Annotated in this window: 57 protein-coding genes and 2 tRNA genes (2 of these 59 only partly in view); 29 read left to right on the top strand and 30 right to left on the bottom strand. The window is 43.5% G+C overall.

Translation table 11 applies throughout. The features are described from left to right. Positions 1-181, bottom strand: the 5' end (the start) of a protein-coding gene (gene lpxK / locus JRG66_RS10540; RefSeq protein WP_265162727.1) for a tetraacyldisaccharide 4'-kinase. 836 nt of this gene lie to the left of the window's left edge; 181 of the gene's 1,017 nt are visible here — the first part of the coding sequence; the start codon lies at positions 179-181; the stop codon falls past the left edge of the window. Between the two features lie 209 nt (positions 182-390). On the opposite strand from lpxK, the gene JRG66_RS10535 reads away from it, so the two are divergent. From JRG66_RS10535 to JRG66_RS10515, 5 genes are all read left to right on the top strand, one after another. Beyond that, the gene (locus tag JRG66_RS10535; RefSeq protein WP_265162726.1) at positions 391-1,485 is read left to right on the top strand and encodes a Nif3-like dinuclear metal center hexameric protein; all 1,095 of its coding nucleotides are present in this window, start codon (positions 391-393) and stop codon (positions 1,483-1,485) included. A 2-nt stretch (positions 1,486-1,487) separates the two neighbouring features. Further along, entirely contained in the window at positions 1,488-2,267 is a 780-nt protein-coding gene (locus JRG66_RS10530) for a zinc ribbon domain-containing protein (RefSeq protein WP_265162725.1), read from the top strand. A 253-nt stretch (positions 2,268-2,520) separates the two neighbouring features. Further along, positions 2,521-3,096, top strand: coding sequence for a hypothetical protein (locus tag JRG66_RS10525; RefSeq protein WP_265162724.1), 576 nt, complete (start codon positions 2,521-2,523; stop codon positions 3,094-3,096). Between the two features lies 1 nt (position 3,097). Further along, the gene (gene msrA, locus JRG66_RS10520; RefSeq protein ID WP_265162723.1) at positions 3,098-3,757 is read left to right on the top strand and encodes a peptide-methionine (S)-S-oxide reductase MsrA; all 660 of its coding nucleotides are present in this window, start codon (positions 3,098-3,100) and stop codon (positions 3,755-3,757) included. A 58-nt stretch (positions 3,758-3,815) separates the two neighbouring features. Beyond that, a complete protein-coding gene (locus JRG66_RS10515; RefSeq protein ID WP_265162722.1) occupies positions 3,816-5,312 on the top strand; it encodes a potassium/proton antiporter in 1,497 nt (498 codons plus the stop codon). Positions 5,313-5,381: 69 nt separating this feature from the next. On the opposite strand, the gene JRG66_RS10510 is transcribed toward JRG66_RS10515, so the two are convergent. Further along, on the bottom strand, positions 5,382-5,813 hold the full coding sequence (locus JRG66_RS10510; RefSeq protein ID WP_265162721.1) for an organic hydroperoxide resistance protein: 432 nt from the start codon (positions 5,811-5,813) through the stop codon (positions 5,382-5,384). 64 nt (positions 5,814-5,877) lie between these two features. On the opposite strand from JRG66_RS10510, the gene meaB reads away from it, so the two are divergent. Further along, positions 5,878-6,963, top strand: a complete 1,086-nt coding sequence (gene meaB, locus JRG66_RS10505; protein ID WP_371875347.1) for a methylmalonyl Co-A mutase-associated GTPase MeaB — start codon at positions 5,878-5,880, stop codon at positions 6,961-6,963. A gap of 109 nt (positions 6,964-7,072) precedes the next feature. On the opposite strand, the gene JRG66_RS10500 is transcribed toward meaB, so the two are convergent. The 4 genes from JRG66_RS10500 to JRG66_RS10485 all read right to left on the bottom strand — a co-directional run bounded on the left by JRG66_RS10500 (position 7,073) and on the right by JRG66_RS10485 (position 10,757). Continuing rightward, positions 7,073-7,660 (bottom strand): phosphatase PAP2 family protein, encoded by a 588-nt coding sequence (locus JRG66_RS10500; protein ID WP_265162719.1) that lies wholly within the window; start codon positions 7,658-7,660, stop codon positions 7,073-7,075. A gap of 3 nt (positions 7,661-7,663) precedes the next feature. Continuing rightward, positions 7,664-7,891: a DUF8828 family protein gene (locus JRG66_RS10495; RefSeq protein WP_265162718.1), complete on the bottom strand. Its 228-nt coding sequence runs from the start codon at positions 7,889-7,891 to the stop codon at positions 7,664-7,666. A gap of 9 nt (positions 7,892-7,900) precedes the next feature. After that, a complete protein-coding gene (locus JRG66_RS10490) occupies positions 7,901-9,277 on the bottom strand; it encodes an MATE family efflux transporter (RefSeq protein ID WP_265162717.1) in 1,377 nt (458 codons plus the stop codon). A 64-nt stretch (positions 9,278-9,341) separates the two neighbouring features. Then, positions 9,342-10,757, bottom strand: a complete 1,416-nt coding sequence (locus JRG66_RS10485; protein WP_265162716.1) for a M20/M25/M40 family metallo-hydrolase — start codon at positions 10,755-10,757, stop codon at positions 9,342-9,344. Positions 10,758-10,927: 170 nt separating this feature from the next. On the opposite strand from JRG66_RS10485, the gene JRG66_RS10480 reads away from it, so the two are divergent. After that, the gene (locus tag JRG66_RS10480; protein ID WP_265162715.1) at positions 10,928-11,527 is read left to right on the top strand and encodes a hypothetical protein; all 600 of its coding nucleotides are present in this window, start codon (positions 10,928-10,930) and stop codon (positions 11,525-11,527) included. A gap of 39 nt (positions 11,528-11,566) precedes the next feature. On the opposite strand, the gene JRG66_RS10475 is transcribed toward JRG66_RS10480, so the two are convergent. After that, positions 11,567-13,492: a tetratricopeptide repeat-containing sensor histidine kinase gene (locus JRG66_RS10475; protein WP_265162714.1), complete on the bottom strand. Its 1,926-nt coding sequence runs from the start codon at positions 13,490-13,492 to the stop codon at positions 11,567-11,569. Between the two features lie 277 nt (positions 13,493-13,769). Here JRG66_RS10475 and JRG66_RS10470 point away from each other — a divergent pair, with 277 nt between their 5' ends. Then, the gene (locus JRG66_RS10470; protein WP_265162713.1) at positions 13,770-13,937 is read left to right on the top strand and encodes a hypothetical protein; all 168 of its coding nucleotides are present in this window, start codon (positions 13,770-13,772) and stop codon (positions 13,935-13,937) included. A 152-nt stretch (positions 13,938-14,089) separates the two neighbouring features. Here JRG66_RS10470 and JRG66_RS10465 read toward each other — a convergent pair whose 3' ends face one another. The 5 genes from JRG66_RS10465 to JRG66_RS10445 all read right to left on the bottom strand — a co-directional run bounded on the left by JRG66_RS10465 (position 14,090) and on the right by JRG66_RS10445 (position 17,945). Next, positions 14,090-14,365: an ATP-dependent Clp protease adaptor ClpS gene (locus JRG66_RS10465; RefSeq protein ID WP_265162712.1), complete on the bottom strand. Its 276-nt coding sequence runs from the start codon at positions 14,363-14,365 to the stop codon at positions 14,090-14,092. A gap of 59 nt (positions 14,366-14,424) precedes the next feature. Then, positions 14,425-15,252, bottom strand: a complete 828-nt coding sequence (gene prmA, locus JRG66_RS10460) for a 50S ribosomal protein L11 methyltransferase (protein WP_265162711.1) — start codon at positions 15,250-15,252, stop codon at positions 14,425-14,427. A 13-nt stretch (positions 15,253-15,265) separates the two neighbouring features. Next, on the bottom strand, positions 15,266-16,018 hold the full coding sequence (gene tpiA / locus JRG66_RS10455) for a triose-phosphate isomerase (protein WP_265162710.1): 753 nt from the start codon (positions 16,016-16,018) through the stop codon (positions 15,266-15,268). Between the two features lie 263 nt (positions 16,019-16,281). Next, a complete protein-coding gene (locus JRG66_RS10450; protein WP_265162709.1) occupies positions 16,282-17,376 on the bottom strand; it encodes a BT_3928 family protein in 1,095 nt (364 codons plus the stop codon). An 11-nt stretch (positions 17,377-17,387) separates the two neighbouring features. Then, a complete protein-coding gene (locus JRG66_RS10445; protein ID WP_265162708.1) occupies positions 17,388-17,945 on the bottom strand; it encodes a DUF1599 domain-containing protein in 558 nt (185 codons plus the stop codon). A gap of 86 nt (positions 17,946-18,031) precedes the next feature. Here JRG66_RS10445 and folP point away from each other — a divergent pair, with 86 nt between their 5' ends. Next, a complete protein-coding gene (folP, locus tag JRG66_RS10440; protein WP_265162707.1) occupies positions 18,032-18,856 on the top strand; it encodes a dihydropteroate synthase in 825 nt (274 codons plus the stop codon). Positions 18,857-18,894: 38 nt separating this feature from the next. Then, positions 18,895-19,668 (top strand): diadenylate cyclase CdaA, encoded by a 774-nt coding sequence (gene cdaA / locus JRG66_RS10435; RefSeq protein WP_265165435.1) that lies wholly within the window; start codon positions 18,895-18,897, stop codon positions 19,666-19,668. On the opposite strand, the gene JRG66_RS10430 is transcribed toward cdaA, so the two are convergent. Then, positions 19,665-21,437 carry an ABC transporter ATP-binding protein gene (locus JRG66_RS10430; RefSeq protein WP_265162706.1) on the bottom strand — a complete coding sequence of 591 codons (1,773 nt, stop codon included), beginning with the start codon at positions 21,435-21,437 and terminating at the stop codon, positions 19,665-19,667. The two genes, cdaA and JRG66_RS10430, sit on opposite strands and share 4 nt — an antisense overlap. After that, the gene (truA, locus tag JRG66_RS10425) at positions 21,437-22,177 is read right to left on the bottom strand and encodes a tRNA pseudouridine(38-40) synthase TruA (protein WP_265162705.1); all 741 of its coding nucleotides are present in this window, start codon (positions 22,175-22,177) and stop codon (positions 21,437-21,439) included. The genes JRG66_RS10430 and truA overlap by 1 nt, the downstream gene beginning before the upstream one ends. Positions 22,178-22,282: 105 nt before the next feature. Here truA and JRG66_RS10420 point away from each other — a divergent pair, with 105 nt between their 5' ends. Continuing rightward, positions 22,283-22,777, top strand: a complete 495-nt coding sequence (locus JRG66_RS10420) for a metallophosphoesterase family protein (protein ID WP_265162704.1) — start codon at positions 22,283-22,285, stop codon at positions 22,775-22,777. 250 nt (positions 22,778-23,027) lie between these two features. Here JRG66_RS10420 and JRG66_RS10415 read toward each other — a convergent pair whose 3' ends face one another. After that, on the bottom strand, positions 23,028-23,438 hold the full coding sequence (locus JRG66_RS10415) for a DUF4293 domain-containing protein (protein WP_265162703.1): 411 nt from the start codon (positions 23,436-23,438) through the stop codon (positions 23,028-23,030). A 191-nt stretch (positions 23,439-23,629) separates the two neighbouring features. Here JRG66_RS10415 and rho point away from each other — a divergent pair, with 191 nt between their 5' ends. Continuing rightward, the gene (gene rho / locus JRG66_RS10410; RefSeq protein ID WP_265162701.1) at positions 23,630-25,372 is read left to right on the top strand and encodes a transcription termination factor Rho; all 1,743 of its coding nucleotides are present in this window, start codon (positions 23,630-23,632) and stop codon (positions 25,370-25,372) included. Positions 25,373-25,877: 505 nt separating this feature from the next. On the opposite strand, the gene rpsT is transcribed toward rho, so the two are convergent. The 4 genes from rpsT to proS form a co-directional block, all read right to left on the bottom strand. Then, on the bottom strand, positions 25,878-26,126 hold the full coding sequence (rpsT, locus tag JRG66_RS10405) for a 30S ribosomal protein S20 (RefSeq protein ID WP_265162700.1): 249 nt from the start codon (positions 26,124-26,126) through the stop codon (positions 25,878-25,880). A gap of 30 nt (positions 26,127-26,156) precedes the next feature. Then, positions 26,157-26,228, bottom strand: a tRNA-Glu gene (locus JRG66_RS10400). A 43-nt stretch (positions 26,229-26,271) separates the two neighbouring features. Beyond that, positions 26,272-26,343, bottom strand: a tRNA-Glu gene (locus tag JRG66_RS10395). Positions 26,344-26,419: 76 nt separating this feature from the next. Beyond that, a complete protein-coding gene (gene proS / locus JRG66_RS10390; protein ID WP_265162699.1) occupies positions 26,420-27,898 on the bottom strand; it encodes a proline--tRNA ligase in 1,479 nt (492 codons plus the stop codon). Positions 27,899-27,995: 97 nt separating this feature from the next. Here proS and JRG66_RS10385 point away from each other — a divergent pair, with 97 nt between their 5' ends. From JRG66_RS10385 to JRG66_RS10355, 7 genes are all read left to right on the top strand, one after another. Then, positions 27,996-29,081 (top strand): hypothetical protein, encoded by a 1,086-nt coding sequence (locus tag JRG66_RS10385; RefSeq protein WP_265162698.1) that lies wholly within the window; start codon positions 27,996-27,998, stop codon positions 29,079-29,081. 22 nt (positions 29,082-29,103) lie between these two features. After that, positions 29,104-30,615 (top strand): OmpP1/FadL family transporter, encoded by a 1,512-nt coding sequence (locus JRG66_RS10380; protein WP_265162697.1) that lies wholly within the window; start codon positions 29,104-29,106, stop codon positions 30,613-30,615. Between the two features lie 162 nt (positions 30,616-30,777). Continuing rightward, positions 30,778-31,455 (top strand): GTP cyclohydrolase I FolE, encoded by a 678-nt coding sequence (folE, locus tag JRG66_RS10375; protein WP_265162696.1) that lies wholly within the window; start codon positions 30,778-30,780, stop codon positions 31,453-31,455. A 15-nt stretch (positions 31,456-31,470) separates the two neighbouring features. Continuing rightward, positions 31,471-32,958 carry a cysteine--tRNA ligase gene (cysS, locus tag JRG66_RS10370; RefSeq protein WP_265162695.1) on the top strand — a complete coding sequence of 496 codons (1,488 nt, stop codon included), beginning with the start codon at positions 31,471-31,473 and terminating at the stop codon, positions 32,956-32,958. Between the two features lie 13 nt (positions 32,959-32,971). After that, positions 32,972-33,214 carry a membrane protein insertion efficiency factor YidD gene (gene yidD / locus JRG66_RS10365; RefSeq protein ID WP_265162694.1) on the top strand — a complete coding sequence of 81 codons (243 nt, stop codon included), beginning with the start codon at positions 32,972-32,974 and terminating at the stop codon, positions 33,212-33,214. 52 nt (positions 33,215-33,266) lie between these two features. After that, a complete protein-coding gene (lgt, locus tag JRG66_RS10360; RefSeq protein ID WP_265162693.1) occupies positions 33,267-34,091 on the top strand; it encodes a prolipoprotein diacylglyceryl transferase in 825 nt (274 codons plus the stop codon). Next, positions 34,088-34,579: a DUF192 domain-containing protein gene (locus JRG66_RS10355; RefSeq protein WP_265162692.1), complete on the top strand. Its 492-nt coding sequence runs from the start codon at positions 34,088-34,090 to the stop codon at positions 34,577-34,579. Before lgt ends, JRG66_RS10355 begins: the two co-directional genes overlap by 4 nt. Before the next feature lie 482 nt (positions 34,580-35,061). Here JRG66_RS10355 and secDF read toward each other — a convergent pair whose 3' ends face one another. From secDF to gyrB, 4 genes are all read right to left on the bottom strand, one after another. Continuing rightward, positions 35,062-38,052, bottom strand: coding sequence for a protein translocase subunit SecDF (gene secDF / locus JRG66_RS10350; RefSeq protein WP_265162691.1), 2,991 nt, complete (start codon positions 38,050-38,052; stop codon positions 35,062-35,064). Positions 38,053-38,279: 227 nt separating this feature from the next. After that, positions 38,280-39,212, bottom strand: a complete 933-nt coding sequence (mdh, locus tag JRG66_RS10345; RefSeq protein WP_265162690.1) for a malate dehydrogenase — start codon at positions 39,210-39,212, stop codon at positions 38,280-38,282. Positions 39,213-39,295: 83 nt separating this feature from the next. Continuing rightward, positions 39,296-40,291, bottom strand: a complete 996-nt coding sequence (locus JRG66_RS10340; RefSeq protein WP_265162689.1) for a DUF6588 family protein — start codon at positions 40,289-40,291, stop codon at positions 39,296-39,298. A gap of 118 nt (positions 40,292-40,409) precedes the next feature. After that, a complete protein-coding gene (gene gyrB, locus JRG66_RS10335) occupies positions 40,410-42,350 on the bottom strand; it encodes a DNA topoisomerase (ATP-hydrolyzing) subunit B (RefSeq protein ID WP_265162688.1) in 1,941 nt (646 codons plus the stop codon). A gap of 405 nt (positions 42,351-42,755) precedes the next feature. Here gyrB and JRG66_RS10330 point away from each other — a divergent pair, with 405 nt between their 5' ends. Then, entirely contained in the window at positions 42,756-43,331 is a 576-nt protein-coding gene (locus JRG66_RS10330; RefSeq protein WP_265162687.1) for a DUF2911 domain-containing protein, read from the top strand. A 49-nt stretch (positions 43,332-43,380) separates the two neighbouring features. On the opposite strand, the gene JRG66_RS10325 is transcribed toward JRG66_RS10330, so the two are convergent. After that, positions 43,381-44,013: a 7-carboxy-7-deazaguanine synthase QueE gene (locus JRG66_RS10325; RefSeq protein WP_265162686.1), complete on the bottom strand. Its 633-nt coding sequence runs from the start codon at positions 44,011-44,013 to the stop codon at positions 43,381-43,383. A gap of 256 nt (positions 44,014-44,269) precedes the next feature. Between JRG66_RS10325 and dacB the strand changes: the two genes are divergently transcribed. From dacB to JRG66_RS10285, 8 genes are all read left to right on the top strand, one after another. After that, positions 44,270-45,511, top strand: a complete 1,242-nt coding sequence (dacB, locus tag JRG66_RS10320) for a D-alanyl-D-alanine carboxypeptidase/D-alanyl-D-alanine endopeptidase (protein ID WP_265162685.1) — start codon at positions 44,270-44,272, stop codon at positions 45,509-45,511. Positions 45,512-45,552: 41 nt separating this feature from the next. After that, positions 45,553-46,608: a S66 peptidase family protein gene (locus JRG66_RS10315; RefSeq protein WP_265162684.1), complete on the top strand. Its 1,056-nt coding sequence runs from the start codon at positions 45,553-45,555 to the stop codon at positions 46,606-46,608. 262 nt (positions 46,609-46,870) lie between these two features. Continuing rightward, complete coding sequence (locus JRG66_RS10310) at positions 46,871-47,512, top strand: hypothetical protein (protein WP_265162683.1); 642 nt, start codon at positions 46,871-46,873, stop codon at positions 47,510-47,512. A gap of 17 nt (positions 47,513-47,529) precedes the next feature. Then, entirely contained in the window at positions 47,530-48,384 is an 855-nt protein-coding gene (rluF, locus tag JRG66_RS10305) for a 23S rRNA pseudouridine(2604) synthase RluF (protein ID WP_265162682.1), read from the top strand. A gap of 53 nt (positions 48,385-48,437) precedes the next feature. Further along, on the top strand, positions 48,438-48,677 hold the full coding sequence (locus JRG66_RS10300; RefSeq protein ID WP_265162681.1) for a DUF7218 family protein: 240 nt from the start codon (positions 48,438-48,440) through the stop codon (positions 48,675-48,677). Between the two features lie 2 nt (positions 48,678-48,679). Beyond that, positions 48,680-49,105: a VOC family protein gene (locus JRG66_RS10295; protein ID WP_265162680.1), complete on the top strand. Its 426-nt coding sequence runs from the start codon at positions 48,680-48,682 to the stop codon at positions 49,103-49,105. Positions 49,106-49,116: 11 nt separating this feature from the next. Next, positions 49,117-50,136: an AI-2E family transporter gene (locus tag JRG66_RS10290; RefSeq protein WP_265162679.1), complete on the top strand. Its 1,020-nt coding sequence runs from the start codon at positions 49,117-49,119 to the stop codon at positions 50,134-50,136. Positions 50,137-50,153: 17 nt separating this feature from the next. Beyond that, positions 50,154-50,561 (top strand): YkvA family protein, encoded by a 408-nt coding sequence (locus JRG66_RS10285; RefSeq protein WP_265162678.1) that lies wholly within the window; start codon positions 50,154-50,156, stop codon positions 50,559-50,561. Positions 50,562-50,571: 10 nt separating this feature from the next. Here the strand turns inward: JRG66_RS10285 and JRG66_RS10280 are convergent, their stop codons facing one another. The 4 genes from JRG66_RS10280 to argS form a co-directional block, all read right to left on the bottom strand. After that, on the bottom strand, positions 50,572-51,471 hold the full coding sequence (locus JRG66_RS10280) for a bifunctional 5,10-methylenetetrahydrofolate dehydrogenase/5,10-methenyltetrahydrofolate cyclohydrolase (protein ID WP_265162677.1): 900 nt from the start codon (positions 51,469-51,471) through the stop codon (positions 50,572-50,574). Positions 51,472-51,537: 66 nt separating this feature from the next. Beyond that, positions 51,538-51,912, bottom strand: coding sequence for a four helix bundle protein (locus JRG66_RS10275; RefSeq protein ID WP_265162676.1), 375 nt, complete (start codon positions 51,910-51,912; stop codon positions 51,538-51,540). Between the two features lie 59 nt (positions 51,913-51,971). Continuing rightward, positions 51,972-53,300: a signal recognition particle protein gene (gene ffh, locus JRG66_RS10270; protein ID WP_265162675.1), complete on the bottom strand. Its 1,329-nt coding sequence runs from the start codon at positions 53,298-53,300 to the stop codon at positions 51,972-51,974. A gap of 321 nt (positions 53,301-53,621) precedes the next feature. After that, positions 53,622-55,391, bottom strand: a complete 1,770-nt coding sequence (gene argS, locus JRG66_RS10265) for an arginine--tRNA ligase (protein ID WP_265165434.1) — start codon at positions 55,389-55,391, stop codon at positions 53,622-53,624. A 111-nt stretch (positions 55,392-55,502) separates the two neighbouring features. Here argS and JRG66_RS10260 point away from each other — a divergent pair, with 111 nt between their 5' ends. Continuing rightward, complete coding sequence (locus tag JRG66_RS10260; protein WP_265162674.1) at positions 55,503-55,943, top strand: hypothetical protein; 441 nt, start codon at positions 55,503-55,505, stop codon at positions 55,941-55,943. 47 nt (positions 55,944-55,990) lie between these two features. Here JRG66_RS10260 and ctlX read toward each other — a convergent pair whose 3' ends face one another. Together ctlX and JRG66_RS10250 are read right to left on the bottom strand one after the other, a co-directional pair. Further along, positions 55,991-56,923 carry a citrulline utilization hydrolase CtlX gene (ctlX, locus tag JRG66_RS10255; RefSeq protein ID WP_265162673.1) on the bottom strand — a complete coding sequence of 311 codons (933 nt, stop codon included), beginning with the start codon at positions 56,921-56,923 and terminating at the stop codon, positions 55,991-55,993. A gap of 6 nt (positions 56,924-56,929) precedes the next feature. After that, positions 56,930-57,152: the 3' portion of a dimethylarginine dimethylaminohydrolase family protein gene (locus tag JRG66_RS10250; protein WP_265162672.1), read on the bottom strand. 692 nt of this gene lie beyond the right edge of the window; 223 of the gene's 915 nt are visible here — the last part of the coding sequence; its start codon lies beyond the right edge, outside the window; the stop codon is at positions 56,930-56,932.

The following is a 57,152-nucleotide window of genomic DNA, read 5'->3' as shown; positions in this document are numbered from 1 at the left end:
GGGTGAGATATTCTACCATGGGAGATTTTCCCGTACCCCCCATACTCAGGTTGCCTACGGCAATAACCGGCAGCTCAAAACTGTGCACAGGGAAAATATGGCGGTCATAAAGCTGGTTTCGCACGCGCATTACACCACCGTAAAGAATGGAAAAAGGATAAAGAATTTTTCTTGCCGACATGAGTGCGAAGGTAATTTTTTTCCTGAAACGCAAACCATCATTTTAAGCCACTCCCGGAAAAAAGATAGTTAAAATTTGCCCTTTTTGACACCTCTGCACAGCAGACTATCTTTCTTCGGAAGGAATAAATTTATGCTGAAGAGGATAACTGAATGCGGCAGCCTGCCCGGATAATTTTTATCTTTGACAAACTCAGCAAAAAAGCAAAGATGTTAGTTAAGGAAATAATTCAGGAGCTGGAAAAACTTGCTCCTAGCGCGTACGCCGAAGATTTTGACAATGTTGGCCTGCTCACCGGCTCCCCCACCAGCCAGGTCTCAGGAATCCTGGTAACCCTGGACACCCTCGAAAGTGTGGTAGATGAAGCCATGGAGAACAACTGCAACCTCATTGTCACTTTTCATCCCATAATTTTTTCAGGGCTTAAAAAGCTTACCGGCAGCAGTTATGTAGAGCGGGCCATTCTAAAGGCCATTAAGAACGATATCGCCATCTACGCCATTCACACTGCACTCGACAACAGCTTTGAGGGCGTGAACCACATGATGTGTGAACAACTGGGGCTAACAGACAGGAAGATTCTCATTCCGCAGCCGGGAACCATTAAAAAACTGGTCACTTTTGTTCCCAAGAAAGACGCAGCCGAAGTGCGGGAAGCTTTATTTTCAGCCGGAGCGGGCTCTATAGGGAATTATGACCACTGCAGCTTTAATGTAATTGGCAGCGGCTCCTTCCGCGGAAACGCAGCATCAAATCCGGTGATAGGCCGAAGGGGAGAAACGCATTACGAGGAAGAGATACAGGTGGGCGTAAGTTTTCCGAAGCATTCAGAAAAGAACATCTTAAATGCCCTTTTTGACAGCCACCCTTATGAAGAAGTTGCCTACGAGCTTACCAGCCTTGAGAATAGCAACCAGCACATTGGCATTGGGATGACGGGATTGTTACCGGAAGAAATGGAAGAAACGGCATTTTTGGAGCAGGTAAAGAAAACTTTTGGCTGCGGGTGCATACGGCATTCGGCTTTAAGGGGCAAACCCATCAAAAAAGTTGCGGTACTGGGAGGCAGCGGCAGCTTTGCCATTAATAACGCCATTGCAGCCGGGGCCGATATTTTTATCACTGCAGATCTCAAGTACCACGACTTCTTCAAAGCTGAGCAAAGACTGGTACTGGCCGATGTTGGGCACTACGAGAGCGAACAGTTCACAAAAACCCTTCTTACTACTTATCTTAAGAAAAAATTTGCTAATTTTGCAGTCGTTTTATCAAACACAGAAACCAATCCTATCAAGTATTTTTAACTATGGCAAAAAAAACCGATGTTACTGTAGAAGAGAAGTTAAGAGCGTTGTACGATCTTCAACTTATAGATTCCAGGGTGGATGAAATAAGAAATGTACGAGGTGAACTTCCGCTTGAGGTAGAAGATTTAGAAGATGAAGTAGCAGGCCTTAATACCCGTTTGGAAAAAATGGATGCCGACCTTGAAGTGATCGATCAGGGGATCAATACCAAAAAAGTTTTGATAGAAGATGCGCGGGCATTGATCAAAAAATATATTGAACAGCAAAAGAATGTACGCAATAACCGTGAGTTCAACGCCCTGTCTAAAGAAATTGAATTTCAAGAACTGGAAATAGAACTTGCCGAGAAGCAAATCAAAGAATTTCGTGCTCAAATAGACCAGAAGAAAGAAGTTATTGAGCAAACCAAAGAGCGTTTGGCTGAGCGCCAGAAACACCTTGACCACAAAAAAGGGGAGCTGGATGAGATTCTTGCTGAAACCGAGAAGGAAGAGCGAGCTCTTATTGACAAATCGAAAGAATTTGAAGAGCAAATTGAAGACCGCCTGGTAAATGCTTACAAGAGAATCCGCAGCAGCGTGAAGAACGGCCTGGCAGTGGTTCCTGTTGAAAGAGGGGCATCTGGAGGTTCTTTCTTTACCATTCCGCCGCAGGTGATCATGGAAATTGCCGGACGCAGAAAGATCATCACCGATGAGCACAGTGGCCGTATCCTTGTAGATGAAGAACTGGCACAGGAAGAAAGGCAAAAGATGAACGAGCTTTTCCAGAGCTTCTAATTTTTCATCTGATAGTATTAACAGAACCCTTCGCGCAAGTGAGGGGTTTTTTGTTGGTATAGATTTGAGATTTGAGATAGGAGATGTGAGATTTGAGAGGTGAGATTTTTTGAGGATTGAGATTATTATCAGAAAAACTTGCGTCCTGGTTCTTGTTTCCTGAAGCGCAGCAATCTTGTTTCTTTTTCCGTTAACATCTGTTTCACAGAAATCTATTCTGGATGGCTTATCTTTAAAAATTAAACCTACAACTATGAAAAAGCTGCTTTTCATGCTCATTGCGGTGTTTATTTTTTCCTGTAAAGACGGAAACAACGCCAATTCAGAAACTTCAGAAAAAATAGATACTCAAACTATTGCTGCCGACACGCTGCCGCCGGGAAACCTTCAGGATGAAAGAAATGCGCTGCAAACAGCAAAAGAACGTGGTAACACCTCTAACGCCCCTGTAGCCGATCATTCAGGAAAATACAGAAAAACAGAAGCTGAAAATGCGACCGACTGTAATTGCAACTGCATCGAAATATCTTACGATCGGCCTACGGAATGGTGCATAGATAAAGATAAAATCTACATCAATGCCCAAAGTAAAAAAACCAGCGAGAGTACTGCTGATATTTACTTTGTTTCGGTATCAAGAGAAAATTCCCCCAACCGCTCCCTGCCCTGGGGCGAATTTGACACCAACACTCCTGTTGCTACTGTTACTTTCCAGCCCAACGGCGATGCCGAAATTGACTGGCTCGGGTTTTCAAAGAATGGGGAAGTAATGACCGATTACGCCCTGTACGGGAAAAAATCTTTAGAAGGAACATACAAAAAAGAATAAAATGAAATATTTACTGCTATCCCTGATTATTAGCCTTACTGCCTGTAAAAACTCTTCGGGTGACACAGTGACCTTGCCTGAAATTGCCAATGCCGAGCCGGTGGAAGTTCCTGTCCAGAACGGCCTCAAAAAAGCCTATTTTGCAAGTGGATGTTTCTGGTGTGTGGAAGCTGTTTTTGAAAGCGTGACAGGGGTTAAAGAAGCCATTTCGGGATATTCGGGTGGTCACACCAGAAACCCGACTTATGAAGAGAGCAATACCGGCAGAACAGGGCATGCCGAAGCCGTTGAAGTGATCTACGATCCTGAAGTGATCAATTTTAAAACCCTTACCGATGTGTATTTTGGCTCTATGGACCCCACTCAGAAGAACGGGCAGGGCCCGGATATTGGTTCGCAGTACCGCTCCATAATTTTTTACCAGAACCAGGAACAAAAAAAGATCATTGAACAAAAGATAAAAGCCCTGGCCGGGCAGTATGAAAAAGCCATTGCCGTAGAGGTACTGCCTTTTCAAAAGTTCTGGAAGGCTGAAGATTACCACCAGGATTATAAAAAACAGCATCCCAACGATCCATATATCCGGCAGGTTTCTGTGCCCCGCATGAACAGGTTCAAAGCAAAATTTCCGGAGTTACTAAAGGAGAACCAATCCGAATAAAACTTCAAAAAAGTTTATTTTTGCTTTTCTTTATACCAACGGAACAAGCCTGCTATAAATGGATATTACCACAGAGAATGTACTTTTAATTGGTTCACTTTTACTTCTCATAAGCATACTGGCGGGAAAGACTTCCTATAAATTTGGGGTGCCCACGCTTATACTTTTCCTTTCGGTGGGTATATTGGCAGGTTCAGAAGGAATCGGGAAAATTGAATTTGATGATCCTCAACTCGCCCAGTTTATTGGTATAGTTTCCCTCAATTTCATCCTTTTTTCGGGGGGGCTGGACACCAACTGGCGCAGTATTAAGCCTATTCTCTGGCACGGGATCTCCCTTTCTACACTGGGCGTTTTATTCACTGCCCTCTCCCTTGGCACCTTTGTGTGGGCCATTACAGATTTCACTATTTATGAAGGCCTGTTATTGGGGGCCATTGTATCTTCTACAGATGCGGCAGCCGTTTTCTCTATCCTCAGGTCAAAAAATATGGCTTTAAAAGCCAACCTTAGACCCACATTGGAGCTGGAGAGCGGTAGTAACGACCCAATGGCCTATTTTCTCACCATCGCCTTTTTAGGCCTGGTAGTGAACCAGGACCAAAGTCTGCTTTCCATAATTCCACTTTTCCTTCAGCAAATTTTAATAGGTGCCGCGCTTGGTTTTCTCTTCGGAAAGCTCAGTAAAATCATCATCAATAAAATCACGCTAGATTTTGAAGGCCTTTATCCTGTACTGGCCGTGGCACTCATGTTCCTGGTGTTTTCGGCTACAGACAGGCTGGGCGGGAACGGATTTCTTGCCGTATACCTGGCCGGGGTTTACCTGGGGAACCAGGATCTCATCCACAAGCGCACCATTATGCGTTTTTTTGACGGGGTAGCCTGGCTTATGCAGATTGTGCTTTTCCTTACCCTGGGGCTGCTTGTATATCCAAGTGACATAGTGCCCATTATTGGCCTGGGAATCCTGGTTTCGGTATTTCTCATTTTTATTGCGCGCCCCATAGGAGTAATGCTTAGCCTTGCACCTTTTAAGATGAAGATGCGCCGCCGCTGGTACATTTCGTGGGTTGGGCTACGGGGAGCGGTACCAATTGTTTTTGCCACCTACCCGCTTCTGGCCGGAATTGAAAAAGCGCACATGATCTTTAACATTGTGTTCTTCGTTTCCCTCACTTCAGTCTTGGTACAGGGAACCACCCTTTCAAAAGTGGCCCACTGGCTACATGTTGCCCTTCCAAAAAAGGCAAAAAGGATCTCTCCTGTTGATGCTTTTCTTGCAGACGGAACTAAATCTCTAATAAGAGAGATCACCATCCCTTCAGAAAATTTTTCAGTAGGAAAAAGAATTGTAGACCTTCATTTCCCTCGAAATGCCATTATTGCAATGATTTCCCGTGACGGAAAATTCCTCACGCCCAACGGGGCCACTCAAATTGAGGAAGACGACACCCTGATTGTGCTCATGGAAAACCAACGCAATATTGAGGCCGTTTACAACAGCCTGCACCTGGCCTATAACCCCGATACAGAAGACGACAACAATTTATAGTGTTTACTCACTTTAGGGCATAAAAAAAGAGCATTAAAAATGCCCTTTTTGAATGTTTAGGATGATGGTCTATTCATCCTCATCAAGCATGAGGTTGAGGGTAACATCAATATTATCTCGCGTAGCTCTTGAGTAAGGACAAATCTCATGAGCTTCGTTGACCAGTTTCTCTCCTGTTTCAACATCTACTCCCGGAATATACGAATCGAGCACCACCGAAAGCTGAAGGTCGCCTTCTTCGGTTGTACCCAGTTCTACGGAAGCAGTGACCGAAAAATCTCCCAGGTCTACCTTGTGTTTCTTTGCAACAACCTGAAGGGCACTGCCGTAACAGGCCGAATATCCGGCTGCAAAAAGTTGTTCGGGGTTGGTCTTTTCGGCACCTTTCCCTCCCATGGCTTTGGGCATACTCAGGTCGAGATCAAGAATTCCGTCGTCACTTCTTACATTTCCTTCCCTTCCGCCTGTTGTGGTGGCAACACCAGTATACAATGTCTTCATAATGATCTTTTATTTTGTTATTTTAGTAGTTCAATATACAAAGAAGATCTCCACCTAAAAATTAATTCCCAGTTTGAAAAATCAATCGGCCCTACACGAATCGGAGGGAACCCGCCCTTCTTCAGAAATTAATGCCGTAATGGCCAGGAAAATCAGGGATTCCCGAAGAAAGGAAACCCCGGTTGAAGAAATCTTTAACCGTCTTCGGGCCGGCGATAAGTCGGCACTAAGCCAGGGAATCACCCTGGTGGAGACCAACCAGCCAAAACAACAGGAAAAAGCGGCCCAGCTTATAGAAAAGTGCCTGGCATATGCCAATAATTCCATCAGGATTGGAATTACCGGCGTACCCGGAGTAGGCAAAAGTACTTTTATAGAAGCTTTGGGGGTTCATTTGGCCGACTCGGGGAAAAAAGTTGCGGTTCTGGCAGTAGATCCCAGCAGCACAATTTCGGGAGGCAGCATACTTGGGGATAAAACCCGGATGGAAACACTTGTAAACCACCAAAATGCTTTCATCAGGCCTTCTCCTTCGGGAGATTCACTGGGCGGGGTGGCAAAAAAGACACGGGAGACCATTATTTTATGTGAGGCTGCAGGCTTTGACACGCTACTCATAGAAACCGTTGGGGTGGGACAAAGTGAAACCACTGTTCACAGCATGACCGATTTCTTTTTACTGCTGAAGCTGGCAGGGGCAGGTGATGAACTGCAGGGAATTAAACGCGGGATCATGGAAATGGCCGATGCCATTGTGATCAACAAAGCCGATGGTGAAAACCGGAAGCCTGCTGAAAGAGCCCGGTCTGAATTTAAACGAGCGCTTCACCTCTACCCTGCAAAAGAAAGTGGCTGGCAACCAAAAGTGCTGTTGTGTAGTGCTTATTACAAAGAAGGCATAACCGAGATCTGGGATCTGGTAGCCGAATATGAGCAGAAGATGAAGGAAAGTGGCGACTTCAGCCGAAAACGCCACGAACAGAATAAATTCTGGCTGCTACAAACCATCAATGAACATTTAAAAAGCAGGTTTTACAATCAGCCGGAAATCAAAATACTTTTGAAGCAGCAGCTCGAAGCCCTCGAAAAAAATGAAACCACGCCTTTTGAAGCGGCTGCATTCCTATTAGAAAAGTACCGGCTTTTGTAAGAACTACTTCTGAAAAAACCAGCCGAATTTCTTTAGCGAGAATAAAATAAAGCCTGCCACGTAATTTGCTAAACCGCTGATTTTACCATGACCGGGCAGGCGTGACCTGTTAGAATTCTGCCCGAAAGTCGCCGGAAGTAAAAAACCTGCGCCCCAGGAACAGGAACAAACGATAAAAAACATATCCAATCACAATCCCGAAGAACCAGCCGGTAAGTACATCGCCGGGATAATGTACCCCAAGGTAAATGCGGCTGTAGGAAACGAGTAAGCCCCAGAAAATGAGCACCGGAAAGATGTGTTTCCAATACCTTTTTAGGATCATCCCCAGATAAACCACCAGGGCTGCCGAACTTGCCGCATGCGCAGAAAAATACCCAAACCTGCCACACCGCACAGCAACAAAACGTGAATATTCCATGATACCTTCCTGCCTGCAGGGCCGGGGGCGTTCAAAATAATGTTTAAAAAGGTTTGCAAGCTGGTCTGTACAGGTGATCACTAACGCAACAAGCACAAGGGAAAGCAGCGTCTTCTTCCACCCCAACGCCTTGTAGAGAAAAAACACCAGCAGCGCATAAAACGGAATGGAAGCCCATTTATTGGTAATAAAATTCCAGAAATTATCCCAGGCAGGATCCCCAAGGTTGTTGAGAAAAAGGAAAAGTTCGTGATCTAGTTCTACCAATTGTTCCATAGGCTATTCATCATATCTCGAAATTTCACGATCATAAAAGTCGTTAGCCTGTTGAATAAGACCTTCGGCTTCAGAAGCAAGTTCCTTTTCATCGGCGGCATCAAAATCTTCCAGCCACTCTACTTCATCGTCTTCAAGATTTAATATAAAACGCGGAAATTCAGTATGAATTATAAAAATGGCGTTGGGATAATCGGTATTATCACCTAAAAGGAATTTTGGGAAATCCATAGTCAGTTTTTATATGATTTGTTTCTGTGGCTCATCATTTACAGCCGATAGAAGTAATTTTTTGCTCAAAGAATTAAACCGAAGATACAACATAAAAGCAGATGCGCTAAGGCCGGCGAGTAATCCAAACCAAATTCCCATACTGCCAAGGCTGGTTTGCTTACCAAGGTACCAGGACACCGGGAAACCTATGATCCAATAGGCAATAAAGCAGATAACTGTGGGGAATTTCACGTCTTGCAAACCTCTTAAAGCTCCCAGGATCACCACCTGTAAGCCATCGCTTAGCTGAAATAATGCTGCCACAATCAACAGCTGTGCCGCCAGTAAAATTACTTCGGAATTATCTATGTACAGCGTGGGCAGCCAGTCTTTTAGAAGGATAAAACCTACAGCAAATACTGCTTCAATGATAAATACCAGTAAAAATGTAGATAATGCTATACGCCGAAGGTCGTAATAATTTGCTTTTCCCTTTTGATTTCCCACCCTGATTGTGGCCGTTACTCCCAGCCCCACTGCTACCATAAAAGTCATGGACGCGAGGTTGAGCGCAATTTGATTTGCCGCCTGCGGATTGGTACCCAGCGTACCGGCAAGAAAAACAGTGGCTGTAAATATTGCTACCTCAAACAGCATTTGCAGGGCAGTGGGAAACCCAAGCGCGAATAACCTCTTAAAAATGTCAATTTTGAGCAGGTCTTTCCGGGACCAGACGAAATATTGGCTGAACTTCTTTTTTCGCCTTAAGATCTCCCAGATAAACCAGATCATGAAAAACCTGGAAATTAAAGTTCCCAGGGCAGCGCCTTCCAGTTCGAGCCGTGGAAAGATCCAGACTCCGTAAATGAGCAGATAATTGAACAGCACATTCACCACGTTGGCAATTAAAGTAGCATACATGGCGTAGCGCGTTTGGGAAAGCCCGTCGGCAAATTGTTTGTAAGCCTGGAACAGCATAAGCGGGATCATCGAAAAAGCAACGATCTCAAGGTATGGGATTGCCAGGTCTACTACTTCAGGCGGCTGATTTAGCCTGTAAAGAAGTGGTTTTGCCAGTAGCAGCAGAATAAAAAGAAAAATCCCGTTTATTCCGCACATGATAATTCCGTGGTGAAAATAGCTTTTTCCGGCATCAATATCGTCCGAGCCATCGGCTTCAGCAATAAGCGGCGTGATGGCAAAAGAGAATCCGATTCCGAGGGAAAGCGCAATAAAAACCAGGCTATTGCCCAGGGAAACGGCTGCGAGAGGTGCGGCACCAAGGCGGCCCACCATAATATTATCGGCCAGCCCTACCAGCACGTGCCCTAACTGGCCCAACATTACGGGGTATGCAATATTCAGGTTCTTTCCAAATTCTTTTGTGTAGGCAGTAAGATGCACCTTTGTAGTTTAAGGCTTCAAAGATAGAAAGTTTAATTGCCGAACACACTAAGCCGGCATTCTTTTATTTCAGGATTTCGGGCTCGTTCTTAATATCGTCAAATCCGTATTTATCTACCAGGTAAACCAGGGAAGCCATAGTAGCAGCTCCAAGTTCAAGTTCACGTTTATTTACCGCATCAAAAGTATCGGTAGCTGCGTGGTGGTGATCAAAGTACCTTTGAGAATCGGGTCTTAAGCCGGCGAGCACGGTGCTTCCGTTTTCAAGCGGACCAATATCGGCACCGCTGCCTCCCCTGGAAAAGTAATGAATGAGGTAAGGCTCAAAAAGGGGCTTCCAGGATTCGATTTTTGCAAACTGAGATTCCCTTGCATCAAAGGAAAATCCGCGTGGCGTGAATCCGCCAGAGTCGCTTTCAAGAGCAAAAATGTGGTTCTCGCCGTTCTTTCTGGCTACTTCAGCATATTTATTTCCACCTCTAAGTCCATTTTCTTCATTCATAAACAGCACCACCCGGATAGTTCTCTTAGGGCGGATCCCCGATTCCTTGAAAAGCCTAAGCACTTCCATGGATTGTACCACTCCGGCGCCATCATCGTGAGCCCCGTCACCCACATCCCACGAATCGAGATGCCCGCCAACCACAATATACTCATTAGGGCGCTCACTCCCTTTTAGCTCCCCAATCACGTTATAAGATTCTACATCTTCATAGTTGCGGCAGTTCATTTTATAGTAAAAATCGAGGTCGTTGTTAAGCTTGAGCATACTGCTAAGGTACTCGGCATCTTTGGTGCTAATGGCCGCAGCAGGAATCCTTTTACTGTTGGGAAGGTCACCATAGCTCATGGAGCCTGTATGAGGGTAATCGTCAATTTTATGAGACAGCGATCGCACGATCACTCCCACGGCACCAAATTTTGCAGCTTCGGCCGCACCCGAGTAGCGTTGATCTACACAACCGCCATAGGCTTCAAAAGTGTGGATAAGATCGGCCCTCATTGGGCGGTTAAAGAACACCACTTTCCCTTCAATTTGCTCCCTTCCATACCTCTCAAGATCTTCAATACCCTGCACCTCGATTACCTTTGCCCTAATCCCCGTATCGGGAGTAGCTACAGAACCGCCTAAAGCAAGAATGTTCACTGTAGTTGATGGTGCTCCCGGAGACTGAATATAAGCATATTCGGGATTTCCGCGCGTCCATTTAGGCACCATAACCGGCTGTAACCATACCCGGTCAAGGCCCAGTTTTTCAAGTTCGGCTTTGGTGTAATCTACGGCACGCTGTGCATTCACAGATCCCGATAGCCGCCCCCCTATCTTGTTCGAAAGGTGATCAAGCCAGGCATACCCCTGTCCCTGAAGCAGGGCCACATCATAAAGTTTGCGAATATTAAGAGAATCTTCTTCAGAGTTAGACTGCGCTCCTGCGTTTAAAGTGAGAAGGAGAAATAGGAAAAATGAGAGTTTTTTCATAAGATTTTTACTGATCAAAAAACAAATGTAAAAAACCATTCCAAAACAGCTGTAAAATGAAAAAATAATTCGGTTTTATCTCTGAAGCCGTTTTGTAGCTTCTGAATTTTATTCTTCGGAAGAAGCCAAACTCGGGTCATTTTTCTATCTTTCGGAAAAATTTAAGCTCCTTGAACAAGCAGAATATAATAGACAACGTCTCTACTCTTTTACAGGAAGTGCCTACCTCCATGGAGATCGTTAAAGATGATCACAAACGCGAAAAGAGATTTCAATACCTGGCCACTTATATGGTAGAAAAGGCTATTGAAAAAGATGCCCTTATTACTTCCCCCGATGAAAAAGGAATAGCTATACTGTTTAAGACAAATAGCAAGGACAGGAATTTTTGGAAAGATCTTATCATGGACCTCAAGCTGGCCCTTAATGTGACCGGGATCAAAAAAGGGCTGGCCGCAATGAAAGTTCAGAAGTACGTAAAAGCTCAGCGACCAAAAGAAGGAGATTACCTTTACTGCTGGTTCTGGGGAATTTTAAGTGATGCGCGCGGCAGCGATGATGCAAAAATTGCTTATGACATGAAAAATAAATTTTATGCCATTGCCAGAGACTTGCAACTCCCTATTTATGCCGAAACCCGAATAAGACGCGTAAGCCTTGCCTACCGCCGGTATGGTTTTGAACTGTTCAATGAGTGGGATCATCCCAGTGGCGATAAAATGTACTTTTTAAAGTACACCCCGCCGCCAAAAGATGATAAACAGCAGTAAGATCCTGCCAATAAACGCGTCAAAAAATAAAAAGAGGGTTTAAGAATTGAATGGAACAAAGAACTCTGCCTTAAGCCCTTTTCCTGAAGTGTCAAAAATGACATTCCCTTTGATGGTTTTTAGCCGCGCCTTCAGGTTTTGAACGCCATTTCCACATTGTAGTACAGCTTCATCAACCCCTATCCCGTTATCGGAATAGCTGATCTTTAAGTACTTTTCTTCCGTAGAAAAAATAAGGGCTACGAGTTTGGCTTCGCTGTGCTTTCTCATATTCACCATCATTTCCTGGAGAACCCTGTACACCACAATTTTGTTTTCCCTGCTCATTTTGCCCCAGTTCACGCCGGTCTCACCGCGAACTATAAGTCGCATTCCCGATGGCACAGCCCCCGAAAGCATGTTAAGAAGTCCCGACAGATAATCTTCTCCCGTAGCAATCTCACTGTTCTCCCGGGAAAAATCGCGGGTGCGCTGGTAAATATTCTCCAGCCGGTCTACTACCATTGCCGGGGCCACAGGCTCAATAGAACTCATGACGTGGTAGATGTCATTTGCAAGTTCATCGTGGATCCTTTTTGAGATCCTTCTTTCGGTAAGGTAGATTTGCTTGATTTTTTCACGTTTGCCCCGTTGCCGCACAGAATAAAAAAATGCGCCTGAAATAACCAGGATGATAAGCGCGGCAAGGGAAATGATGATATTCCTGGTGCGCAGTTTCTCTGTTCTTAAGTGCTGAGTGGTATTTTCGGCCTGCAAAAGGTCTATTTGCTGCTCCTTTTTTTCTTCATCAAACCTTATTTTGGCAAATTGGTACCTCAGCCTCGTATCGGCTTCTTCAAGGCTGTCACTTAGCAATAAAAAACGCTCTATGTATTTCTCTCTTGTATTTCCCTCACTAAGTGAAATAAGCCTTCTTAAGGCTTCGGCCTGTGCGGTGGGATAGGAAAGCAGTTTTGCCTGTTCATAGTATTTTTCGGCGTAGTGTTTTGATTTGTTTATATCAATCTTCCTGAAATAATCTGTAAGATGGAAATAACTTGCTATAAGTCCCGATTGATCGTCCATCTCCCGCCTTTTCCGCATCACTTCCAAAAGCACATCTCCGGCCCTGGTAGTGGAGTCCTGCAACCATTTGGTAAAGGCATAGTTCTCGCGGTACCTGAGGCGCGACGATTCATCAATTACGTCAGATTTTAATATTTCCCCGAAAGTTTTAAGAGCTTCGGAATAATTTTCCTGACTCTTGTGCAGCAGGGCTATATTGTGAAGGTAGCTAATGCTGTCTTCCCGGCTTACCGCGTATTTTAGGGCCTGTTCATATTCTTTAAAAGCTTCCGAAAACAGTTTTTGCCCGCTGTATGAAAGCCCCAGCACATTATATGCAGAACTCACATATTTAGCATCTCTGGTATGATCTAAATACTTTATAGCTTCGGTAGCACTTTCCTGGCTTCCTACTATATCACCTAAGCCGAGTTGGGCGTTGGCCATATCGAGAGATCTTCTCCCCGCCATGGCAGTATCGCCGTACTTCAGATAGAGGTTTCGGGAATAAAAAGCATTCTTAAATTGTTCTTCGGGGTTTTTGTTCCGCATGATCTCCGACTTGCGAAGAAATCCCTTGGCTTCATAAAACAAATCTCCCTGTAAACGCGCCGTAATAATAAGGCTGTCAATCCAGAATGGAAGGCTGTCTACCTGGCCTAAGCGTTGAAGAGCATAGATTTTTCCATCCAGTAATGCTACCAGGGAGGTGTCTCTTTTATCTGTAACAGCATTGAGGCCTTTATTGTAAAGTTCAAGTTTTTTTGGAGGATCTGAAGTATCCAGACCCAGCAGGTAGTATTGACCTGGCGTGCCCGGTGCAGGCTGAGCTTGCTCTTTATTGCTGTCTTTACTCTCGCAGGCACTTAGGGCTGCAAGACAAAAGACTACAAAAAAATTTAATATCCGGGCACATTTCATAATACAAACATAGCAAAAAACATTAACAGATATTTAAGACTTACTTCGGAATAATTCTAAAAATCCCCAATTTCCTCTATTTTATTTTTGTAAATCCTGAAAAACTAAATATTCTGATATCTCATCTTAAAGATCTCGTTAAATAGCACAAATTGTACAGTAAAGTTAAAAAGGATTTATAATTTTAAGAACAGCTACCAGGTCTTGGGGGATAAATAGCACTATAGCACGAAAACTTATAGCAACACTAAACATTAAAAAACTAAAACTTATTATCATGAACTCAGAAGAAAAATTGGGAGCGAAAGAAGTATCGACCAGGTTCAAGAAAAGCAGGATTACCCACAACGAAGTACAGCGAAAAGACTGGGGATATACAGATCAATATCGCCGGATGATGCAGCGTGACTCTCGTAAAAAAGCTGAATCTAATAAAGAAGGATAAAGAATTAGCCCATTAAGCCAGGGAGCAGCCAGGTCAAACTTTATTACTAGCCGGTAATTTTTTGCTGAGGCCAATCGGTTAAATTCCAGGAATTAAAAAGGGCATGATTTTACTAAACATGCCCTTTTTAATATGATTTATAAATAAGAATGTTACACAATTTCTGCTGTTAAGCCCTCTTCAAGAAGTTTTCCGCAGCGTGGTTCCAAATCTTTATAAGTTCCGGTTTTTACCGTGCATTTACCTTTGTAATGCACCAGGAGAGAACATTGCTCGGCCTGTTCGGGAGTATGATCGCAGGCAATAATAAGGGTCTCTATCACGTGATCAAAAGTGTTATAATCATCATTATACAATACGATCTCGTGAAGTTTTGATTCTTTTGTTTCTACTTTCTTCTTTTCAAGAACTTCTTCTTGTGTGCTCATAATCAGACATTTTCATTTGGAAAAACAGGCTTAAATATAAGAATTTCTTCTCAATACTATTACTTTGTGAATTTTAAAGCCACCCAGTCTTCCCGTTCTTTATTACTGTGATATTTTAACCCATACTTTTCGCATTCCTGCCGAATCACAGGAATATCGGCAGAATAAAATCCGCTAAGGTAAAGCTCACCGCCTTCGTTAAGGCTGTTGTTATAAGTTTGCATATCTTCAAGGAGGATATTCCTGTTGATGTTGGCAATGATCACGTCATAGTGCCGGCCTTCAAGCAACTCTGCCCCGCCTTCAAAAGTTTCGATATAGTGGCAGTTATTTCTCTCTACATTTTCAAGGGTATTTTGATAGCACCAGTTGTCAATATCAATGGCATCCAGTTGTGAGGCACCTCTTTTTTCGGCAACTATAGCCAATACTCCTGTGCCACAGCCCATATCCAGCACTTTTTTTCCCTGCAGGTCCTGCTCCAAAAGAAATTCTATCATCATGTGGGTCGTGGCGTGATGCCCGGTTCCAAATGACATTTTTGGCTCGATCACGATATCGTATTTTACATCGGGCCTGGGATGAAAAGGAGCTCTCACCCCACATTGATCGTTGACAATAATGGGGTGAAAGTTCTTTTCCCACTCAATATTCCAGTTTACCTGTTCAATTTCGTTTTGGGTATAGGAAATATCAAATTCATCAGACTGGAGTATATGTATTCCCGCCATTGCCTCTGCGTCGTATTCCTCTTGCGGAATATACGCGGTTATCCCGTCTTCATGCTCTACAAAACTTTCAAAACCCGCCATGCCGAGTTCGGCAATAAGGATCTCTGATGCCGGTTGCAGAGGTTCAATCAAAAATTTAAACTCCAGGTAATTCATATTCTTCAGGTATTTAAAAGGCCTCTGCAATAGCGATAAAATCTTCGGCTTTTAGACTTGCACCACCAATAAGGCCGCCGTCTACATCTTCTTTAGCAAAAATCTCCTGTGCATTCGCGGGCTTTACGCTACCACCGTAAAGAATTGCCACCTTGTTGGCCAGTTCACTTCCAAACTTTTCAGCAATGGTTTTTCTTATAAAAGCGTGCATTTCCTGTGCCTGTTCTGGCGAAGCTGTTTCCCCCGTTCCAATAGCCCATACCGGTTCGTAAGCGATCACGATCTTGCTCCACTGCCCTTCAGCTACATGAAAAAGGCCATTTTCCAACTGACTTTTTACTACCTCAAAATGTTTTTCTCCCTTGCGTTCACTTAATTCTTCCCCACAGCAAAAGATCACTTCCATGTCATTTTCAAGGGCTGCATCCACTTTTTTGGCGAGTAAGGCATCTGTTTCGTTGAAAATGGCACGACGCTCACTGTGTCCCAAAATCACTATTTTTATACCTATACTGCTAAGCATTTGGGCAGAAACCTCCCCGGTATATGCACCTTCTTTATGCTCGTTCATGTTTTGTGCAGCAACGTCTATGGGCGAATCCCTCAAAGATTCGAATGCGTGGTGCAAATTGGTGAAGGCTGGGGCCACAATTACGCGCACCTCGCGATTTTCTTTGTATAATTTCTTAATGTTTGACAACAAATCTTCGGTTTGAGCCAAATCATTGTTCATTTTCCAGTTTCCGGCTACAATTTTGTCTCTCATAATGGTGGTTTTAGGGGTATATAAGTATTTGTAATTAACAGAATGGCCAAAACTATTTTATTCTTCGGCCTAAACTACAAATATAACATTGCCACCGCTAAGAACCTGCGGAAAAAGCAGAAAAAGCGGAAAAAATAAGCTTCCAAAAATGCTTTTTTCAATCTCATTTTTCTTCGGAAGCACCTGGGGATATTCTGTGTAAAATTTCTTCAGAAGCGGAAGGCTTCAGAAAATACCTTCAAAAATGCCATTTTTGAGCCTCCTTAAAACTGAAGCTTTTCAGCATCATTCCAATGCAGTTTCTCCACAATGGTTCCTTTGTGAAGCTTTACCAGACCCGGATTACTTCGGATGATTGTTTTAAGCGCCGTCTCGTCACTAAAGTACCAGTCGAGCTCGAAGCCAAATTTCTCATTAATTTGCTCCTTGAGCTCTTCTCCCGAAGCCGAAAGGCCAATTACCCTGTAGCCATTGTTGCGGGCGCGTTCAATCACGGCATCCAGCTTTTGTAAACCCGGATTTTCACTGCGCCTAAGGCTGTATGCCACCACCATGAGCAGTTTGTCTTCGGCAAGAAGTGATGAAATATGATTTTCACCGTCTTTTTCTATTGAAAAATCGTGAATTGGCGGCTCATAACCTTTTTGTACCAACTCGGTTTCCACTTCAATAAACTCCCCGTCAACATTGGGATAAGCCCCACGGGTGGTGAAGATTTCCTCTTCGCCGTTTACCAAGAATTTCCAGTTGTAGTCATAAACGGCTTCGGGAGCTCCCTGTGGTACGGTCATGGCCTGTGAAATATTTGTCCCTTTTTTGTAAGCCCTGAAATCGAAGACCGGCAGGTGCATCAAAACATAATAGGCAAAAATGAAACAGAGCATGAAACTTAAAAAAACGATCCACCTGTGGGAAGCCCTGGCAAAGTAGGGAGTAATATACTTTTGGTTAAAAAAGAGGATGAGAATAAGCCCCAGCAAAATCATGTCTTTATAAAAAGACTGCCAGGGGGTGAGAGGAATTGCATCGCCAAAGCAGCCACAATCGGTCACCTTATTATAGTAGGCGGAGTAAAAAGTGAGAAACCCGAAGAAGATCACCATAAGCAGCAGCGCCCAGGTAGTGAATTTTGGCAGGTAGCCAATGAGCAGCATGATGCCCAGCACAAGTTCAAAAACCACTACGAGGATGGCAATAATTAGTGCAAAGGGCGCTAAAAATTCCAGATCAAGTACCGAAGGACTAAAATATTCTTCCAGTTTGAATGAAAAACCAATCGGATCATTCAGCTTTACAAATCCGGAAAAAATGAACAAAAGTCCGACTATCCAACGGGAAACCTCGACCAGAATTTTCATAGTTATACTGCTTAAGTTTGGCTCAATTCGCTTTTTTCCTGGATCTGGATAAGGGCAAAAACGGCATAATTGATCATGTCTTCATAATTTGCCTCTATACCTTCACTCACCAGGGTCTTGCCTTTATTATCTTCAATTTGTTTGATGCGAAGCACTTTTTGAAGGATGAGATCTGTGAAAGAGCTCACCCTCATATCGCGCCAGGCCTCTCCATAATCGTGATTTTTATTTTCCATAAGCTGCTTGGTACGCGCGGTAGTGCGCACGTAAAGCTCTTCTACCTCTTCATTGGAAAGATCGGGCTGCTGGGCCACTCCTTTTTCAAGCTGAATTAAAGCCATTACAGAGTAGTTGATGATTCCAATAAACTCGGGCACTTCGCCTTCATCTACCTTTCTCACCTCATTTTCTTCAAGACCGCGTATGCGCTGTGCCTTTATAAAAATCTGATCTGTAAGTGAAGGAAGCCTTAAAATGCGCCATGCACAGCCGTAATCTTTCATTTTTTTGAGGAAGAGGCTGCGGCATTGGTCAATCACAGCATCATATTGGGCAGAAGTATCCTTCATAGAAACGGGTAATTTGTGTAAATTTCGCTGATTTTATTCTTTTCGTCAAAGTTAATTTTTCCAACCAAAAAACCGCAATTTTTAAGATGTATATCAATTGTAAAGGCCGGCTTATAGATCTCTCTGTTCCAAAAGTAATGGGAATTCTGAACATTACCCCCGATTCGTTCTACGATGGAGGACGCCGCACGAGCCTGGAACAACACCTGGCCCAGGCTGAAAAAATGATCTCTGAAGGAGCCGATTTCATAGATATAGGCTCATACAGCAGCAGGCCCGGTGCAGAAGATATTTCGGAAGAAGAAGAACTGCAGCGCATACTTCCGGCTGTAGAAGCTTTGGTAAAAAAATTTCCGGATGTCCTCATTTCCATAGACAGCTTCCGAAGTGAAGTGGCAAAACAAAGTATAGAAGCAGGAGCGGCTATCATAAATGATATTTCCGCAGGAAACCTTGACGATAAAATGATGGACACAGCGGCTCAACTGCAGGTACCTTATATCATGATGCACATGAGGGGCAACCCCAAAAACATGAAGGACCTCAACCAGTATGAAGATCTCACCCAGGAGGTGCTGACCTATTTTTCTGAAAAAATTGACAGGGCAAGAGCATTGGGCATCAATGACCTTATCATAGACCCGGGGTTTGGGTTCTCAAAAAATATTGACCAGAATTTCGAACTACTGTCTCGCCTGGATTTATTTAGCAACCTGAATTTACCAATATTATCTGGCCTTTCAAGGAAGTCACTCATCTACAAAACCTTTAACACCACACCCGAAGAGGCACTTAACGGCACGACGGTTCTCAACACGGTGTCTTTAATGAAAGGAGCACATATTCTTCGGGTTCACGACGTAAAAGAGGCAGTGGAATGTGTGAAATTAATGGAGCGGCTGAAAAACTAGTTTATAATTTTTTACATTTACCAAAACGCACGCCCACTTTGGACTTTCTCGATCTACGCATTCTGGATATTGTTGATATCATCTTTATTGCAGCCCTGCTGTACTATATCTACAAGTTGGTAAAAGGCACGGTAGCCGTCAATATCTTTATTGGGATTGTAATTATTTACTTTGTAGGAAAACTCACCCAGTTATTGCGCATGGAAATGCTTAGCAGTGTTTTGGGAGAGTTCATTGGGGTGGGGATGTTTGCACTCATTGTGGTCTTTCAGCAGGAAATCAGGAAATTTTTGCTAATGATAGGTTCTACAAATTTCGCCAGAAGAAGGCGCTTTTTACAAACCTTAAAGCTTATCAAAGACGACCTTGAAACACCCAATGATGTGGAGGCGATTGTGAAGGCCTGTGAAAATATGGGAAGAACCAACACCGGTGCGCTTATCGTGATACAGAGAAATACAAGCCTCGATTTTGTTAAACAGAGCGGAGATCCCATGAAAATTTTGGTGAACCAGCCTATCATTGAATCTATCTTTTACAAGAATAGCATTTTGCATGACGGGGCTTTGATCATTGAAGACAACTATATTACCGCTACACGGGTGATACTTCCGGTATCAAATGACCGCACCATCCCGCTGCGCTTCGGGTTAAGGCACCGGGCAGCTGTTGGGATCACCGAAAAAACCGATGCGTTGGCCCTGGTAGTGAGTGAAGAAACAGGACAGATCTCTTACATCAAAGACGGCGAATTTGTGATGTACGAAGACCGGGAAGACCTGGTTCAGAAATTAAAGGCAGACCTTGTTTAAAGACTTTGCTCTTCCTGCATGAATTGCACTTCGTACAGATTTTTATAGTAGCCGTTCTCTTTCTTTAGCAATTGGGAATGCGTTCCCATCTCCACTATTTTTCCTGCGTCCATCACCAAAATCTTATCGGCTTTTTTCACCGTGGCCAGCCTGTGGGCAATTACTATGGAAGTGCGGCCTTGGGTGATCTTCAGCGTAGCATCCTGGATGAGCTGTTCACTGTAAGAATCGACAGAAGAAGTAGCCTCATCTAACACCAAAATGCTTGGATTGCTCACGTAAGCTCTCAAAAATGCGATTAATTGACGCTGCCCTGAAGACAACATTACCCCCCGCTCTTTCACATTATAATCATAAGCTCCCGGCAGGCTCGCAATAAAGTTATCTACCCCAATATCTTTTGCTGCCTGCACTACCGTTTCTTTAGTGATATCAGGGTCATTTAGAGTAATATTGTTGAGAATGGTATCGGCAAAGAGGAACACATCCTGAAGTACGATTGCAATTTCCCCACGCAGGGATTTTAAGGTCATGTCCTTGACGTCTATGCCGTCGATAAGAATTTGTCCGCTTGAAATTTCGTAAGAACGATTGAGCAGATTAATTATGGTGGATTTTCCGGCCCCGGTAGCCCCTACAATAGCAACTGTTTCACCTGCCATGGCCTTAAAAGAGATTCCTTTGAGCACCTCTTCATCACCCACATAGCTAAATCTCACATCTTTAAATTCAATTTCCCCCTTAAGGTGATCTACTTCAATTTTACCGTTGTCGGGAATGGAAGATTGGGTATCGAGTACTCCAAAAACCCGGTTTGCAGCCACCATTCCCATTTGGAGCGTATTGAATTTATCGGCAATTTGCCGCAACGGCCGAAATAGCATCTGGCTCAGCTCCACAAAGGCAACAATTACCCCCAGCGTGATTGCTTCGCTGCCGGCAACCACACGTAAACCTCCATACCACACAATTAAACCTATGGTTATGGAAGTAGCCATTTCGGCAATTGGGAAAAATATGGAGTTGTACCAAACCGTTTTAACCCAGCCTTTGCGGTGTTTATCGTTAATTTCCTTAAAATTCTCGTATTCTTTTTCTTCACGGGTAAAGAGTTGCACGATCTTCATCCCGGTGATACGTTCCTGCACAAATGTATTCAGGTTTGCCACCTGGGTGCGCACCTCTTCAAAAGCCAATTTCATTTTTTTCTGAAAAATCCTGGTGGCATAGAGAATGAACGGCAGTACGACCAGTACCAATAGGGTGAGCCTCCAGCTTTGATAGAACATAAAAGCCAGGATAACTGTCATTTTTAAAAGGTCACTTATGATCATGAACAAGCCTTCGCTGAAGATACTCGCTATGGTCTCGATATCACTTACTGCCCGGGTTACCAGCCGGCCTACAGCAGAGTTGTCAAAATACTTCATTTTAAACTGAAGCATGTGTTTAAAGAGGTTGACCCTTAAATCTCTAATTACCTCCTGCCCCAGCCAGTTGGCGAAATAAATAAAACAAAACTGAAAAAGCACCTCCAGCACCAGCACCCCTAACATGAGGCTTATGTAAAAAACAAGCTCATCATTATTTTGCGGCACTATAGAGTTATCAATAGTGAGCTGCAGTAAATAAGGGCGCATTACCCCCAGGAAGGATAGCAAAATAGCGGCAATGGCTACAAAGTAGAAGGCCCATTTATAGGCAAAAGCATATTTAAGCAGGCGCTTAAATAATCTGAAGTCAAAAGCATTTCCTGTTGTTGCTGCCATTAAATAAAAATACTTTCAGGATATAAGATCCTGGTTAAATACAATCCCTGTGCAGGTACAGATGCTCCCGCTTCACTCCTGTTCCCGCTTTTAATCACGTGATGCATATTGTCTATTTCGCGTTTTCCCAAGCCTATCTCCACTAATGTACCCACAATGGCCCGCACCATATTCCGCAAAAAGCGATCGGCCGTAATGTGAAAGATAAGCAGGTTATCGCGTTGTTCCCATTCTGCCCTTGTTATTGTGCAGTTGTAAGTATGTACATCGGTCCTGGACCGGGAAAAACATTTAAAGCTGGTGTAATCCATCAGGATCTTTGCAGCTGCATTCATCTTTTCCACATCGAGCTCTCTCTGTAAGTAATATGCCGTTTCACGTTGAAACACGTTCTTCCTTGTAGTGATGTGATATTCGTAGGAACGGGCTACAGCATCAAAACGGGCATGAGCTTCGGGGTGTACGGCAGCAAGATCTTTAACAGCGATATCGTTTGGCAGCAGCGAATTTATCCTGAAAATAAACTGACTGTCCAGTTTTATTCCGGTATTAAAATGCGCAAAGATCTGCTTCGCGTGCACTCCTGCATCTGTCCTTCCGGCACCCAGGACTTCAATTTTTTCCTGAAGCAATGTGCTAAGGGAACTTTCAATCACCTCCTGCACTGTTATAGCCTCAGGTTGTCGTTGCCAGCCGTGATAGGCTTTTCCGAAGAATTCCAGCTCCAAAAAATATCTCAACCTAAATTTTTACTTTTGCAAATTAAAGGAACAAAGATAAGCCATTAAAGGCAACTGCTCATTCTTCCCGGCGGTAGATTATTAATCTTGCTATAATTATTCCCTATGAAAAAGATATTACTACTTAGTGACACCCATGGCTATCTTGATGATCGCATCCTGAAATATACCGCTGAAGCCGATGAAGTGTGGCATGCAGGAGATATTGGCACGCTGCAGGTAAGCAATGCCATTAAAGAAATAAAACCCCTAAAAGCCGTTTACGGAAATATTGATGGCGGCGGCATAAGAAAAGAATTTCCTCTCAACAATCGATTTAGGTGCGAAGAGGTAGACGTGTGGATCACCCATATTGGAGGCTATCCCGGGCGCTACTCTCCGGCAGTTAAGGAAGAAATAAAAGCCAACCCGCCGAAAATTTTTATTAGCGGACATTCGCACATCCTGAAAGTAATGAATGACAAAAAACTGGGTCTTTTACACATGAATCCCGGCGCAGCAGGAAAACAGGGCTTTCACCAGATGAGGACGATGCTGAGGTTTAAAATTGACGGGGAAGAAATTAAAGACCTGGAGGTGATTGAACTGGGGAAAAAATAGAAGTTAGATTTTAGAAGTGAGATCTTAGATCTTAGAAATTAGATGTTAGAAATTGGCAACTAGAATTTTAAATGCTTCACTTCACAAAAAACTTTATAAAAAAAGCTTTTTTGAAAACCTTCTTAAAAAGGCATTTTTGGCTACCCTTAATTTTTAAACCTTGAACGTTAAACTTTGAACTTTCAGGAACTAAAAAACCCGAAGTTTTCACTCCGGGTTTTTACGCACTAATACTACTAAGATGAAAGGTTTATCGCAGTCGGTCCACAGATTTTACAAGATCTTCATCCTTTTTTATAGCCTTATTGGCCAGCACTAAAAAAACGATAGAAAATACAGGAGTCAGCATCCCAATACCTTTCTCTGAAACCGAAGTTTCTCCAGATACAGTTAGGGACCAATAGACAAATAATCCTAGTAAAATTAAGTTTAATAAGATATTGACACGCCCCAGCACAAACTGAAGCTTTCTATTTCTAAACAAAAAGATCGTAATTACTGAAAGTAAAGCTGAAACGAGCGTTAACCCCAAAGCTGAAAAAACATCTTCGATATACACCGCATTCCCCGCAAAATCATTCCACAGTTTAAATATAAAAATAAATCCTGCATTAAACAGGGCCGCAATTAATAAATAAACTGTCTGGATTCTTTGTAGCATTTACCTTCAATAGAGGCACAAAAATAAAAGATTCTTTTTAGAAACCATATTTATAATCTGAAAATAATATCGTATAATTGCAGTATCAATTCGTAACCAATTCAATAAAGGTTACTTAGACTCCAAAATTTTTTCGATTCTTCCTCGAGAAGGTTAATTAAACCAAAGACCAATTTTATTTAAGAACATTCATGTTTGAAATTTCAGAATTAAAGGCTAAGAAGCTGCCTGAACTTCAGGAAATAGCCAAAACGCTACAGGTACCTAAATACCGTACGCAAAAAAAGCTTGACCTGGTATACAAAATCCTTGATTATCAGGCGGCAAATCCGCAAAAAGTTCAGGAGGCACTAACAGATGAAGAGGGCAAACCTCAACCCCAGGAAGACCAGAATTCTGCCAGGAAACAGCGAAAAACCCGCCCAAGAAAAGAAAAATCCAGCCCTGCAAAAATCTCTGCAGACCAGCGACAGTCTTCTGAGAAAAAAGCAGAACAAAAAGGGGAGCAAAAAGAAAACCTGCAGGAAACAAAAGCTGCACCTGAAAACAGGAGTGAGAAAAAAGGCAAAAAAGAAGATTCTTCCCGCCAGCAGGCCCCTAAAGATTCCTCTACCAGAAATCAGCAAAAAGAGCGTAAGGATTCCAGGCATAAAGAATCGCGTGATAACAACCGCAGCCAGACTAATCGCGACAACACCCGCGACAGCGGAAACCGCGATAACAACGGCAACAGGGACAATACCAGCAACCGCGACAGCGGCAACAGAGACACTGGCAACCGAGATAACCGCAACCGCTACAAAGAACCCGACTATGAGTTTGACGCAATTATAGAAAGCGAAGGAGTACTTGATATCATGCAGGACGGCTATGGCTTCCTGAGATCTTCAGACTACATGTACCTTTCTTCTCCAGATGATATTTACGTTTCCCAGTCACAAATCAGGTTGTTTGGCCTTAAAACCGGAGATACGGTTCTTGGCCAGGTTAGACCTCCAAAGGAGGGAGAAAAATATTTTCCGCTTATCAAGATCAGCAAGATCAACGGGCTTGATCCACAGGTAGTGAGAGACAGGGTTTCTTTTGAACACCTTACCCCACTTTTCCCCCAGGAAAAATTCAATATTGCTGAAAGGCAAAGTACGGTTTCAACCCGGGTCATTGATCTTTTTTCCCCTATTGGAAAAGGACAAAGAGGAATGATCGTTTCGCAGCCAAAAACCGGAAAAACAATGCTACTTAAGGATATCGCAAATGCCATTGCGGCAAACCATCCTGAAGTATACCAAATAATCCTGCTTATTGACGAACGCCCGGAAGAGGTGACCGATATGCAGCGCAATGTAAAAGGAGAAGTGATCGCCTCTACTTTTGACAAAGAAGCACATGAGCACGTTCGCGTTGCCAACATCGTACTTGAAAAAGCTAAAAGAATGGTGGAGTGTGGACATGACGTGGTGATTCTTTTAGATTCTATTACCCGCCTGGCCCGAGCTTATAACACGGTACAGCCTGCCAGTGGAAAAGTACTTTCTGGCGGGGTAGATGCCAATGCACTGCACAAACCAAAAAGGTTCTTTGGGGCTGCCCGTAACATTGAAGGCGGAGGATCTCTTTCTATAATCGCAACCGCTCTTACCGAGACAGGTTCTAAAATGGACGAGGTGATCTTTGAAGAATTTAAGGGAACAGGTAACATGGAACTTCAACTGGATAGAAAAATCGCCAACAGGAGGATTTTCCCTGCTATTGACCTTACTTCTTCCAGTACACGCCGTGACGATATTTTACTTGATGAGAACACCCTTCAAAGAATGTGGGTGATGCGCAAGTATTTGGCCGACATGAACCCCGTAGAAGCCATGGAATTCATTAATGGACGCATTACACAGACCAAGAACAATGAAGAATTCCTGATCTCCATGAACGGCTAATTACAGCCAGCTTTCAAAAATGACAAAATCCGGACATCTTTTGATGCTCCGGATTTTTTTTATATTATTTTTCCGACGGTTATTTTAGATTTCAGATCAGCTTCAATCAATATCAATCTCTACTTCCCGGTACAGATTGCAAATGGACGCCAGCGGCTCAATTAATTTTCAGAAATGCTTTTATTATATCTCAACAACGCAAAAACATAGCAGCTTCTGCGGAATCTTTTATGATGAAAAAATAAAAGCCTTAAGACGCCATTTTAGAGAAGAAAAGAACCGAATTCTTTCCACTTCAGATTAACCATAATACAGCTAACACAAGAGGTGTCAAAAATGGCATTTTACTGATGAATTCTGAATAAGCTCGACTATCAGTTCATTTCCCCTCGACACTTGCTCCTGATCCAGAATATCATTAACAACATCCATTTCATATTCTTCAATAAAAAATGCCTTCCGTTTTACACGAAAGGCATTTTTTATAAATTGAACACTATCTTAATTAAAGCGCAGCTACGTGCTTGGCTAATCTGGATTTAAGATTAGAGGCTTTATTGTGATGAATAATGTTTTTCTTCGCTAATTTGTCAATCATAGAAGCTACAGTAGGATACAAAGTCTCTGCCTCCTCTTTTCCTGCCTCACGTAACTTTTTGATGGCATTCCTGGTAGTTTTATGCTGGTAGCGGTTTCTAAGACGCTTTGTCTCGTTGCTACGTATCCTCTTTAACGATGACTTATGATTTGCCATTACACTTTTATTAAATTAATTCTTTTTCAGTAGTCCGTAGGGGAATCGAACCCCTGTTACCAGGATGAAAACCTGGCGTCCTAACCCCTAGACGAACGGACCATTTATTATTTCAAAGCTGGTTTACACGACTTGCAAACCTTTGTAGTCCGTAGGGGAATCGAACCCCTGTTACCAGGATGAAAACCTGGCGTCCTAACCCCTAGACGAACGGACCATTTATTTTCAAATGCGGATGCAAAAATACAACTATTTTTGAATGCCGCAAATGTTGAGTAATTTTTTTTTTAAAATTAATAAGCCTTTGCAAACAGCACCCTGCCTACAGATGGCCTACCTGTGAAAACACATACTCCTTCCTCTTTTTCGGCATCAAAGGGGATTAAACGAATCGTAGCTTTTGTGAGCTCTTTGATCTTGTTTTCGGTCTCTGCAGTTCCATCCCAATGAGCTGAAATAAACCCTCCTTTTCCCTTGAGTACTTTTTTAAATTCTTCAAAATCCTCAACAGGAGTGATATGTTCATCGCGGAATGCCCTGGCTTTATTGTGAAGGTTCTCCTGAATTTCGGTCATAAGCCCTTTAACCTGCTCCACCACCTCATTTTGCTGTACAAATTCTTTACTCAGCGTATCTCTTCTTGCAAGTTCTACTGAACCTTTTTCAAGATCTTTGGGGCCAATGGCAATTCTCACAGGCACCCCCTGTAGTTCATACTGGGCAAACTTCCAACCTGGTTTTTGAGTATCGCGATCGTCATACTTCACCGAAATTCCCTGAGCTCTTAAATCGGCAGTAAGCTTATTGGCCACTTCCGAAATCTGGTCCAGTTGTTCCTGCCCTTTATAAATAGGAACAATAACAACCTGTATTGGTGCCAGGTTGGGTGGCAGCACCAGGCCATTATCGTCACTATGTGTCATGATCAATGCCCCCATTAATCTTGTAGATACTCCCCAGGAAGTAGCCCAAACATGCTCAAGACCGCCTTCTTTTGTAGCAAATTTCACATCGAAGGCTTTTGCAAAATTTTGCCCCAAGAAGTGGGAAGTTCCCGCCTGTAAGGCTTTACCATCCTGCATCAAGGCTTCTATACAATAAGTTTCTTCGGCCCCCGCAAAGCGCTCGGTCTCTGTTTTTCTTCCTTTAATTACCGGAATAGCCATAAATTCTTCCGCAAATTCAGCATAGATATTGTTCATTTGCTCTGTTTCAGCCAAAGCTTCAGCTTTAGTGGCATGAGCCGTATGCCCTTCCTGCCAAAGAAACTCGGCGGTTCGCAGGAACAATCTGGTTCTCATTTCCCAACGCACTACGTTGGCCCACTGGTTTACCAGGATTGGCAAATCGCGGTAAGATTGTATCCAGCCTTTGTAGGTGTTCCAGATAATAGCTTCAGAGGTAGGCCTTACCACCAGCTCTTCTTCCAGCTTCGCATCAGGATCTACTATCAGTTTCCCCGCATTATCGGGGTCGTTCTTTAATCTGTAATGAGTGACAATGGCGCATTCTTTTGCAAAACCTTCGGCATTCTTTTCTTCAGCTTCAAAAAGGCTTTTTGGAACAAAGAGCGGAAAATAGGCATTTTGGTGCCCGGTTTCCTTGAACATTTTATCAAGCTGCGCCTGCATCTTTTCCCAAATTGCATAGCCGTAGGGTTTAATTACCATACAGCCTCTTACGGCAGAGTTTTCAGCCAGATCGGCCTTCACAACCAGTTCATTATACCATTTTGAGTAATCTTCTTTTCGAGTAGTTAGGTTCTTTGCCATCTCCTGTCTTTTGGCACAAATGTTGTACCTTGTTAGTGAAATAAAGTTAGCGCAAAACTAACTATTTTTATCTTTGTTCAATAAATAATTCAACGTCATGAAACGATACTACAAGCTTTTAAACGTGAGAAGCCTTTTTACAGCACTTGGCTCTCTGTTTTTATTAGCTTCCTGTAGTTCTTACCAGTATGCCGGCTATGACAACGACGGAATTTACAACTCCTCAGATAATGGAGAGGCGTATACTGCTAATGATTACGAGGAATCTTATGAAGACGCCCTTTATTATAAAAACCTCTTTGGAGAAAAAGCCGAACAGTTTGGAGCTGTTCCTGAAAATGGAGCAATTTTTACTGATATCGAGACTTACTCGTCTGGACAATACGACGAAAACATGTTTGGAGCCGAAGGTTTGGAATACGAACCCGGCCGTGCGGTCTGGGGAACAGACCCCGATGAGATCGCAGTAAACATTTACAACAACTATCCCTTCTACAGCCCATATCATTATGGTTACGGATTTAGTTATCCTTATTACGCCGGGTTTTATGATCCATTCTGGGGGCCCCGCTACTATCGCTACGGCTTTTATGATCCATATTACTTCGGTCATCCTTACGCATATCCATCGTGGAGATGGAATATTGGCTGGGGTTACGGCTGGGGCGGATATTACGGCTACGGACATAGATACTCTCCTTACTATCCTTACGGCGGATATTACAACCACTATTCGAACAACACGCGACAAGTGGCTTATAACTCCGGGCGTAGAGACAGCTACTCTAACCGCTACCGTGACACAGAGGCTTCTGAAAGCCGCGTTTCAAGGATCCAGGGTTATTCAAATACCCGCAACGTAAGAGCAGCGGCAACACGATCTAATAACGAGAGAACCTATCAAACCCGTTCTACCAGAACAACAAGATCTTCAGTGAACCGCAGCAGCGATTCTTATGAAAGAAGTTACAGAAGTGCAACCCAACGCAGGGCTACACCTGCCGTAAGAAGTAGCACTTCATCAGACTCAAGACCTGCAGTGAGAACAAGTCGTTCTTCAAGAAGCAACAACAGTTCTTACCGGTCTTCTACGCCATCAGTAAGATCTTCTTCAACAGTTAGATCCTCTTCGGCACCTCGAACCAGTTCATCATCAACTAGGTCACGTGGCGGCGGTAGATAATTCCCCTAAAACAACTTCATAAATGAAAAGATTAATTTTTGCCTTCACAGCCATGATCTCCATGACTGTGGAGGCTCAAAATATAACAGATGCCGTAAGGTATTCTACAACCGACCTTAACGGAACAGCACGATATCGTGCTATGAGTGGTGCTTTTGGTGCTTTGGGAGGAGATCTTTCTTCCCTCAACGTGAACCCTGCAGGTTCAGCCGTCTTTCTCTCAAGTTTTGCCTCCCTTAGCTTAAATGTGGAGAACAGCAATAAGGATGTAAGTTTTATGAACGGCTATAACAGCACCTCAGATTCTAATGTTGATCTGGGCCAGGCAGGAGCTGTTTTTATCTTTAATAATTTTAACGAAAACGCAAACTGGAAGAAGTTTTCTTTGGGGTTCAACTTTAATAAATCTTCAAGTTTTAATAATTCCTACTCGGCCAGGGGAAACAACCCTAATTCCATAGATCAGTATTTTCTTGCTTATGCCAACGGCATTGCTGTTGATAACCTCATTCCTTACAGGAATGAAACTGACGGAGAGGCATACGCCCGCCTGGGAGAGACTTTGGGGTTTGGAGCTCAACAGGCATATTTGGGATTATGGGGCGGTGTGATTGGAGTAGACAACCCGAATAACCTCCCTGAAAATGACCCGGCTTTCCTGGAACTCGATTCGTATAGCAGCATCTTATCTCCGGGCACATACGATCAAATTTACACCTATACCTCTACCGGATTAAACGGAAAACTAAGCTTCAATTTCGCTTCCCAATATCAGGACTTCCTTTACCTGGGAATCAACCTGAACTCCCATTTCATCAACTATGAAAGAATGACTTCTATTGATGAGGAAAATTTACAGGCACCAGATGAATACGTGTATTTTGAAGATCAGTTAACCACCCTGGGATCAGGCTTTAGCCTTCAACTTGGGGCTCTCGCCAAAATAGGATCAAATGTAAGGGCAGGTTTAGCATATGAATCCCCAACCTGGTACACCATATCTGAAGAGACAAACCAGTATATAGAGACCGACATTGATTATGTAGAACCGAATATTGTAAATATATATCCCGATTATAAGCTGCAGACTCCCGCCAGCTATACCGGAAGTTTAGCCTACCTCTTTGGCTCATCGGCACTTTTAAGCTTTGATTATACTTACAAAGATTATTCAACTACAAAATTTAAGCCTACAGATGATCCTGCCTTCATGCAACAGAACAACATAATCTCCAATGAACTGGGCGGTGCATCTAAATTCAGGTTTGGAGGGGAATACCGCATTCAGAACTGGAGCTTAAGAGGGGGATACAGATTTGAGGAAACTCCGTACAAAGATGAACTGCCTATGGGAGACCTCGAGGGCTATTCTGCCGGAATAGGATACAGCTTTGGAAGTATCAAAATTGACTTCGCTTACGATCATTCTACCCGGGAAACAAATCCGCAGTTATATCAAACCGGATTAACAGATCGCATGGGCATCTCTGGGAACAATTCAAATTATGTGCTCACAATAGGTTTTGGCCTGTAAGGCCGGACTATCTGACACCAAAAACAGCCTTCGGGCTGTTTTTATTTTTTATAGACATTTTGGGCATTGATCTTGCCGCAACAGACTTCCAGAAAAGGGTTAAAATATGTATCTTTGCAAGCTTAATTACCTAGTGTTTTAGACTCTACTTTATATAGAATTATGAAAAAAGACAACATAGACGAGGCTATTGATGAAATGGGAGATGCTTTTGTTAGCCCAAACACAGAAACTCCCATGCGTAAAGATGCATTCGACATAAGTGATGAAGAAAAGATTGAGCGCATACAAAAAGATGTAAAAAACATCATGGATACCCTTGGCCTTGACCTGACTGATGACAGCCTAAAGGGAACACCAAAGCGCGTAGCCAAAATGTTTGTCAAAGAGATCTTTGGCGGCCTTCACCCTCAGTTAAAACCAAAGGCCTCTACTTTCCAGAACAAGTATAAGTACGGGGAAATGCTGGTAGAAAAAAACATTACCCTCTACTCTACCTGTGAACACCACCTGCTGCCAATAGTAGGAAGAGCGCATGTAGGCTACATTTCTAACGGTACCGTAGTAGGACTTTCAAAAATGAACCGGATCGTAGATTACTACGCCAAACGCCCACAGGTACAGGAAAGGCTAACCATGCAGATTGTGAAGGAACTACAGGAGGTACTGGGTACCGAAGATGTTGCCTGCGTAATTGACGCCAAGCACCTGTGCGTGAACAGCCGCGGAATAAGGGATATTGAAAGCAGCACCGTGACCAGCGAATACGGCGGAAGATTTAAAGATCCTGAGGCAAGACGCGACTTTTTAGACTACATCAATCTGGAAACCGAATTCTAAATCTGTTCATTTTTTATGGCACTCTACCAGCAACAGGAATTAAAGATCTACAACTCGATCTCGGGCGAAAAGGAAATTTTTAAACCTATCAACGAAGGGACCGTGGGCATGTACGTTTGTGGCCCCACAGTTTACAGTAATGTGCACCTTGGCAATTGCCGCACATTCATCTCCTTTGACCTCGTTTTTAGATACTTAAAACACCTGGGCTATAAAGTGCGGTATGTTCGCAACATTACAGATGCCGGACATTTAGAAAATGATGCAGATTCAGGCGAAGACAGGATCGCCAAAAAAGCAAGGCTCGAGCAAATTGAGCCTATGGAAGTTGTACAGCGATACACTGTAGATTTTCACAATATTCTGCAGAAGTTCAACAACCTTCCTCCCTCCATTGAGCCTACCGCAACCGGTCATATCGTTGAACAGATAGAAGTTATCAAAGAAATCCTTGAGAAAGGTTATGCTTATGAAGCTAACGGCTCTGTCTATTTTGACGTGATCAGGTTCAACGAATCTCATGACTACGGAAAGTTAAGCGGAAGGAAGCTGGAAGATATGATTCCCAACACCAGGGAGCTCACAGCCCAAAGCGACAAGAAGAATCCGCAGGATTTTGCACTCTGGAAAAAAGCCGAACCGCAGCACATTATGCGCTGGCCTTCCCCCTGGAGCGACGGTTTTCCAGGCTGGCACCTTGAATGCACCGTGATGAGCTCAAAGTATTTGGGGGAAGAATTTGATATTCACGGCGGCGGTATGGACCTAAAATTCCCGCATCACGAGTGTGAGATCGCCCAGGGCGAAGCCGCTACCGGTAAAACACCGGTAAATTACTGGATGCATGCCAATATGCTTACCCTTAACGGCAAGAAAATGGCAAAAAGCACCGGCAATAACATCCTGCCCAACGAGATCTTTACAGGAGACAACCCTAATCTCGAAAAAGGATTTGCACCTACAGTTGCAAGGTTCTTTATGTTGCAGGCCAACTACAGGAGCATCCTCGACTTTTCAAACGAGGCACTACTGGCCAGCGAAAAAGGTTTTCAGCGGTTAATGGATGCCTATCACGCGCTTGATCATCTTGAAACTGCTGCAACATCCGATTTTGATGTAGTTGAATGGAGGCAGAAATGCTATGACGCCATGAACGATGATTTTAACAGCCCCATCCTCATTGCGCAACTTTTTGAAGCCGTAAAGCAGATCAACATCATTAAAGACGGAAAGGCCAAAATTAAAGCCGAAGACCTCGAATTGCTGAAAAAGACAATGTCCGACTTTATTTTTGACGTATTGGGGCTCATAGATACTTCTGAAGCCGGCAATAATGACTTCGGAAATAAACTTTCGGGCACTGTAGAACTGCTCATCAAGTTAAGGGCAGAAGCCAGGGCCAATAAAGATTTTGCCACCAGCGACAAGATAAGGGATGAGCTGTCGCAAATGGGCATTCAGCTGAAGGATGGCAAAGACAGCACCAGCTTCTCTATAGAATAATAAAAACCATGACGTGAGAAAGTGGCTTACATATCCACTTATAGGATTGGTAAGAATTTACCAGAGGTTTATTTCGCCACTCACACCGGCCACCTGCCGCTACACGCCTACCTGCTCTCAATACACTGTTGAAGCCCTTCAAACACACGGCCTTTTTAAAGGAGGCTGGCTTTCCGTAAAACGAATTGCCAGCTGCAATCCGTGGGGCGGACAGGGATATGACCCTGTTCCCAAGAAACTTCAGGAGGAAAAATAATCAGGAAAGGCGCCAAATATGTATCTTTACCTTCCAACAATAAAACCACTTCATGCTTTTCAATAAAATCTACTGGAATCCTTCCGAAGGAATTGATCTGGGATTTTTCGTCATCCACTACTATAGTTTAATGTTCGTTGTTGCCTTCACTATAGGCTGGTACCTTATGAAGAGCATTTACGAAAGGGAAGGGATTGCCCTCGAAAAACTTGATTCCCTGTTCATTTATACCGTTTTGGCCACCCTGATTGGCGCCCGGCTTGGGCACGTTATCTTTTACGACTGGGATTATTTTCAAAACCACCTGCTCGAAATTTTCCTGCCCGTAAGGTTCGAACCCGAGTTTGAATTCACCGGTTTTAGAGGTCTTGCCAGCCACGGTGCCGCAATTGGAATTATTACCGCCATGTACCTGTACTGCCGCAACGTACTGCACAAACCCGTACTGTGGATTTTAGACAGGATCGTTATTCCCGTAGCCTGCGGCGGGATTTTTGTACGCATCGGGAACTTCATGAATTCTGAAATCATAGGAAAACCTACAAACAGCGACTTTGGGGTAGTCTTCACCAAACTGGGAGAAGATTTTGCAAGACATCCGGCCCAGCTGTATGAAGCAGCCTGCTACCTGGTGGTATTTCTAATCCTTTGGTTCACCTACTGGAAAACCTTAAAAAGGGAAAAACTGGGTTATATTTTCGGGCTTTTTCTCGTGCTGCTTTGGTCTATACGCTTTTTCGTGGAATTTGTCAAGGAGCCACAGGTAGGCGAAAGGGTGAACTGGGTATTGAATACAGGTCAATGGCTGAGTATTCCGTTTATCATTGCCGGTTTCTACTTCATGTACAGGCCATCGACTAAAAGTCGCGTAAAATGATAAGAAAAAGCACTTTTTACAGCATTTTTCTCGCTGCAAGCGTGCTGCTGAGCTGCAAGGATAACAAAGAAACTGTACAGCAGGATATCGCCGAACCTATTACTTTTACGAAAGAAGCCGAGGCTTACCTAACAAAAGAAACTGGTGACACCATCAAGCACCTGCAATTGGAAATAGCCGATGACGATTATCAGCGCGAAACAGGCCTGATGTACCGCACAACTATGGAAGATTCCCAGGGAATGCTGTTTATTTTTGAAAATGAAGCACCCCGCGGATTTTACATGAAAAACACTAATATTCCGCTCGACCTCATCTTTCTTGGTGCAAACAATAAGATTGTAAGCATCCAGAAGAATGCGAAACCGAAGAGCCTTGAGACAATCCCTTCGGAAAAGCCGGCTCAATACGTACTGGAAATCAACGCAGGACTTTCAGATAAATGGAAGCTTGCTGTGGGAGACAGCCTTATTTTGAACCGAAAATAATTTCAAAATACTCTTCAAAAATGCCATTTTTGAAGAGTATTTTCTTTCTGGCCTTTCCTGTTCCCGGCTCAATTCTTTAGCCTCTTTTTTTAAGAGTTAATCTCAATACAAAAAGCAGCACCAATTTATTCCTGGTTTTATCGGAAGCCAAAAATGCCATTTTTGAGGGGTGTTTATAAAAGAATCTGCTCCAGTTTTACGTTTTATCTCAGGAGTAAAATGATCACTTCGGAAATATTTTCAGTATAAGAAAAGGAGAACCTTCAGGTTTACCTTCCGAAGAAGTGGGCAAAGAAACAACTAGTGTAATACTGGATTTACTGCTTCAGCTAGTCCAAATTGACTGACTGCACTTCCGAAGAAAAGATTTCCGCAGAAATTATTGTACTCCCTAAACAAGAGCCTTACATACCTCTCAAAAAGGGCAAAAAAAAGAGCCTTTCCGAAGAAAGGCTCTCTAAATATAATTATATGCTCCGGGCTTAAGCCACAGTTTCTTTTTGCTTCAGCTTTCTTCTTTTAGTCTCTTTATTGAAGGTATCGTAAGTAACTGGCGTCGCAATAAAGATAGAAGAATAAGTACCTACAATAACCCCCACGATAAGTGCAAACATGAAGCCTCTAATGCTTTCGCCTCCAAAAATGAAGATGGCAAGAAGTACCACAAGGGTAGTTAAAGAGGTGTTCACCGTACGGCTAACCGTACTGTTGATAGCTGCATTGATGGCATCTTTTCTGGTCCAGGACGGGTGCTCGTTAAAAAATTCCCTGATCCTGTCGAAAATAACCACGGTATCGTTAAGCGAATACCCCACCACGGTAAGGATCGCAGCGATAAAGGCCTGATCGATCTCCATGTTGAAAGGCATGAACTTGTAGGTTAGGGAGAAAACCCCGAGTACGATGAGCACGTCGTGGATTACGGCTACTACAGCACCCAATGAGAACTGATACTTTCTAAACCTCAACAGGATGTAAAGGAAGATCACCAAAAGGGAACCAAGTACCGCCCAAATAGAAGCCTGCTTGATATCATCGGCTATAGAAGGGCCTACTTTGATAGATTGCATAATTCCAATCTCTCTTTCCCCTTCGGCTCCTACAGTGAAATCTTCATAAGTAGTACCTTCGGGAAGATAAGATTGTACCGCACTGTAAAGCTTTTGGGAGATCTCCTCATCTACTTCGCTACCCTCTTCTTCCACTTTATATTTGGTTGTAACCTTGATCTGGTTTGCAGCTCCAAAGGTTTTGGCACTGGCACTACCAAATTCGGCAACCAGGTTATCTTCAAGTTCGGTAGGGTTCACGGCCTGGTCGAATCTAACGGTATAGCTTCTTCCTCCTACAAAATCCACTCCCTGGTTTAAGCCCTGGGTGAACAATGAACCTAAGCTCACCAGCAGGAATATCCCCGACACCACGTAAAAAGTCTTTCTCTTTTCAAGGAACTGGATATTGAGACCCGAGAATAAGTTTTTGGTCATTCCTGTAGAGAAGTCCAGGCTCTTGTTAGGGTTCTTTGCATAGTTGTCTATAAACAATCTTGTGATAAAGATTGCGGTGAAAAGCGACGTTGCAATACCAATTAACAAAGTGGTGGCAAAGCCTTTAATAGGCCCTGTTCCAAGAACCAAAAGGATCAACGCGGTAAGACCGGTAGTAATGTTGGCATCAAGAATGGAAGAAAGTGCGTTGCTGAAACCATCTCTAATTGCATCTTTCTGCACCTTTCCTTTAGAATATTCTTCCCTGATACGCTCAAATATAAGCACGTTCGCATCTACCGACATACCAATGGTAAGTACGATACCCGCAATACCAGGTAAAGTAAGCACTGCACCAAGGCCGGCCAGCACCCCAAAGATGAAAAGGATGTTTACAACAAGGGCGATATCGGCAAAAACACCGGCTTTTCCGTAGTAAAAGATCATCCAGAGCAATACCAGGATCAACGCAATGGCGAAAGACATGATACCGCTATCTATAGCTTCCTGCCCAAGGGAAGGGCCAACGATCTCACTCTGCACGATATCTGCGGAAGCAGGAAGTTTACCTGCACGTAATACGTTAGCTAAATCCTGACCTTCGGTGATAGTAAAATCTCCTGTGATCTCACTTCTACCACCTGAAATTCCTCCTGCCTGAGATACACCTGGCGCAGAATAAACCACGTTGTCTAGAACAATAGCGATCTGGCTTTGGTTTTCAGCAGCAAGAGCAGTCATCTCTTCCCAGGTCTTTGCTCCTTTTCCGTTCATTTGCATAGTTACCGCAACTCTACCAACCTGGTCGTAAGCCTGGGTGGCATCGGTGATCACACTTCCTGAAAGCGGCGGTTCATTTTGCCTGTTACCTCTTAGGGCGTATAGGGGAGCAACAGCATCATCTTCCTCTGTAATACCCCAAACGAACTTAGCGTAGCGCTGTTCCCCTTGAAGCAGGTTGCGCACCTGAGACATATTAAGATATTCCCTTACCCGGGCAGTATCTTCAATATTAAATGTTGCAAGAACCGGCCCTCCCTGGAAACCCGGAGAAGCCATAAGGTCAAACAAAGGATTGTTTTGTTCTGCGACCTGTGCAGTATCACTGGCCGACTCTAAAAGAGCATCGATCTCATCCTGCCCGGCCCCGGTAGTATCTACATCGGCCTCTGCGGTTTTTTCCAGCTCCATTTGCTTAAGCAGGTTGTTGGCCTGCACAAAGAAGTTCTGGAATTCATTGCTCTTGTATACATGCCAGAACTCCAACTGAGCTGTACTCTGTAAAAGGTCTTTTACACGCTCAATTTCTTTAGCTCCCGGTAATTCAACAAGAATCCTTCCTGAAGAACCAAGGCGCTGAATGTTTGGTTGGGTTACCCCAAATTTATCGATACGTTTTCTAAGTACTTCAAAGGCCGAAACTATAGACTCGTCAATTTTTCTCCTAATGATAGGCTTTACCTCCTCATTAGTCATTTCAAAATTGATCTCATCGCTAAGGTTTCTGTTTGCAAAAATATCGGGAGAAGCAAGGCGGGCATCCGGAATTTCTTCAAAAGCTTCAAAGAAGAGGTCAAGATAGTTCTCCTGACTTGTTTTTTGTGCTTCGTCTGCTTTTAACAGCGCCTGGTTAAAAGCAGGATCTTTACTGTTATTAGCGAGTTCCCTAAGGATATCTTTAACCGAAATCTGGAGAATTACGTTAATCCCTCCTTTAAGGTCTAGCCCTTTGTTAAGCTCTTTTTCTTTAGCCGAATTGTAGGTGATTCCAAGAAACACCTCTTCATTCCCAATGGAATCAAGATACCTCTGTTCTGCTCGTTCCCTGGCTGTAATGTAACCATCAACACTCTCGGGGACTTCCTGCTGTGCAAATTCTGCGGCATCTCCCTCAATATTGCCAGCAATAAAGGTGAAAGACAACTGGTAGATACATACCAGGGCAAACAAAATTGCAAATACCTTGATTATTCCCTTGTTCTGCATTATTCTTTAATTTATGTTCATTTTTTAAAAACGGACAAATATAGGTTTTCAAGATAGAAATCCCAATTATATTTTTTGAAAAAATTAACTTTTAAAACCAAAAAAAGAAGCTCGCCAAGAGCACCTTAAATGTGGGTTCCCGTAAATACCGATGAATTCTCGGGCCGGAAATTCCCCTCAAAAATGGCACTTTTGAGAAGCTTCTTTAAGTTAATATGTAATCGCTGTTATTTCTTTACTTCCAGAAGATCGTTTGTTTTGGAAACTCCTGAAGCACTTTCCTTAAGCTTGGCTTTTTCGGCATCGTCAAGTTCTATCTCAACAATTTTCTCGATCCCGTCTTTTCCAAGGATCACCGGCACACCAATACAAAGGTCGTTAAGCCCGTATTCCCCTTCTAAAAGGGCAGAACATGGGAACATTTTCTTCTGGTCACATGCAATGGCCTGCACTAAAGAAGAAACAGCTGCTCCAGGGGCATACCATGCACTGGTACCAAGCATCTTGGTAAGGGTTGCCCCTCCTACCTTGGTATCTTCAGAAATCTGGCTGATGCGATCTTCAGAAAGGAATTTGGAAACAGGCACAGAGTTACGGGTGGCCAGCCTGGTTAAAGGCACCATTCCTGTATCACTGTGGCCACCTATCACCATCCCGTCAACATCTGATGCCGGGCACTCAAGGGCTTCACTAATTCTGTATTTAAAACGGGCGCTGTCTAAAGCTCCACCCATTCCTATAATTTTATTCTTCGGAAGGTTAGTAGTTTTATGCACCAGGTAAGTCATGGTATCCATTGGGTTACTTACCACGATAAGGGTTGCATTGGGAGAATGCTCCAGAAGGCTCTCAGAAACCGATTTTACGATATCGGCATTGATCCCAATCAATTCTTCGCGGGTCATACCCGGCTTACGTGGCACCCCACTGGTAATAACAGCAATGTCTGAATTTGCTGTTTTAGAGTAATCATTTGTACTTCCGGTAATTTTCGTATCGAATCCTAAAAGCGAAGCAGTTTGCATGAGATCCATGGCCTTACCTTCGGCATAATCCTCTTTAATATCAATAAGAACTACTTCGGAAGCAAAATTTTTAATGGCGATATATTCCGCGCAGCTGGCTCCAACAGCTCCGGCACCTACTATAGTAACTTTCATTGTGAGTTAGTTTGATTAATAGTCTCGCTAAAGTACGAATTTCAGAGGATTTTTCTCTCAAAAAAAGCCGTAAAAAGCACAGATTATATGCCCACCGCAAGACCGATATTGGCATTGAAAAAATCGCCTGCCGACAACATCGCGTTAAGCCTAAATCGGCTAAAATACAGGTTCAACCCCAGGTCTCCTTTAAATTGGGTTTGCCCACCTTCAATTTCCCCAAGTTCTTCGTTCACACGAGGTAAGGCAATGCCATCTCCCCCCATTTCGTAATCAAAGCTGGAGTTCATGATTCCTGCAGCGGCAAAAACCTCAAAGTAACTCCATCTTTTAGAACCTATAATTTCAGCCAGGAAAAGATTTGCATCTACAACAATATGATTCATCGTCAAAAAATTTTGAACCGAAATAGGTTCAAATTCGTAATCTACATTCAGCACACTGTATGCAGCCCCAAAGGCAAGCTGAAAATCTTCGGGATAAACATTATTGAAATACTGGCTTAGGCTGTGTTTTGCCCCTATACCATATGTACTGGCGGTAACACCGTCTATGGCAACTTCGGGCATTGCACGTACAGTAATTTCTGTACCTGCAGATACCCCCACCGAAGCCTGAACAAAAGCATGAGGCACATAATCCCTGTTGATTCCGTCAATCCCTTTAAAGCGCACAGACTCAGTGAGTACCCCGCCGGTGAGGGGATTTTCAAAAGTCACATCCCCAACAAAATAATCTGAAGTGCTAGCCCCAAAAGCTGTAGGAAAAGAAGCAGATGTCACTCCCTCCATTTCAAGCAATTCAAGATCGCTGTTACTCAGGTTAAAGGATTTTTTATCGTTGGGCACAAAAAGGGCATTTCCATGCACTGCAATTCTAAGATCCCATTTCTCCAGGGCGGTAGCCGAACTAAACCAGCCGGCACTAGCCTGATAAGAAGCCCCATCGGCAGCAGGTTGTGCAAAGTTTTTGGCCAGCACAAGCATATCGTTAATGAAAAGTTGAGAATTATCTCCAGTTTGGGCAACCAGGCCAGAGGGCAGAAGAAAAACAAGGGACAGATAAAATAATTTTTTCACAATATTCAGGTTTTGTAGTTGAGTAAAAATAGCAAAAAAAGCATAGCTTCTTCAGCAGATTAGGGCAAACAAAAAACCCCGCTTTTCAGCAGGGTTTTTCAGGTTATTTAAAATTTGTTTAAGCATCAATATTTGCATAAACTGCGTTCTTTTCAATAAAGTCCCTTCGCGGCGGCACCTCATCACCCATAAGCATAGAGAAGATCCTATCGGCTTCGCTGGTGTTGTCTATCGTCACCTGGCGCAGTGTCCTAAATTCAGGATTCATTGTAGTATCCCACAATTGTTCAGCGTTCATCTCTCCAAGACCTTTGTATCGCTGCACGCTTACCCCTCCACTAAAAGAGTTGGCAATTTCGTCCCGCTCCCGGTCGTTCCAGGCGTAGCGTTTCTTGCTTCCTTTTTTGATAAGGTAAAGTGGCGGAGTAGCAATATACACGTGGCCCGCTTCAATCAACTCTTTCATATACCTAAAGAAGAAGGTAAGGATCAAAGTGGCAATGTGACTACCGTCAACATCGGCATCACACATGATCACGATCTTGTGGTATCTCAGTTTCGACAGGTTCAACGCCTTACTGTCTTCTTCGGTACCAATGGTCACCCCAAGTGCGGTATAGATGTTCTTGATTTCTTCGTTCTCAAAAACCTTATGGCTCATGGCTTTTTCAACGTTAAGTATCTTACCCCTCAACGGCAGAATAGCCTGGAAGTGACGGTCACGACCCTGCTTGGCCGTTCCTCCCGCCGAGTCTCCCTCAACAAGGAACACTTCACTTTCATGCGGATCCTGGGAAGCACAGTCAGAAAGCTTACCAGGCAAGCCACCACCGCTCATCACGGTCTTGCGCTGCACCATTTCACGGGCCTTTTTGGCCGCATGCCGGGCCTGGGCCGCAAGAATCACTTTCTGAACAATGGTCTTGGCATCATTGGGGTTCTCCTCAAGGTAATTTTCAAGCATTTCAGAAACCGCCTGTGAAACAGCAGCAGTAACTTCCCTGTTCCCGAGTTTGGTCTTGGTCTGGCCTTCAAACTGGGGTTCTGAAACTTTTACAGAAACAATTGCAGTCAATCCTTCGCGGAAGTCATCTCCCGAAATTTCGAATTTCAGCTTATCAAGCAGGCCTGAAGAATCGGCGTATTTTTTCAAAGTAGTTGTCAAACCTCTCCTGAAGCCGGCAAGGTGTGTTCCTCCTTCGTGGGTATTGATATTGTTAACGTATGAGTGAAGATTTTCGTTGAAGGAAGTGTTGTACACCATAGCCACCTCAACAGGAATATCATTCTTCTCACCCTCAATGGCGATTACTTCGCTAATGATTGGTTCCCTGGTACCGTCAAGAAATTTGATAAATTCCTTTAAACCTTCTTCAGAATGAAAGACTTCAGAAATAAATTCCCCTTTGTCATCTTTCTCCCTCCTATCGGTCAAAGTGATTTTGATCCCTTTATTGAGGAATGCAAGTTCACGCATCCTGCTGGCAAGGGTGTCATAGCTGTACTCTGTAGTTTGCTGAAAGATGCTGGGATCGGGCTTAAAGGTAACTATAGTACCGTTCAGGTCTGTAGTTCCCACCGATTTCACAGGATAAAGAGGTTTTCCTCTTTCGTACTCCTGTTCCCAGATAGTTCCGTCACGATAAACAGTAGCCTTCAAGTGATCGGAAAGGGCGTTAACACAGCTTACCCCAACCCCGTGAAGACCTCCGGAAACTTTATACGAATCTTTGTCAAACTTTCCTCCTGCCCCTATCTTGGTCATTACCACCTCAAGTGCAGATACGCCTTCTTTTTTATGTAAATCTACAGGAATACCACGACCGTTATCCTCTGTAGTAATAGAATTGTCTTCGTTTATGGTTACTCTAATAGTATCACAGTGCCCGGCAAGCGCTTCATCAATAGAGTTATCCACCACCTCATACACAAGGTGATGCAAGCCCCTCACCCCAGTATCACCAATGTACATGGAAGGGCGCATACGCACATGCTCCATCCCCTCCAGCGCCTGGATACTGTCAGCCGAATAACTGCTTCTTTTAACCTCTTCGCTCATATTTAAATTCGTTAAAATTTTATCAATTTCTATAACGAACAAATATACCAAAATCGTGCCTGTAAAACCACTCCCACCCTTGTTAAAGCCTTGAAGTTATCAACAATTTCTGTGGAAAAATCCTCGCTTGTAGCGGTTTGGAGAAGCCGACCAAAAATTCGGTTTCCCTTTATTTTTCTTTCGGAAATCGATTCCTTTCTCTTTGGAAAAATTTTACACCAGCATAAAAATTTACCTAATTATTCACATTTTGGAGAGCTTTCCCAAACCTCGGAAATATCATCTTCAGTTTCAGAAAAAATTCACTTTAGAGTTTCGCATCTTTTTAACCGGATTTAAAGAAAACCTTAACTAATTATTAGCCAGCATGATTTATATTTAACCCATAATTCAAAATCAAAAGAAATGAAGAAATATTTTATAATGTTTGCAGTAATGGCCGGGTCATTTACCACACAGCTACACGCCCAGGACACCACTGAAACTTTAAAAGATAATGACGGGCCAAATTTTTCAAAACTTGACGTAAGCCCTATGGATGTCGCTCTTTTTAGGGGCGAAAACAATGAACCTATGGCCAGGGTATTGTACAGCCGGCCACAAACCCGCGATCGCGAAGTCTTCGGAAAACTTGTGCCTTACGGCGAAGTGTGGAGAACGGGGGCCAATGAAGCCACAGAGATCACTCTCTACCAGGACCTGATGGTAGGAGATAAAACCATCAAAAAAGGAACTTACACGCTTTTTACCATTCCGAAGGAAAAAGAATGGACAATCATATTAAATAACAGCACAAATATTTGGGGGGCATATGACTATCATGTTGAAAAAGATGTTGCCCGTATCACCGTACCCGTGAGAAAGTCACCTGTACCCATCGAAGCTTTGTCAATGAGTTTTGCTGAATCTAATGAAGGCGCAAACCTCTTTATTGGCTGGGATGACAGGTATGTAAAAATCTCATTTAAAACAACCCGGTAATTATTAAAGATAACCTGAACAAAAAACGCCCTTTTTGAAGGGCGTTTTTTTATGGGATATTAAGATACTTGTGCGTTTGCAGCGAGACTTTCCATTTTGGGTGCTGCATGACGTAATCTACAATAAGAGGCATCATTTTTTCACGGTTGCTCCATTCCGGTTGCAGGTAAAGGATGCAGTTCTCATTCACTTTGGCCGCCTGCTCCTCTGCAAACTGAAAGTCGTGCTTATTAAAAACAATCACCTTTAGCTCATGGGCGATTTCATAAATCTCGGGTGTGGGAAGCTTGATCTTCTTTGGAGAAAGGCAAATCCAGTCCCAGGTTCCTGTCACGGGGTAAGCCCCCGAAGTTTCAATGTGTATTTTCGCCCCTTTTGCCTTTAAACCACTGGTAAGCGGCTCCATATTCCAGGTAAGAGGTTCACCTCCAGTCACCACGATCGTATTGCTGTATTTTACAGCATTTTCAACAATAGTATCAACCCCTGTAGGAGGGTGTAGTTTGGCATTCCAGCTTTCCTTGACATCACACCAGTGACAACCTACGTCACAGCCACCCACCCTGATAAAGTAAGCAGCAGTACCCTTGTGAAAACCTTCCCCCTGAATGGTATAGAATTCTTCCATTAGCGGCAGCATCCTTCCCTGCTCCACCAGCTCGTTCATTTCCTGTTCTTTCATAAGCGGCAAAGGTACATAAAAACCCGAACTCATTGCTCTTATACCAGCAAAAGCATACCTCCCAAAAAAGGTGTTTTTAAGTGCTCTTTCCAGATGGATTTTTTTATCGTACTACTGTGAAAGTTTCTTACATTAACCCAATCTATCAATACAAAAAATAAGTCACCCCTTGTACCGAACAAATAAAATCTTTGCAATTCAATTAATTCTGCTTCTTTTTCTCTTCAGCTCCTGCTCCTCCTCGCGTAAGCTCACTATGGAAGCACAAAGCACCTTAGAAGAATACCCAGCTTTTAAAACAGGATTTTCCGGAGTCTATATCTACGACCCGGCTTCCAAAAAAGTGGTTTTTGAACATAATTCTGGAAAATATTTTACTCCGGCCTCAAACACCAAATTATTTACCTTTTATGCAGGCTTAAAAACCCTGGGTGATTCTGCTGCAGGTCTTGAGTACGTGATCAAGGGTGATTCCCTGATCTTTAGAGGGACGGGCGAACCTTCTTTTTTATACGACAAGCTCGACTCAACAGCCGTTGTTTATGACTTTCTGAAGGAAAGAGATGAAAGCCTGTTTTACGCACCGCCCATAGTGGAAGAAAAGCATTTTGGCCCCGGCTGGTCATGGGATGATTACAATTACTACTATTCGGTAGAACGCTCTGCCATGCCCATCTACGGAAATTACGCCAGGTTCACCTCTAATCCACAGGGAGAAATCCCGGTTGCCAAACCATTATATTTTGAAGAATTACTTCGGAAGGATTCACTGGCTACGGGAGGCAGTTTCGGGGTGCTGCGCGATAGAAATCAGAATATTTTTCGATACCATGCTCCCGAAACAGCGGAAAACCGAAGCCGAATTGTTCCTTTTATTCCTTCGCCCCAGCTGCTAACGCAGTTACTGAGCGACACTCTAAAAAAACCGGTTAAACTGCTGGAGGCCCAAAAAGCCGATTTCAGAAATAGTAAAATTCTCTACAGCATTCCTACAGATAGCCTGTACAAGCGGATGCTCCAGGTTAGCGACAACTTTATAGCCGAGCAGCTGCTGCTTATGGGTTCCAGGGAAATATCTGATACGCTTAAAACCGATATTGCCATTGATTATATAATGAAAAATCACCTGCAGGACCTTTCTCAGGAGATAAAGTGGGTAGATGGCTCTGGTTTGTCCATCTACAATAAATTCACTCCTAAAACAGTGGTAGAGCTCCTGGAAAAGATCTCTAAAGAGGTGCCTCAAAAAAGGCTTTTTGAGCTGCTCCCTGCCGGAGGTGAATCTGGCACCATCAGGAACTTCTACAAAGCCGAAGAACCATACATTTATGCTAAAACCGGCACAATCAGCAATGTTCATGCTTTAAGCGGCTACTTAAAAACCAAAAGCGGGAAGGTGCTCATCTTCAGCTTTATGAACAATAATTACATGGTTCCTTCCGCAGAAATAAAAGCAGGCATGGAGATGATTCTGCGGAATATTCATTTAAATTATTAGTTTTATGGAGGCTCAAAAATGCCATTTTTAAAACATATTTCATGCAAAGACGAAATTTCCTTCGCAACCTGGGCCTTGGCAGCCTTGCAATTCCCTTTCACAGTTTAGCCAGTTCAGTTCCGGTTGCGGCAGCTTTTCAGGATATCACCAAACCCAAACGCCTCTCAACAGGTGACACCATAGGTATAGTGAGCCCTGCGGGGGCCATATATGAATCTGAACCTTATGAAATTGCTGTGGAATCTATGCAGGCACTGGGCTTAAAGGTGAAGCTGGGAGAATTTGTGCGCACCAGGCACGGCCACCTCGCAGGTACCGATGAACAAAGGGCTTCCGAGTTTAATGACATGTGGCGGGACCCCGAAGTTGATGCCATTATTTGCCTTAGGGGTGGCTCGGGGGCAGCGAGAATCCTGCCACTGCTCGATTATGAGGAAATCAAAAAAAATCCGAAGATATTCATTGGTTACAGCGATATTACCGCATTGCACCTGGCCATCTATGAAAAAACAGGACTCGTCACCTTTCATGGGCCCCTGGCCACCTCCACCTGGAATTCTTTTGCCGCAAATCATTTTAAAGACCTGCTCTTTAATGCTGAAGCCATCGCATATTCTAACCCTATAGACAAGAACGGGTTGCTCGCCCAAACCCGCAACCGCATACGGACTATTACCCCAGGCACTGCAACCGGCGAACTTTTGGGCGGTAACCTCTCGGTGCTTACCAACCTTATGGGCACTCCCTATTTTCCCACCAACTGGAAAAACAAGATCCTGTATCTTGAAGATGTGGGGGAACAAATTTACGCCGTAGACAGGATGATGTCGCAGTTGCAACTGGGAGGAGTTTTGGAGCAGGTAAGCGGGTTTATCTTCGGAAAATGTAGCGATTGCGATCCCGGCGGCGCCGGAGGTTACGGCTCCCTGACCCTAGAAGAAGTTCTGGACCACTATTTGAAGCCATTAAATATTCCGGCATTTTCGGGCAGTATGATTGGCCACATTAGCGATAACTTCACTATTCCCAACGGGATACAGGCTAAAATGAACGCAACCCTCGGAACCTTCAGCCTCTTAAATCCGGCAGTTAGATAATTTAAGCCCGTAAGAAAGTCCGCCAATCCCGTACAATTCTTACTTTTATAAAAAATTTAAAAGGCTTCCAAAAATGGCATTTTCAGAAGATAATTTCTTCAGCATATTAAATTGAAGAAGTTTGCGTTTACTGAAAGATCATTATGGAACTGCAGATTATTAAAACAGACAAAAGCTCTTCATGTAAAGGAAAATACGGGGAAGCAGGAGCCAAAAATAAGAATAACATTAGGGAAAATGACACAAGTAGCTCAAACTACTTATGAAATACCTGAATATAAAACCTCCTATCATGCCTTCAGAAGGGCTGACAGACAAATTAAAATCTAAAACTCACCCAAACATCATGCGAAAAAGTCTTTTACTTCTACTTTTTGTCACTGCCGGTTTTTTTATTTCCTGCGAAAAAGAACAGGATCCTTTTCTCATTACCTCGAATAGTATAGGGCGATTAACCAGTGATATTAAAATTAATCAGCTCGATTCTATCTTTGCTGAAGATTCTCTCGTAAAGCAGGTGAACAACAGCGAACTTTACAGAAAAAGCAACGAAATTGAAGTTTACGACAACCAGGGCAATAAACTCCTGTTGATAGAACCCGTACAGGCATTTGATTCCACAAGCACTATAGGGTTTATTCAGGTACTCGACCCGCGTTATAAAACAGCAAAAGGTTTGGGGAAAGAAAGCACTTTTCAGGATATTGTACAGAACTACGATATTTCAAGAATAGAGAACACCCTTAGCGCAGCCGTTATTTTTATTGATGAACTCAATGTATATGTGACCATTGACAAAAAACAGCTGCCGGTAGAATTGCGCTACGACACCCAAACCCGTATACAGGCTTCACAAATTCCCGATGATGCCAAGATCAAATACTTTATGGTAGACTGGGATTAACCTTTTAAACCTTCTGAATGTCTTCTGAAAATCTTACCCGTTTAAATAAATATTTAAGTGAAGTGGGCTATTGCTCGCGCCGAAAAGCCGATGCGCTCATTGAACAGGGACGGGTAACCATTAATGGCGAAGTTCCCGAAATGGGCACCAAAGTGAGCCCTGAAGATGAAGTACGAGTGAACGGCGAACTCATAGTTCCTCCAAAAAAGGAAAATGTTTACCTGGCTTTCAATAAACCTATTGGCATTGTTTGCACCACCAACCCGGCCGAAAAGAAAAATATCATTGACTACATCAATTTTCCCACGCGTATCTTTCCCATTGGCCGCCTAGACAAACCCAGTGAAGGCCTCATTTTGCTCACCGATGATGGCGACATTGTGAACAAGATCCTTAGGGCGAGGAACAACCACGAAAAAGAATATATAGTCACTGTAGACCGGTTGATCACTCCTGATTTCATAAAAAGAATGTCTTCAGGAATTCCCATTTTAGACACCGTAACCCGTGACTGTGAGGTGGAACAACTAAGCAAATTCGTTTTCAGGATTATTCTCACGCAGGGATTGAACCGGCAGATACGCCGTATGTGCGAATATTTAGGCTATGAAGTGGTAAAGCTAAAGCGAATAAGGATCATGAACATCAAACTGGACGTTCCTGTAGGGCAATATCGCCACATCACCCCCAAAGAACTGGAAGAACTGGACCGCTTAACCGGCGACTCAAGCAAAACCGAAGATGCTTCGGCCGGGACAAATTCGCAAAACCCTCAGCCAAAGTCACCCCCCACTACTCCTAAAAAATCCTTCAGCAAAAAGCCGGAAAACCGTAAAAATTTCCGAAGCAAACGAAGAAACCGGGAATCTTAACACACAATTAAGCAAATGATTGCGCATAACTGCTTAATTTTAAGAAAAAAGTTATGCCAGACAATCGCATCAAAAATGAAGATCAATACGAAGCTCTAAGGGACAAAGGAGCGAGTAAAGAGAAGGCCGCCAGAATTGCAAATTCGAAAAACACCGGCAAAAAAGGCGGTAAAGCTGACAAATATGAAGAGCGCAGCAAAGAAGACCTCTACAACAAAGCTAAAGAGGTGGGGATAGAAGGCCGCTCAAAAATGAGCAAAAAAGAACTCATCAACGCACTACGCAATCACTAAAAATGCAGAAAATTCAGCCATTTCACCTGGCCATTCCTGTAGATAATCTGGAAAAGGCCAGGAAATTTTATAGAGACACTTTAGGCCTGGAAGAAGGCAGAAGCAGCGACCATTGGGTAGATTTCAACTTCTTTGGGCATCAACTCGTAATACACTACAAAGCTGCTTCCGAAACAAGGAATACCGGCAGTAACCCGGTAGACGGAAAAGAGGTGCCAATTCCGCATTTTGGAGTGGTACTGGAATGGGACAGCTTTCAGTCTTTCTCAAAGGAACTGAAAGATAAGAACATCAATTTTGTCATAGCACCCTACATCCGGTTTGAGGGCCAGCCCGGGGAGCAGGCCACGATGTTTTTTAAAGATCCCTGTGGAAATGCCCTGGAGTTTAAGGCTTTTAAAAACATAGACCAGTTATTCGAGAAATAATTACTTTCTAAATGAACAGATTAAAACCATCTTTAGTACGACAGTTGTTCGTACTGCTTCTCATTTTATTCATGCTGGTTTTGATCTTTCGGGAGATTTTGCCGTATCTCTCCGGAGTTCTTGGCGCCATTACCCTGTATGTTGTGCTTAGGAAGCCCATGACCTGGCTGGTAGAAAGAAGCTGGCAGCCTGTACTGGCAGCAGCTTTGCTCATGTTCCTGTCTTTTGTGGGAATTCTTGTGCCCATCACCCTCACTGCCATTATGCTTACCTCAAAAATCGGCAAAGCGGTGGCAAATTCAGAAATGGTACTGCAGGCAGTAAAAAACCAGATCAATGAAGCCGAGATCTACATAGGTTATGACCTGAGCCAGAGTATTGATTCGGCCCGGGTAGCCAACTGGCTCTCGAACAACCTTCAGTCTCTTGGTGCCGGAACCTTCAACGCTTTTATAGCCATAGGCATCATGTATTTTTTGCTCTATTACATGTTGATGAACCGGGAAAAACTAAAAGACATGGTGATCTCATATATTCCTTTAGGCGAAGAAAATCTTGAGGTTATTGGCCAGGAGGGCGACGAAATGGTAAAATCTAATGCCCTTGGAATTCCGCTGGTGGCATTTTTCCAGGGAATAGTCGCCTTGATTGGCTATCTCATCGTAGGGGTGCCCGATCCTTTATTCTGGTTTGTGATCACTGCCATTGGCGCCATGGTGCCTTTCATTGGAACAGCCATAGGCATTGTGCCCGTCACCATCCTGTTATATTCCATGGGCATGGAGTGGCAGGCGGTATTCATTGTCATTTACGGCTTTGTGATCGTAGGGATTACCGATAACATCCTACGCCTTTACATCCTGAACCGCCTCGCCAGTGTGCACCCTCTTATCACCCTTTTTGGGGTTGTGGTTGGGGTGCCGCTGTTCGGATTTATAGGACTTATTTTCGGGCCTTTGCTCGTATCCCTGTTTTTGCTTATCTTAAAGATATATAAGCATGAATACGGAAAAACAGAAAACAAACTTTAATTAAAAAACAAAATGCTATGCTGGAGAATGTAAAAAAGAAGTTCAACAAAGATTACCTCGAGACCGAAATTTCCAAAGTTGATGATGGGGATCTTGAAATGGTCATGAACAATAAAGAGGCCATTGACAAAAAGTTAAACAGTTCGGGCATGAAAAAGTATTCCGAACTTGGAAAACTCATGTTCGGAATGCTTAAAGATTACAGAAAAGGAAAATACACCCAAATGCCGTGGTTTACTATTGCCGCAATTGGATTGACCCTGCTCTATGTTTTCAATCCTATGGATATGCTGCCCGACTTTCTTCCGGGAGTAGGCTATGTAGACGATTTTGCACTTTTCACAGTTGCCGTTCGGTTCATTGAATCTGATCTACACGCTTATCTCGACTGGAAGATCGATGAAGCCAGGCTGCTAAATTCGTAATTAGCAAGATTTAGCTTTTGACGCTTTTTCTCCTTGCACGGTGCGCCTCCCGGGCCAGCAGGGTATTTTTAAGCAGCATGGCAATGGTCATGGGCCCTACTCCGCCGGGAACAGGAGTGATGTAACTTGCCTTTTTTGAAACATTTTCGAAATCTACATCCCCTACTATCCTGTAGCCTTTGGATTTGGCTTCATCGGGAACGCGGGTGATTCCCACATCAATTACTACAGCATCATCTTTAATCATTTCAGCTTTAAGGAAATTTGGAATTCCTACAGCAATGATAATAATATCAGCCTGAGAAGTGATCTGGGTAATATTTTTAGTGAATTCGTGCGTAAGGGTTACTGTAGAGTTGCCGGGAAACCCCTGTCTTCCCATCAGGATACTCATTGGCCGACCCACAATGTAGCTACGTCCAATCACACAGGTGTGTTTTCCTTTTGTGGGAATGTTGTACCGCTCCAGCATTTCCAGGATCCCGAAAGGAGTCGCCGGAATAAAGGAAGTCATATCAAGAGACATCTTCCCAAAGTTGGTAGGGTGAAATCCATCCACATCCTTATCGGGGTTCACTGCCAACAGCACTTTTTGAGTATTGATTTGCGGCGGAAGCGGCAACTGCACTATAAAGCCATCAATATCGTCATTGTTGTTCAGTTCTTCGATCTTTGCCAGGAGTTCAAGTTCACTGGTGTTTGAAGACATGCGGTATTCTGAAGATTCAAAACCCACGCGCTTACAGGCATTCACCTTGGCATTCACGTAAGTTAAGCTGGCACCGTCGCTACCAACAATAATAGCGGCTAAATGCGGGACCTTCTCCCCGCGTTCTTTCATTTTTTGAACTTCCAGGGCAATTTCATCCTGAATGTCGTTGCTTAATTTTTTTCCGTCGAGGAGCTCCATGTTTATAAGTATGCAGTTATTAGTAATCAGTGTTCAGTGATCAGTGATCAGTTTAAAATATGTAATTTATTCTGCCTTCTTCACCCCAAATTTTCCTGGATTTAGGATCATGTAATTTATTAGTTTTCCAACCTCCTCACTCTCACCAACCAGTCTTTGATAATCAATCTTAGGAAGGTAGGAACATCTATAGGCGTATTCAAGCCATACTTGAGTTTCAGAGTTTTCGGCATCTCCATCTGTCAGTTTACTCGTGAAATGTCTTGGATAATCTCGTTTTCTATAAGCTTCAGCAATAGCAGCAGATACACTCCGGGAAGATCTCCTTATTTGATCAGTGAGGGAATAAGTTTCTTCTTTTGGAAAAGATTTTGAAACCTCAAAAATCTGCATTGAAAGTTCAATGGACTTTTGATAAGCAAACAACTCCTGAAATCTCATAATACTGTTTTAGATCATGTTCGCTGCTCACTGAACACCGATCACTGAACACTGACCACTTACTTCATTCCCTTCATCATCTGCATCATCTTTCTTCCGCCGCCGCCCTGCATCATTTTCATCATTTTGCTCATCTGGCTAAACTGCTTTAAAAGCTGGTTTACCTGTTGTACCGAGGTTCCCGATCCTTTTCCGATTCTTTTCTTACGGGATGCATTTATGATTGATGGTTTTGAACGTTCTTCAGGGGTCATGGAGTGAATAATGGCTTCAATAGGTTTGAAAGCATCGTCATCGATCTCCACATCCTTCAGCATTTTTCCCGCCCCGGGGATCATTCCCATAAGGTCTTTCATCGATCCCATCTTCTTGATTTGCTGAAGCTGGTTCAAAAAGTCATCAAATCCAAATTCATTTTTGGCGATCTTCTTCTGAAGTTTTCTCGCTTCCTCTTCATCATACTGCTCCTGCGCCCTTTCAACAAGAGACACCACGTCTCCCATGCCAAGAATACGATCGGCCATACGGGAAGGATAGAAAACATCAATCGCATCCATCTTCTCACCCGTACCAATAAATTTGATTGGCTTGTTAACAACAGATTTAATGGAGATCGCAGCTCCACCACGGGTATCCCCGTCGAGTTTTGTGAGGATCACCCCGTCGAAATTGAGTCGGTCGTTGAAAGCCTTGGCTGTATTCACAGCATCCTGCCCTGTCATGGAATCTACCACGAAAAGTGTTTCCTGCGGCTGGATGGCACTGTGAATATTGGCAATTTCGGTCATCATCGCTTCATCAACAGCAAGACGCCCGGCCGTATCTATAATTACCACATTATGTCCGTTTGCTTTTGCATGTGCAATAGCAGCTTTCGAAATCGCTACCGGATCCTGGTTGCCTTCATCACTAAAAACCTCAACCCCAACCTGGTCTCCTACCACGTGCAGCTGATTGATTGCTGCAGGACGGTAAACATCACAGGCCACCAAAAGTGGTTTTTTTGTCTTCTTTGTTTTTAAGTAATTCGCCAGTTTTCCCGAAAAAGTAGTTTTACCACTTCCCTGAAGCCCCGACATAAGGATCACAGACGGGTTACCTGAAAGATTGATCCCTTCGGCATCTCCTCCCATAAGCGTGGTAAGCTCGTCTTTCACCAGCTTCACCATCATTTGCCCCGGCTTTAAAGCGGTAAGCACGTCCTGCCCCAGTGCCTTTTCCTTTACTTTGCTAGTAAATTCTTTGGCAATTTTATAATTGACATCGGCATCAACCAGGGCCCGCCTCACCTCTTTCAGAGTTTCGGCAACGTTAACTTCGGTAATTTGCCCGTGTCCTTTCAGGACGTGTAAGGCATTATCTAACTTATCGCTTAAACTTTCGAACATAATCTCTCAGATTTAAATACTGCCGGCTTTTACAGGCAGTTGCAAATTTAATGATTTGAGGCTGAAGTGAAAACTTTGAACTTCACATCTGCTACAAAATTGATATTTTTTCGGAAAATTATTTAAAAATAATTTTCCTGAAGAGGTGTCAAAAATGCCATTTTTGACACCTCTTATTTTTTTTACATCTGGTTTCTACTTTCTCTGCCTGACTTCTCGATACAAATTTCCCCCAGCTTCCGCTAGTCAAAATCCACTCGAAGTCACGGCATTTTTCATTTCCCTACTTCTACCTTCATATTTCTAACTTCGTCCTTCGATCTACATTCTCTCCGGCACCTGAATTCCCAGAAGTTCAAATGAAGATTTGATCACATCGCCCACAGCTTTTGACAACTGCACCCTGAACTTCTTCTCAGTTTCATCTTCGGTGCCTAAAATGGTGACATTCTGGTAAAAACTGTTGAATTCCTTTACCAGCTCGTAGGTGTAATTGGCTATAAGCGCCGGACTGTGATTTTCGGCTGCAAGCTGAACGGTTTCAGGGTAAAGCTGAAGCTGTTTTATAAGTTCTTTCTCCTTATCGTTCAGGTTGTAGTCAAAAATAGGATTTGAGTAATCAAATTCTGCTTTTCGAAGAATTGACTGGATTCGGGCGTAGGTGTACTGAATAAACGGACCTGTATTCCCCTGGAAATCTACCGATTCCTCAGGATTGAAAAGAATCCGTTTCCGCGGATCTACCTTCAGGATGTAATATTTTAAAGCACCAAGACCTATGATCTTATACAGCTCCTCCTTTTCAGCTTCAGAATAACCGTCCAGTTTCCCTAGCTCTTCAGAAATATTTTTAGCGGTGGCGGTCATTTCATCAATAAGATCATCGGCGTCTACCACGGTGCCTTCGCGGCTTTTCATTTTTCCGCTGGGAAGATCCACCATTCCGTAGCTCAAGTGGTAAAGATTTTCGGCCCATTCGTAACCCAGCTTTTTCAGGATCAAAAAGAGCACTTTGAAGTGATAATCCTGCTCGTTCCCCACGGTATAAACCATCCCGTTGATGTGGAAATCCTCGACCCGCTGAATGGCGGTGCCAATATCCTGCGTCATGTACACGGCTGTACCGTCACTTCGCAGTACGATCTTTTCATCGAGGCCTTCATCGGTAAGGTCTATCCACACGCTGCCGTCGTCCTTGCGGTAAAAAATGCCTTTTTCAAGACCTTCGGCAACTACGTTTTTCCCGAGCAGGTAGGTGTTGCTTTCGTAGTAATTCTTGTCAAAATCAACTCCCAGTTTTGCGTAAGTTTCCTCAAAACCGTCGTACACCCACTGGTTCATGGTTTTCCAGAGCTCAACAACTTTGGGGTCACCGGCTTCCCATTTACGCAACATTTCCTGTGCATCCTTTAAAATAGGGGCTTCAGCTTTTGCTTCCTCTTCGGTCTTTCCCTGGGCCAGCAGGTATGAAACCTCCTCTTTGTAAGCCTTGTCGAACTTTACGTAGTAGTTCCCCACCAGCTTATCGCCTTTTAAGCCGGAAGTTTCAGGAGTTTCTTCATTTCCGAACCTTTGCCACGCGAGCATGGATTTGCAGATATGAATTCCGCGGTCATTGATGATCTGGGTTTTGTACACCTTTTTTCCTGAAGCCTTCAGGATTTCGGAAACAGAATATCCTAAAAGGTTATTTCTGATGTGCCCTAAATGCAGCGGTTTATTCGTGTTTGGCGAAGAATATTCTACCATAACAGATTTCTCACCCACGGGAGTTCTTCCGAAGTTAGCGTCATCTTTGATCTCTCCGAAGAAATTGAGATAGTAAGCATCGGCCAGAACAATATTCAAAAACCCCTGAACCACATTGAACTTTTCGATCTCTTTGTTGTGCGCCACCAGGTAGTCCCCAATGGCCTCGCCCAATTTTACAGGACTCGTCTTGATTTGCCTTAACATAGGAAAAGTGACAAGGGTAATATCCCCTTCAAAATCCTTTCGGGTGGGTTGAAATTCCACCGTTTCGAGCTCAACGCCAAATATATTATTAACCGCTTCCTTTACCTGTGCGGCGAGTACATCCTGAACATTCATGTTTTTCATTTTTTTTACCTGCAGGCTTCTACAGGAAGTGGCAAAGATAACAGAATTTTGAGGTTGTATAAAGGGTTTGAGCGCAAATGCTTACCTTTAGAAAAAAAGAAAATGCTACTGAATATTTCACAGGATTTTAGCGATAAAAGAGAGGAAATAAACGAGCTGGTAGGCAAACCCTTTAACCTGGAAGAAAGACAGGAGCTACAAAAGACCAGCATTCACGAACTTCCCGTCACCGCCGCCAGCATAGAAATTTACAACCTGCTCGTTCTAAACGAGGGGCAGGCCCAGAAGCACTGCAATATTGAGATGCGCCCAAAAGGTGTTTTGATAAGCTTTAGGGCTGCCGGTGAAACTTATTCGCTCGTGATCCCTTTTTATAAGCTGAAAATTTACAAAGGCCGTGCAGAAGAATATTCATTTTACAAAGACCAGTATTTTATAAAAGTCCATGCCGGTGCCGGGCAGGCTGAAGTACACAGCTTCATTAAAAAACTACGCCACTACAAGGCCGATAAGGCTTTGCCAAGAATTGAAGACCAGGAATGAGGCACCAAAAAAGCCCTTTTTGAAAGGGCTTGAATTTTACTTTTTTCTTACTTCTTCGGAAGGAAAATTTCGGCCAGCATGCAGCGGGCACTGCCGCCCCCACAGGTTTCTATGGTGGTGAGGTCACTGCTTAAGATCTCGCAATGCATCTCAATGGCTGCAATTTGAACCGGAAGCAGACTTTTTCTCGCTGCCTCGCTCATTACCAGGTATTTTTTTCCATTGCTACCCTGTACCTGCAGCATATTACCTGCATAGTGGTGCAACTGGGCTTCAGAAATTTCTATGATCTCCTTGCCGTCAGACTTTAGATGTTTTATGACATTTTTGCGCTCTTTTGCATCGTCTATGCTGTCAAGGCAAATAACCGCAAAATTTTCGGCCAGGCACATCATCACGTTGGTGTGGTAAATGGGCATTCTGCGCCCGTCAACATCCTGGTATGCATTAAAGATCACCGGGGTAAGCTCAAAATCTTCGCAGAATTCTATCAATAATTCTTCACTGGCTCGCGGGGAAAGCGCACAGTAGGCTTTTTCATTGGGCCTGTCTAAAATAAGCACGCCGGTAGATTCAAGAAAAAGCTCTTCCTCCTCGGCGCTGGTATAGTCAATCACATCCTTGATGAGATAACCGGCTGCTTCAATCTTGTCAAATACTTCGGCGCGACGTTCGCGTCTTCGGTTTTCAGCAAAAAGCGGATAGATGGCTGCAGTTGCATCTTCGTGAAAAGTGACCCAGTTGTTTGGAAAAATTGAATCGGGCGTGTCGAGTTTTTCATCGTCATCTACCACGATTACATTCACACCAACATTCCGGAGTTTTTCCACGAAAGCATCGAATTCTTGCTGGGCTTTTTTATTGATCTCTTCCTTGTCCAGGTGCAGACCTTCCTGGAAATAGTTATTCACGGCGGTTTGCTCATTCATCCTGAAAGCCACCGGCCGCACCATTAGTACAGTATCTGTAATTTGTTTCATGTACAATTAATCTCTTATAAGGGGAAGGGTTGAACAGCGCAACAATCCTTCCTGTTTTGCAATTTCGGCGTAAGGCACTTCTTCAACGGTAAGTCCGTTTTCCCTAAGCCAGGTGTTGAGTCGGGTGAAGTTTCTCTCTGAAATCACCACGTCTTCAGAAATAGAAAAGACATTGGAGTTCATATCATACATTTCCTGGCGCGTAACTTCAAAAATATTTTCTTTTCCG

This window comes from Salinimicrobium tongyeongense, from assembly GCF_026109735.1.
Lineage (GTDB): Bacteria > Bacteroidota > Bacteroidia > Flavobacteriales > Flavobacteriaceae > Salinimicrobium > Salinimicrobium tongyeongense.
The sequence above is the reverse complement of the archived record's forward strand: the minus strand, read 5'-3'. Positions and strand labels throughout refer to the sequence as shown.

What these genes read in the sequence shown, in the direction of transcription:
- JRG66_RS10260 (WP_265162674.1), top strand. Translation starts at nt 55,503, where the DNA reads ATGCTACTGAATATTTCACAGGATTTTAGCGATAAAAGAGAGGAAATA.
- JRG66_RS10530 (WP_265162725.1), top strand. Translation starts at nt 1,488, where the DNA reads ATGGCAAAAAAAACCGATGTTACTGTAGAAGAGAAGTTAAGAGCGTTG.
- ctlX (WP_265162673.1), bottom strand. Translation starts at nt 56,923, where the DNA reads ATGAAACAAATTACAGATACTGTACTAATGGTGCGGCCGGTGGCTTTC.
- JRG66_RS10355 (WP_265162692.1), top strand. Translation starts at nt 34,088, where the DNA reads ATGATAAGAAAAAGCACTTTTTACAGCATTTTTCTCGCTGCAAGCGTG.
- JRG66_RS10510 (WP_265162721.1), bottom strand. Translation starts at nt 5,813, where the DNA reads ATGAAGACATTGTATACTGGTGTTGCCACCACAACAGGCGGAAGGGAA.
- JRG66_RS10380 (WP_265162697.1), top strand. Translation starts at nt 29,104, where the DNA reads ATGAAAAGATTAATTTTTGCCTTCACAGCCATGATCTCCATGACTGTG.
- JRG66_RS10275 (WP_265162676.1), bottom strand. Translation starts at nt 51,912, where the DNA reads ATGAGATTTCAGGAGTTGTTTGCTTATCAAAAGTCCATTGAACTTTCA.
- JRG66_RS10525 (WP_265162724.1), top strand. Translation starts at nt 2,521, where the DNA reads ATGAAAAAGCTGCTTTTCATGCTCATTGCGGTGTTTATTTTTTCCTGT.
- lgt (WP_265162693.1), top strand. Translation starts at nt 33,267, where the DNA reads ATGCTTTTCAATAAAATCTACTGGAATCCTTCCGAAGGAATTGATCTG.
- secDF (WP_265162691.1), bottom strand. Translation starts at nt 38,052, where the DNA reads ATGCAGAACAAGGGAATAATCAAGGTATTTGCAATTTTGTTTGCCCTG.
- JRG66_RS10445 (WP_265162708.1), bottom strand. Translation starts at nt 17,945, where the DNA reads ATGAAGGATACTTCTGCCCAATATGATGCTGTGATTGACCAATGCCGC.
- JRG66_RS10535 (WP_265162726.1), top strand. Translation starts at nt 391, where the DNA reads ATGTTAGTTAAGGAAATAATTCAGGAGCTGGAAAAACTTGCTCCTAGC.
- cysS (WP_265162695.1), top strand. Translation starts at nt 31,471, where the DNA reads ATGGCACTCTACCAGCAACAGGAATTAAAGATCTACAACTCGATCTCG.
- folP (WP_265162707.1), top strand. Translation starts at nt 18,032, where the DNA reads ATGTATATCAATTGTAAAGGCCGGCTTATAGATCTCTCTGTTCCAAAA.
- JRG66_RS10280 (WP_265162677.1), bottom strand. Translation starts at nt 51,471, where the DNA reads ATGGAGCTCCTCGACGGAAAAAAATTAAGCAACGACATTCAGGATGAA.
- JRG66_RS10420 (WP_265162704.1), top strand. Translation starts at nt 22,283, where the DNA reads ATGAAAAAGATATTACTACTTAGTGACACCCATGGCTATCTTGATGAT.
- JRG66_RS10385 (WP_265162698.1), top strand. Translation starts at nt 27,996, where the DNA reads ATGAAACGATACTACAAGCTTTTAAACGTGAGAAGCCTTTTTACAGCA.
- JRG66_RS10415 (WP_265162703.1), bottom strand. Translation starts at nt 23,438, where the DNA reads ATGCTACAAAGAATCCAGACAGTTTATTTATTAATTGCGGCCCTGTTT.
- JRG66_RS10485 (WP_265162716.1), bottom strand. Translation starts at nt 10,757, where the DNA reads ATGAAAAAACTCTCATTTTTCCTATTTCTCCTTCTCACTTTAAACGCA.
- argS (WP_265165434.1), bottom strand. Translation starts at nt 55,391, where the DNA reads ATGAATGTTCAGGATGTACTCGCCGCACAGGTAAAGGAAGCGGTTAAT.
- rpsT (WP_265162700.1), bottom strand. Translation starts at nt 26,126, where the DNA reads ATGGCAAATCATAAGTCATCGTTAAAGAGGATACGTAGCAACGAGACA.
- rho (WP_265162701.1), top strand. Translation starts at nt 23,630, where the DNA reads ATGTTTGAAATTTCAGAATTAAAGGCTAAGAAGCTGCCTGAACTTCAG.
- proS (WP_265162699.1), bottom strand. Translation starts at nt 27,898, where the DNA reads ATGGCAAAGAACCTAACTACTCGAAAAGAAGATTACTCAAAATGGTAT.
- JRG66_RS10285 (WP_265162678.1), top strand. Translation starts at nt 50,154, where the DNA reads ATGCTGGAGAATGTAAAAAAGAAGTTCAACAAAGATTACCTCGAGACC.
- JRG66_RS10430 (WP_265162706.1), bottom strand. Translation starts at nt 21,437, where the DNA reads ATGGCAGCAACAACAGGAAATGCTTTTGACTTCAGATTATTTAAGCGC.
- JRG66_RS10475 (WP_265162714.1), bottom strand. Translation starts at nt 13,492, where the DNA reads ATGAAATGTGCCCGGATATTAAATTTTTTTGTAGTCTTTTGTCTTGCA.
- JRG66_RS10330 (WP_265162687.1), top strand. Translation starts at nt 42,756, where the DNA reads ATGAAGAAATATTTTATAATGTTTGCAGTAATGGCCGGGTCATTTACC.
- gyrB (WP_265162688.1), bottom strand. Translation starts at nt 42,350, where the DNA reads ATGAGCGAAGAGGTTAAAAGAAGCAGTTATTCGGCTGACAGTATCCAG.
- prmA (WP_265162711.1), bottom strand. Translation starts at nt 15,252, where the DNA reads ATGAATTACCTGGAGTTTAAATTTTTGATTGAACCTCTGCAACCGGCA.
- JRG66_RS10470 (WP_265162713.1), top strand. Translation starts at nt 13,770, where the DNA reads ATGAACTCAGAAGAAAAATTGGGAGCGAAAGAAGTATCGACCAGGTTC.
- JRG66_RS10300 (WP_265162681.1), top strand. Translation starts at nt 48,438, where the DNA reads ATGCCAGACAATCGCATCAAAAATGAAGATCAATACGAAGCTCTAAGG.
- rluF (WP_265162682.1), top strand. Translation starts at nt 47,530, where the DNA reads ATGTCTTCTGAAAATCTTACCCGTTTAAATAAATATTTAAGTGAAGTG.
- JRG66_RS10315 (WP_265162684.1), top strand. Translation starts at nt 45,553, where the DNA reads ATGCAAAGACGAAATTTCCTTCGCAACCTGGGCCTTGGCAGCCTTGCA.
- JRG66_RS10325 (WP_265162686.1), bottom strand. Translation starts at nt 44,013, where the DNA reads ATGAAAGAACAGGAAATGAACGAGCTGGTGGAGCAGGGAAGGATGCTG.
- JRG66_RS10465 (WP_265162712.1), bottom strand. Translation starts at nt 14,365, where the DNA reads ATGAGCACACAAGAAGAAGTTCTTGAAAAGAAGAAAGTAGAAACAAAA.
- dacB (WP_265162685.1), top strand. Translation starts at nt 44,270, where the DNA reads ATGGAAGCACAAAGCACCTTAGAAGAATACCCAGCTTTTAAAACAGGA.
- msrA (WP_265162723.1), top strand. Translation starts at nt 3,098, where the DNA reads ATGAAATATTTACTGCTATCCCTGATTATTAGCCTTACTGCCTGTAAA.
- ffh (WP_265162675.1), bottom strand. Translation starts at nt 53,300, where the DNA reads ATGTTCGAAAGTTTAAGCGATAAGTTAGATAATGCCTTACACGTCCTG.
- mdh (WP_265162690.1), bottom strand. Translation starts at nt 39,212, where the DNA reads ATGAAAGTTACTATAGTAGGTGCCGGAGCTGTTGGAGCCAGCTGCGCG.
- tpiA (WP_265162710.1), bottom strand. Translation starts at nt 16,018, where the DNA reads ATGAGAGACAAAATTGTAGCCGGAAACTGGAAAATGAACAATGATTTG.
- JRG66_RS10450 (WP_265162709.1), bottom strand. Translation starts at nt 17,376, where the DNA reads ATGAAAATTCTGGTCGAGGTTTCCCGTTGGATAGTCGGACTTTTGTTC.
- JRG66_RS10515 (WP_265162722.1), top strand. Translation starts at nt 3,816, where the DNA reads ATGGATATTACCACAGAGAATGTACTTTTAATTGGTTCACTTTTACTT.
- JRG66_RS10500 (WP_265162719.1), bottom strand. Translation starts at nt 7,660, where the DNA reads ATGGAACAATTGGTAGAACTAGATCACGAACTTTTCCTTTTTCTCAAC.
- JRG66_RS10310 (WP_265162683.1), top strand. Translation starts at nt 46,871, where the DNA reads ATGAAATACCTGAATATAAAACCTCCTATCATGCCTTCAGAAGGGCTG.
- folE (WP_265162696.1), top strand. Translation starts at nt 30,778, where the DNA reads ATGAAAAAAGACAACATAGACGAGGCTATTGATGAAATGGGAGATGCT.
- JRG66_RS10290 (WP_265162679.1), top strand. Translation starts at nt 49,117, where the DNA reads ATGAACAGATTAAAACCATCTTTAGTACGACAGTTGTTCGTACTGCTT.
- JRG66_RS10495 (WP_265162718.1), bottom strand. Translation starts at nt 7,891, where the DNA reads ATGGATTTCCCAAAATTCCTTTTAGGTGATAATACCGATTATCCCAAC.
- JRG66_RS10295 (WP_265162680.1), top strand. Translation starts at nt 48,680, where the DNA reads ATGCAGAAAATTCAGCCATTTCACCTGGCCATTCCTGTAGATAATCTG.